The 57671-nt window shown below is 64.2% G+C and carries 48 protein-coding genes and 1 tRNA gene (2 of these 49 cut by a window edge); 16 read left to right on the forward strand and 33 right to left on the reverse strand.

Going from position 1 to position 57671, the window contains the following annotated elements; genetic code table 11:
• Together ACRQEC_RS06290 and ACRQEC_RS06295 are read left to right on the forward strand one after the other, a co-directional pair.
• Positions 1-1340 carry the 3' portion of a zinc-dependent metalloprotease gene (locus tag ACRQEC_RS06290; protein WP_284890250.1) on the forward strand. The gene continues 202 nt to the left of window position 1, outside the view, so 1340 of the gene's 1542 nt are visible here — the last part of the coding sequence; the start codon falls outside the window, past its left edge; the stop codon is at positions 1338-1340.
• 266 nt (positions 1341-1606) lie between these two features.
• A complete protein-coding gene (locus ACRQEC_RS06295) occupies positions 1607-2674 on the forward strand; it encodes a hypothetical protein (RefSeq protein ID WP_284890251.1) in 1068 nt (355 codons plus the stop codon).
• A 135-nt stretch (positions 2675-2809) separates the two neighbouring features.
• Here ACRQEC_RS06295 and ACRQEC_RS06300 read toward each other — a convergent pair whose 3' ends face one another.
• Positions 2810-4804 (reverse strand): ATP-dependent helicase, encoded by a 1995-nt coding sequence (locus ACRQEC_RS06300; RefSeq protein WP_284890252.1) that lies wholly within the window; start codon positions 4802-4804, stop codon positions 2810-2812.
• A 104-nt stretch (positions 4805-4908) separates the two neighbouring features.
• Here ACRQEC_RS06300 and ACRQEC_RS06305 point away from each other — a divergent pair, with 104 nt between their 5' ends.
• Complete coding sequence (locus tag ACRQEC_RS06305) at positions 4909-5166, forward strand: mycoredoxin (RefSeq protein ID WP_284890253.1); 258 nt, start codon at positions 4909-4911, stop codon at positions 5164-5166.
• A 21-nt stretch (positions 5167-5187) separates the two neighbouring features.
• Here ACRQEC_RS06305 and nudC read toward each other — a convergent pair whose 3' ends face one another.
• On the reverse strand, positions 5188-6150 hold the full coding sequence (nudC, locus tag ACRQEC_RS06310; RefSeq protein WP_284890254.1) for an NAD(+) diphosphatase: 963 nt from the start codon (positions 6148-6150) through the stop codon (positions 5188-5190).
• Positions 6151-6259: 109 nt separating this feature from the next.
• On the opposite strand from nudC, the gene glgX reads away from it, so the two are divergent.
• The 7 genes from glgX (at position 6260) to glgB (ending at position 19429) form a co-directional block, all read left to right on the forward strand.
• Positions 6260-8494, forward strand: coding sequence for a glycogen debranching protein GlgX (gene glgX / locus ACRQEC_RS06315; RefSeq protein WP_284890255.1), 2235 nt, complete (start codon positions 6260-6262; stop codon positions 8492-8494).
• Positions 8495-8692: 198 nt separating this feature from the next.
• Positions 8693-9793, forward strand: a complete 1101-nt coding sequence (gene trpS, locus ACRQEC_RS06320; protein WP_284890256.1) for a tryptophan--tRNA ligase — start codon at positions 8693-8695, stop codon at positions 9791-9793.
• A 150-nt stretch (positions 9794-9943) separates the two neighbouring features.
• Positions 9944-10159, forward strand: coding sequence for a hypothetical protein (locus ACRQEC_RS06325; protein WP_284890257.1), 216 nt, complete (start codon positions 9944-9946; stop codon positions 10157-10159).
• A 599-nt stretch (positions 10160-10758) separates the two neighbouring features.
• Positions 10759-13209 carry an alpha-1,4-glucan--maltose-1-phosphate maltosyltransferase gene (locus ACRQEC_RS06330; protein ID WP_284890258.1) on the forward strand — a complete coding sequence of 817 codons (2451 nt, stop codon included), beginning with the start codon at positions 10759-10761 and terminating at the stop codon, positions 13207-13209.
• A gap of 4 nt (positions 13210-13213) precedes the next feature.
• The gene (treS, locus tag ACRQEC_RS06335) at positions 13214-15067 is read left to right on the forward strand and encodes a maltose alpha-D-glucosyltransferase (protein WP_284890259.1); all 1854 of its coding nucleotides are present in this window, start codon (positions 13214-13216) and stop codon (positions 15065-15067) included.
• On the forward strand, positions 15064-16707 hold the full coding sequence (locus tag ACRQEC_RS06340) for a hypothetical protein (RefSeq protein WP_301575160.1): 1644 nt from the start codon (positions 15064-15066) through the stop codon (positions 16705-16707). Before treS ends, ACRQEC_RS06340 begins: the two co-directional genes overlap by 4 nt.
• A 289-nt stretch (positions 16708-16996) precedes the next feature.
• Complete coding sequence (gene glgB / locus ACRQEC_RS06345) at positions 16997-19429, forward strand: 1,4-alpha-glucan branching protein GlgB (RefSeq protein ID WP_284890261.1); 2433 nt, start codon at positions 16997-16999, stop codon at positions 19427-19429.
• 495 nt (positions 19430-19924) lie between these two features.
• Here glgB and ACRQEC_RS06350 read toward each other — a convergent pair whose 3' ends face one another.
• The 3 genes from ACRQEC_RS06350 to ACRQEC_RS06360 form a co-directional block, all read right to left on the reverse strand.
• Positions 19925-20857 carry a sugar ABC transporter permease gene (locus ACRQEC_RS06350; protein ID WP_407707002.1) on the reverse strand — a complete coding sequence of 311 codons (933 nt, stop codon included), beginning with the start codon at positions 20855-20857 and terminating at the stop codon, positions 19925-19927.
• Complete coding sequence (locus ACRQEC_RS06355) at positions 20857-22533, reverse strand: ABC transporter permease subunit (protein WP_284890262.1); 1677 nt, start codon at positions 22531-22533, stop codon at positions 20857-20859. Before ACRQEC_RS06355 ends, ACRQEC_RS06350 begins: the two co-directional genes overlap by 1 nt.
• 64 nt (positions 22534-22597) lie before the next feature.
• On the reverse strand, positions 22598-23848 hold the full coding sequence (locus ACRQEC_RS06360) for a sugar ABC transporter substrate-binding protein (RefSeq protein WP_284890263.1): 1251 nt from the start codon (positions 23846-23848) through the stop codon (positions 22598-22600).
• 470 nt (positions 23849-24318) lie between these two features.
• Between ACRQEC_RS06360 and ACRQEC_RS06365 the strand changes: the two genes are divergently transcribed.
• Both ACRQEC_RS06365 and ACRQEC_RS06370 read left to right on the forward strand, forming a co-directional pair.
• Entirely contained in the window at positions 24319-25431 is a 1113-nt protein-coding gene (locus ACRQEC_RS06365; protein WP_435734863.1) for a LacI family DNA-binding transcriptional regulator, read from the forward strand.
• A gap of 12 nt (positions 25432-25443) precedes the next feature.
• Positions 25444-27171 (forward strand): glycoside hydrolase family 13 protein, encoded by a 1728-nt coding sequence (locus ACRQEC_RS06370; RefSeq protein WP_284890265.1) that lies wholly within the window; start codon positions 25444-25446, stop codon positions 27169-27171.
• Positions 27172-27324: 153 nt separating this feature from the next.
• On the opposite strand, the gene ACRQEC_RS06375 is transcribed toward ACRQEC_RS06370, so the two are convergent.
• From ACRQEC_RS06375 to ACRQEC_RS06385, 3 genes are read right to left on the reverse strand one after another with little or no spacing between them, the layout of a single operon-like run.
• Complete coding sequence (locus ACRQEC_RS06375; protein WP_284890266.1) at positions 27325-28212, reverse strand: tetratricopeptide repeat protein; 888 nt, start codon at positions 28210-28212, stop codon at positions 27325-27327.
• A 1-nt stretch (position 28213) separates the two neighbouring features.
• A complete protein-coding gene (locus tag ACRQEC_RS06380) occupies positions 28214-29239 on the reverse strand; it encodes a DUF8094 domain-containing protein (protein ID WP_284890267.1) in 1026 nt (341 codons plus the stop codon).
• Positions 29232-30497, reverse strand: coding sequence for a hypothetical protein (locus ACRQEC_RS06385; protein ID WP_284890268.1), 1266 nt, complete (start codon positions 30495-30497; stop codon positions 29232-29234). Before ACRQEC_RS06385 ends, ACRQEC_RS06380 begins: the two co-directional genes overlap by 8 nt.
• 300 nt (positions 30498-30797) lie before the next feature.
• Between ACRQEC_RS06385 and ACRQEC_RS06390 the strand changes: the two genes are divergently transcribed.
• Both ACRQEC_RS06390 and ACRQEC_RS06395 read left to right on the forward strand, forming a co-directional pair.
• Positions 30798-32141: a cell division protein DivIVA gene (locus ACRQEC_RS06390; protein WP_284890269.1), complete on the forward strand. Its 1344-nt coding sequence runs from the start codon at positions 30798-30800 to the stop codon at positions 32139-32141.
• Positions 32142-32558: 417 nt separating this feature from the next.
• Complete coding sequence (locus tag ACRQEC_RS06395) at positions 32559-32747, forward strand: hypothetical protein (RefSeq protein WP_284890270.1); 189 nt, start codon at positions 32559-32561, stop codon at positions 32745-32747.
• A 160-nt stretch (positions 32748-32907) separates the two neighbouring features.
• Here ACRQEC_RS06395 and ACRQEC_RS06400 read toward each other — a convergent pair whose 3' ends face one another.
• The 22 genes from ACRQEC_RS06400 to ACRQEC_RS06505 all read right to left on the reverse strand — a co-directional run bounded on the left by ACRQEC_RS06400 (position 32908) and on the right by ACRQEC_RS06505 (position 52950).
• Positions 32908-33684 (reverse strand): alpha/beta fold hydrolase, encoded by a 777-nt coding sequence (locus tag ACRQEC_RS06400; RefSeq protein ID WP_284890271.1) that lies wholly within the window; start codon positions 33682-33684, stop codon positions 32908-32910.
• A gap of 170 nt (positions 33685-33854) precedes the next feature.
• A complete protein-coding gene (locus ACRQEC_RS06405; protein WP_284890272.1) occupies positions 33855-34139 on the reverse strand; it encodes an Rv1322 family protein in 285 nt (94 codons plus the stop codon).
• Between the two features lie 146 nt (positions 34140-34285).
• Positions 34286-35575 carry an N-acetylglucosamine-6-phosphate deacetylase gene (locus tag ACRQEC_RS06410; RefSeq protein ID WP_284890273.1) on the reverse strand — a complete coding sequence of 430 codons (1290 nt, stop codon included), beginning with the start codon at positions 35573-35575 and terminating at the stop codon, positions 34286-34288.
• Between the two features lie 9 nt (positions 35576-35584).
• Positions 35585-36280 (reverse strand): endonuclease NucS, encoded by a 696-nt coding sequence (gene nucS / locus ACRQEC_RS06415; protein WP_284890274.1) that lies wholly within the window; start codon positions 36278-36280, stop codon positions 35585-35587.
• Positions 36281-36670 (reverse strand): DUF2550 family protein, encoded by a 390-nt coding sequence (locus ACRQEC_RS06420; protein WP_026429109.1) that lies wholly within the window; start codon positions 36668-36670, stop codon positions 36281-36283. It lies immediately after the preceding gene.
• A 12-nt stretch (positions 36671-36682) separates the two neighbouring features.
• Positions 36683-36958 (reverse strand): F0F1 ATP synthase subunit delta/epsilon, encoded by a 276-nt coding sequence (locus tag ACRQEC_RS06425; RefSeq protein ID WP_035277070.1) that lies wholly within the window; start codon positions 36956-36958, stop codon positions 36683-36685.
• Complete coding sequence (gene atpD / locus ACRQEC_RS06430) at positions 36958-38418, reverse strand: F0F1 ATP synthase subunit beta (RefSeq protein WP_284890275.1); 1461 nt, start codon at positions 38416-38418, stop codon at positions 36958-36960. Before atpD ends, ACRQEC_RS06425 begins: the two co-directional genes overlap by 1 nt.
• A 29-nt stretch (positions 38419-38447) precedes the next feature.
• A complete protein-coding gene (locus tag ACRQEC_RS06435) occupies positions 38448-39380 on the reverse strand; it encodes a F0F1 ATP synthase subunit gamma (RefSeq protein WP_284890276.1) in 933 nt (310 codons plus the stop codon).
• Between the two features lie 3 nt (positions 39381-39383).
• Positions 39384-41009, reverse strand: a complete 1626-nt coding sequence (gene atpA, locus ACRQEC_RS06440) for a F0F1 ATP synthase subunit alpha (RefSeq protein WP_284890277.1) — start codon at positions 41007-41009, stop codon at positions 39384-39386.
• 9 nt (positions 41010-41018) lie between these two features.
• Positions 41019-41858, reverse strand: coding sequence for a F0F1 ATP synthase subunit delta (locus ACRQEC_RS06445; RefSeq protein WP_284890278.1), 840 nt, complete (start codon positions 41856-41858; stop codon positions 41019-41021).
• Positions 41858-42388, reverse strand: a complete 531-nt coding sequence (atpF, locus tag ACRQEC_RS06450; RefSeq protein WP_016441729.1) for a F0F1 ATP synthase subunit B — start codon at positions 42386-42388, stop codon at positions 41858-41860. The genes ACRQEC_RS06445 and atpF overlap by 1 nt, the downstream gene beginning before the upstream one ends.
• Before the next feature lie 3 nt (positions 42389-42391).
• Positions 42392-42610 (reverse strand): ATP synthase F0 subunit C, encoded by a 219-nt coding sequence (atpE, locus tag ACRQEC_RS06455; protein ID WP_016441730.1) that lies wholly within the window; start codon positions 42608-42610, stop codon positions 42392-42394.
• Between the two features lie 23 nt (positions 42611-42633).
• Positions 42634-43452: a F0F1 ATP synthase subunit A gene (gene atpB / locus ACRQEC_RS06460; protein ID WP_016441731.1), complete on the reverse strand. Its 819-nt coding sequence runs from the start codon at positions 43450-43452 to the stop codon at positions 42634-42636.
• A gap of 166 nt (positions 43453-43618) precedes the next feature.
• On the reverse strand, positions 43619-44071 hold the full coding sequence (locus ACRQEC_RS06465; RefSeq protein ID WP_284890279.1) for a hypothetical protein: 453 nt from the start codon (positions 44069-44071) through the stop codon (positions 43619-43621).
• Positions 44068-45246: a glycosyltransferase family 4 protein gene (locus ACRQEC_RS06470; protein ID WP_284890280.1), complete on the reverse strand. Its 1179-nt coding sequence runs from the start codon at positions 45244-45246 to the stop codon at positions 44068-44070. The genes ACRQEC_RS06465 and ACRQEC_RS06470 overlap by 4 nt, the downstream gene beginning before the upstream one ends.
• A 144-nt stretch (positions 45247-45390) precedes the next feature.
• Positions 45391-45987, reverse strand: coding sequence for an L-threonylcarbamoyladenylate synthase (locus ACRQEC_RS06475; RefSeq protein ID WP_284890281.1), 597 nt, complete (start codon positions 45985-45987; stop codon positions 45391-45393).
• A complete protein-coding gene (locus ACRQEC_RS06480) occupies positions 45974-46912 on the reverse strand; it encodes a N5-glutamine methyltransferase family protein (protein ID WP_284890282.1) in 939 nt (312 codons plus the stop codon). Before ACRQEC_RS06480 ends, ACRQEC_RS06475 begins: the two co-directional genes overlap by 14 nt.
• Before the next feature lie 24 nt (positions 46913-46936).
• Positions 46937-48043 (reverse strand): peptide chain release factor 1, encoded by a 1107-nt coding sequence (prfA, locus tag ACRQEC_RS06485; protein WP_026429101.1) that lies wholly within the window; start codon positions 48041-48043, stop codon positions 46937-46939.
• 133 nt (positions 48044-48176) lie between these two features.
• Positions 48177-48389, reverse strand: a complete 213-nt coding sequence (rpmE, locus tag ACRQEC_RS06490; protein ID WP_016441737.1) for a 50S ribosomal protein L31 — start codon at positions 48387-48389, stop codon at positions 48177-48179.
• 255 nt (positions 48390-48644) lie between these two features.
• On the reverse strand, positions 48645-50681 hold the full coding sequence (gene rho / locus ACRQEC_RS06495) for a transcription termination factor Rho (protein WP_301575179.1): 2037 nt from the start codon (positions 50679-50681) through the stop codon (positions 48645-48647).
• A 98-nt stretch (positions 50682-50779) separates the two neighbouring features.
• Positions 50780-51664, reverse strand: coding sequence for a homoserine kinase (gene thrB, locus ACRQEC_RS06500; RefSeq protein ID WP_284890284.1), 885 nt, complete (start codon positions 51662-51664; stop codon positions 50780-50782).
• Entirely contained in the window at positions 51664-52950 is a 1287-nt protein-coding gene (locus ACRQEC_RS06505; protein ID WP_284890285.1) for a homoserine dehydrogenase, read from the reverse strand. Before ACRQEC_RS06505 ends, thrB begins: the two co-directional genes overlap by 1 nt.
• Positions 52951-53238: 288 nt before the next feature.
• On the opposite strand from ACRQEC_RS06505, the gene aroD reads away from it, so the two are divergent.
• A complete protein-coding gene (gene aroD, locus ACRQEC_RS06510) occupies positions 53239-54045 on the forward strand; it encodes a type I 3-dehydroquinate dehydratase (RefSeq protein ID WP_284890287.1) in 807 nt (268 codons plus the stop codon).
• On the opposite strand, the gene lysA is transcribed toward aroD, so the two are convergent.
• Together lysA and argS are read right to left on the reverse strand one after the other, a co-directional pair.
• Positions 54042-55577, reverse strand: coding sequence for a diaminopimelate decarboxylase (lysA, locus tag ACRQEC_RS06515; protein WP_284890288.1), 1536 nt, complete (start codon positions 55575-55577; stop codon positions 54042-54044). The two genes, aroD and lysA, sit on opposite strands and share 4 nt — an antisense overlap.
• A complete protein-coding gene (gene argS / locus ACRQEC_RS06520; protein ID WP_284890289.1) occupies positions 55574-57250 on the reverse strand; it encodes an arginine--tRNA ligase in 1677 nt (558 codons plus the stop codon). The genes lysA and argS overlap by 4 nt, the downstream gene beginning before the upstream one ends.
• A 72-nt stretch (positions 57251-57322) precedes the next feature.
• Between argS and ACRQEC_RS06525 the strand changes: the two genes are divergently transcribed.
• Positions 57323-57395 (forward strand) — tRNA-Arg (locus ACRQEC_RS06525).
• A gap of 155 nt (positions 57396-57550) precedes the next feature.
• On the opposite strand, the gene ACRQEC_RS06530 is transcribed toward ACRQEC_RS06525, so the two are convergent.
• Positions 57551-57671: the end of a zinc-binding dehydrogenase gene (locus tag ACRQEC_RS06530; protein ID WP_284890290.1), read on the reverse strand. 824 nt of this gene lie beyond the right edge of the window; only the last 121 of its 945 coding nucleotides appear in the window; the start codon falls outside the window, past its right edge; its stop codon occupies positions 57551-57553.

Here is a 57671-nt window from a genome sequence, read left to right on the forward strand (position 1 = left end):
TCGGGCTGGTTATGAATCAGATCCGCGCCATGCTCGGTTCCTCGGGTGACGGGCCGGTCAATTGGAAAATCGGGGAGCAGGTGGCCCGGGATACCGTAAATAAGGCCGGCCCGGGGCTTCCCACCGCGGCCGCGGGCGATCAGGCTCGTTCGGCGATGGACGTGGCGAGTTTGTGGCTCGATCCGGTCACGGTTTTCGATCCGCCGCGCGGCCCCAATCAGGTGTGGTCGCGCCTGGATTGGATCGCTCATTCCCTCCCGACTTTCCGTAAACTCACCGCACCGGTAGGCGCGAATCTCGCGCGGGCTTTCGGCGAGGCTCTCAGTTCGCAGCTGGAACGTGCCCCGGAGGAGATGCGCCAGATGCTCTCGGGCGGGATGCTCGGCGGGCTCCCCGGAGGGCTCGAGGGGATGCTCGCCGGAATGACGGCGTCGTTATTAGGAATGCAATACGGCCAAGGGCTCGCGGAACTGGCCCAGATTTCCTTCGGGACCGCGGACGCCGGCTTCCCGCTGGTCGAGGGTGAAACGGCCGCGCTAGTACCGGCCAATGTGTCCGCTTTCGCCGAGGGCTTGGATGTGGACGCGCGCGAAGTGGAGCTGTACGTGGCGGTGCGCGAACAGGCCGCGGCCCGGCTCTTTTCCCAGGTCCCGTGGCTGCGCAGCACGATTCTGGACGCCGTGGCCGCCTACGCCGCGGATATCGCCATCGACACCGAGGCCATCGAGGAGAAGGTCCGCGAACTCCAGCTCGATCCCGAGCAGCTCATGTCCGGGCAGATGCCGCAGCTGGATATGAATGAAGTGTTCGCCTTTACCCGCACCCCCGCCCAGCAGGCCACGCTCGAACGCCTCGAACATATTGTTTCGCTGGTGGCCGGCTGGGTCAGCGCGGTCACGAGCACCGCGGTGGCGGCTCAGCTGCCCCACAGCATGAAACTTTCGGAGGCTCTCACGCGCCGCGAGGTCACCGAGGCGCCGTCGAATCGCGTTTTCGGCCCGCTTGTTGGTTTCGATATTGCGCCGCGGCGGTTGCGGGAGGCGGCGGCGTTCTGGGCGCGCGCCGCTCGCGAGCGCGGGATGGCGGGGCGCGACGCCCTCTGGAAGCATCCCGATTTGTTGCCGCTGCCCGAGCATCTGGATGATCCGGATCGTTTCTTCTCCCCGGAGGAGCAGCCTTCCGCGCTGGATGAGGAGCTGGACGCGTTCCTCGAGGAACTGTTGAGCAATAGTGACGGGGGCACGCCTTTCGGCGACGCGCCGCACGAACCGGGTTTCGGTACGACGACGCCGCCCTCGGGCAGTGGGGACTCTGGAGCGACTGATCCTTCTGCTGGCTGATTGATCCGCCGCTGGCTGACTGCGCGTACGGCTAGCTGACTGATCGCACGGCTAGCTAACCGATCCCCCGCTGGCTGACCGATCACACCGCTGGCGCTGGCGATAACAATTCGTCCGGGCCCGCAGGGCGGTCTGTGGATAACTAAGCTCCCTGAACAGTGCGGCGAGGGTGCACCTGGGGATAACGCCCGGGCCTGTGGATGGGCTGTCGCGCTGTGGCGATGTGCTTTTTATGCTGTGCCCATGGTGTTGTTCAAGGTGTTCTCATGATGATCCGCTCGCCGCTAGGGGTGTATTGGTCGGATACGCACGAAGTGCAGATCGGTTTGGATCCGCGCGTGGCGCTGCGGCTGCGCGGGCTTTCCACGGCGGAACAGCGGGCGGTTTCTTCTCTGACGTCTGCAAGTACGGAAAGTGAGTTTTTCGCTGCGTGTGAGCTGCACGGGGTGAGCGAGGTCCGGGCGCGTTCGCTGCTGGGCGCGCTTCGGGATGCGGGGCTGCTGGAGGTTTCTCCGCCTGCTTTCCCTGATCTGGCGTGGCGTGCGGTTTTCGTGGAGCGTTTGGATCCTCTGGCGGTGGAGATTTGTATGCATCTTGCCGTTAGTGGCTTGGGTTATATTCTCACTCCGGATACGAGTAGGCCGCACAGCGGTGACCACCCGATTTTCCGGCGGCCGACGTGGCGTACTTTTGCCCGGCAGCAGGTTCTCCAGAGTTATTTTCGCGAGCGCGGTTGGGGTACCACGGTTATCGAGGTTGATGCACAGGCCCAGCCAGTCACGCCGCTGGGAATGGGCCGGGCCACGAGGCGCGAAAGTCTCGCCACGGGTGCCGCAGAGCGTGGTGCTCGCGCGTCAGCGGGGACGGCCGGGGCTGCGGGGACTCCGGCGGCTGTGGAGTGCGGCCCACCGGCTCTGGCGTTGGTGACATCTGTGCACTTGCCTGATCCGCAGCGGTGTGCCTTGTGGGAGAGGCAGCGGATTCCTTATCTGCTGGCTTATGCGGAGGATATTGATATTCGGGTGGGGCCGGTGGTGGTTCCCGGGAGTGGGCCGTGTGCCAGGTGTTTGCTTTTTGCGGCGATGGATGTGGATCCGGCCTGGCGTTACTTAGCTCCGCAGGTATTTAGTTCCCGCGGTGATGCTCCGTTTAGCCCCGCGGTGTCCCTCGCGGCTGCGCTTGCGGTGCATAGCGCGCTCCTGGTTTTGAGTGGGCATGCCGAGCGGGCCCGAGGATCCCAGTGGGTGGTGCCCCCGCTTCCCGGTTTCCCCTACCGGATTGCGCTACCCCCGCATGAGAGTTGCGCTTGCGAATCAGAACCCGCAGCACCCTGAGCGCACACCGCCACGCCTGCGCATGGTTCGTGCCCGCCCGCGAGCAGTGGCTGGATCGCGTACCCATCGTGGCCACCGGCACCCGCCATACCCAACTGCGCTCATATCGCCAACCCCGGGCACATGCACCCGCGCTCAGTGCCCGGCCAGCAGGGCGAGGATTTCTTCCCCGTAGATAGCAAGTTTCGTGGCGCCCACCCCCTTGATCTGGGCGAGGGCGTGGATGCTGCGCGGCTTGGCTATGGCGAGGGCACGCAGCGTGGTGTCATGGAAAATTGTGTAGGCCGGTTTGCCGGTGACGTGGGCGCGCTCGGCACGCCAGGCCGCGAGTTCCTCGAAAAGCGCCACATCTTCGGGATAGGCGGCGACGAATTCTTCCGCGGCAGCGCGGGAGCGGCGCCGGTAGCGGGTGGCCCGCGAGGTTTCTTCATCTTCCGGTTGTGGCCACAAGCCGGTGAGGAAGCGGGAGACTTTCCGGCCCGAGCGATGCCCGGAGGAAGCGGCATAGGAGATCTGCAAAAATTCTTGGGCCCGCGTGATTCCCACGTAGAGGAGGCGGCGTTCTTCTTCAATGGCCGCGGGTTTCTTCGCCAGGGAAATAGGCATGAGACCTTCGCTCATCCCCACCAAAAAGACCGCTTCCCATTCCAGGCCTTTGGCGGCGTGCAGGGAGGAAAGGGTCACGCCTTCCAATTCCGGGACGTTCTGGGTGGCGGCGCGTTCTTCCAGTTCCACCACGAAATCCATCATGGAGGCATCCCGGCTATCCTCCATATCTTCCGCGAGGGTGATGAGAGCGTGGAGCGCTTCCCATTTTTCCCGGGCCGAGCCGGCGGTAGCCGGAGCTTCATCCCGCCAGCCCATCTGGCGCAGCACGGTACGCACATTATCCGCCAGCGACCCGCTCACCCCGGAGCGCGCCGCGGCACGCATGGCCACCATAGCTTCGCGTACATCGCGGCGCGAAAAGAATTTTTCCGCACCCCGCACCTGGTAGGACACCCCCGCTTTGGAGAGGGCCGCCTCAAATTCTGCCGATTGGGCATTGGTGCGGTAGAGGATGGCGATTTCTGAGAGCGCGGTACCTTCCGCCGCGAGCGCCTGGATAGCGCTGACCACGCCGGCGGCTTCCGCCCCATCCGATTCATATTCCTGGAAGGTAACCGGGCGCCCGGAGCGACGCTGGGAAACCAGCTGTACCGCGCCTTCCGAAACATCATCGGCAATCACAGTATTCGCGGCCGCCACGATTTGCGGGGTGGAGCGGTAGTCACGGGTGAGTTCAATAACGCGAGCGCGCGGGTATTCCTGCTGGAAGCGGGCGAGGTAAGTGGAGGATGCCCCGGCGAAGGAGTAAATGGTCTGGGAAACATCCCCGACGACGCACAGATCCTTGCGGTCCCCCAGCCACAGCTGGAGCAGGCGGTGCTGGAGGGGGGACACATCCTGGTATTCATCCACGACGAAGTGACGGTATTGCTCACGTATCTGGCGGGCGATATCCGCCCGGTCCAGCAGGATACCCACGAGGAGGAGGAGCACATCATCAAAATCGAGGACGCGGCGTTCGGTTTTCACTTCTTCATAGGCTTTCGCCAAGCGCGCAATATCGGTACTGAGCTGACCGGCGACTTCTCCGCGCCCGGCCGCCAGGGCGGCTTCCGGGTAGTTATCCGGGCTGATCATGGAAACTTTTGCCCATTCAATTTCCGCGGTGAGATCGCGGATACTCACTTTATCGGTGGGCAGGCCGATCTGGCCGGCTGCCTGGGAGACCAGCCCGAATTTCGATTCAGTAATCCGCGGGATGGTTCCCCCCACCGCGGTGCCCCAGAAGTAGGAGAGTTGGCGCAATGCCGCGGCGTGGAAAGTGAGGGCCGGCACCCCGCCTACCCCGAGGTCCCGTAAACGCGAGCGCAATTCCCCGGCCGCGCGGGAGGTGAAGGTAACCGCCAGCACGTTCTGCGGTACGTAGGCCCCGCTGCGCACCCCGTAGGCGATCCGGTAGGTAATAGCCCGGGTTTTCCCAGTGCCCGCCCCGGCGCGCACGCATACCGGCCCGCGCAACGCGGTGGCGACCGCGCGCTGATCCGGGTCCAGAAATTCCAGCAATTCCTCGGGTGAATCCATCGTGTTCCTCCTTGCCCTCTCAGGATGCCACACGCCTACGACAGAAATTTTCCCCTTATCGAAACCCGTGGCGAGCCACGCCGCCCAGCCCGTACGATCACCTCATGGCTGATCTCACAATGTATACAACGTCGTGGTGCGGCTACTGCCGTAACCTTTCCGCCCAGCTCAAGCGGGCTGGCATCACCTGGGATGAGGTGAATATTGAGGAGGATGAGGCCGCGGCCGTGAAAGTTGCGGCCCTCAACGGTGGCAATAAAGTGGTGCCCACTCTTGAGTTTGCCGACGGCGCAACCCTGACGAATCCGAGCCTGAAAGAGGTGCAGGCGAAACTCGCCGAACTCGCCTCCCCCGGGAGCTAAAACTCACACTCGGGCGGTTTCCTACCAGCCCAGATGGGGGCGAATCCCGGGGCCGTACCAGTCGGTGATGAGGGCCGCGGCCACTGAGGAGGGTCCGGGCAGGCTGAGGCTCCCCTCGCGCAGGGCCGCATCCAGCCCGGCCGGACTGTAGAAAGCCGCATGGTCGATTTCTTCCCCATCCGGGCGCACCAAACTATCCGCCCCGCCGGCCCGGGCTTCGGCCTGGCGATCCACCCGCGCCACGTAGGCGATCATGAGGGAGCGCGGGAAGGGCCAGGGCTGGCTGGCGAAATAGCTGATCTCACCCAGCGGCACCCCCACTTCTTCGCACACCTCGCGGCGCACCGCCGCTTCCAGGGACTCCCCCGCCTCGGCAAAACCTGCGAGCACCGAATGTCGCCCGGCCGGCCAACGCGCATTATGCGCCAGCAGAATACGGTCCTGCGAATCAAGCACCGCCATAATGACGGCCGGGTCGGTACGCGGGAACACCACGTGGCCTTCCGGGCAGTGCCCGCTCCACCCGCCGGTATCCACGGTGATGCGCTGGCCACATACCGCGCACCAGCGGGTAGCCCGCCAGGTATTGAGGATCGCCACCGCCGCGGTCACCAGCGCGCACATATCCGCGCTCCAGGACGGAGCGTAATTTTGCAGCGAGCCAATCCGGTACCCCGGCGCATCCACTTCCGGGTTATCACGGGTGGGCCCACCCCCGATCACGGTGGTGAGATCGCACGCAAAATAAGGGCGCCCGGCAACTTTCCCCAGGTAAACAGTGGGTGAATCCGCGGTGGTGCGCGGAAGTTCAGAGCGGTTCAACAGCAGGGGTGCATTATCGTTATCCAGCACGGCACCCCACCCGGAAATAAGCAGATACCCCGCATTTTCCGCCAATTCCGCCAGGCGCTGCGGTGAGTTGCGGGAGAGTTCATCCCGGTCCAGATTCCCGCGCGCCAGGATTAAATCGCCGTCGTACCTCACTATCGTGCCCCTTCCGGAACCGGACGCGTGCCGGTCGCCCTTCCACCAAAATTCTAATATCACTCTTCTGGATTCTTGCCGAACGCCGATATTTTGCGACAATACGAAGGTGACTTCATTACCGGCTACTTCCCCGACCGCATCTCGGTACGTGGCGCGCGCCTCCGAACGCGCCCTGCCCGTGCGCTTGCGGCCCGTGCGTCTGGGGGCGCACCTCACCGATACCGGGGCGGATTTCGCCGTCCTGGCTCCGCACGCGACCGCGGTTGATCTGTGCCTTATTGACCGCAGTGCCTCGGGTATCACCGAGCGTCGCTATTCCCTGCATCGGGACGCGAGTTTCACCACCTGGGTGGGGCATGTGTCCGGGGTGCGCGCCGGTCAAGAATACGGCTACCGGGTGCACGGCCCGTGGAATCCCGATACCGGGATGCGTTTCAACCCCGCCCAATTCCTCCTTGATCCCTACGCGCGGGCCATTACCGGCACCCCGCGCCTGGGCCCCGAACTCTACGGGCACAAAGTAAATGACGCCCTGGATCCCGTCCCGCTCCCACCTCAGCGTGACGATACTGATTCCCTGGAAGCCATGTGCCGCGGCGTCGTAACCGCACCCACGGAAACGCATATCCGCCACCCGTATACGCCCTGGTCCCACACCGTCATCTACGAAACGCATGTGCGCGGGCTCACCCAACAGTTGGCGGCGCTTCCCGAAGAATTGCGCGGCACCTACGCCGGTCTGGCGCACCCGATTGTCACGAATTACTTGCGTTCCCTGGGCGTGACGGCCGTTGAGCTGCTGCCCATCCACGCGAAAATGTCCGAACCGTTCCTCACCGAACGCGATCTCACCAATTATTGGGGGTACTCCACCCTCTCCTATTTCGCTCCCGAACCGAGCCTGGCCACCGCCACCGCGCGGGCCGCGGGCCCCCTGGCCGTGCTCCAGGAAGTGCGCGATATGGTGGCCCGCCTCCACGATGCCGGCCTGGAAGTCATCCTCGACGTTGTGTATAACCACACCTGCGAAGGCGGGGTGAACGGGCCGACCGTCTCGCTGCGCGGCTTCGGGCAAACTACCTACTACATGCAGGTCCCCAACCAGCCCGGCCAGTTTTATGACACCACCGGCACCGGGAATTCCCTGGATTTCCGGCGCACTCCGGTGCTCCAGCTCACCCTGGATTCGCTACGCTACTGGGTCAGTGAGATCGGCGTGGACGGTTTCCGTTTCGACCTGGCCGCCACCCTGGCGCGCCGCGGCGATCATTTCGATACCAACCATCCCCTCTACCTGGCCATGGCCACCGATCCCATTCTTTCCAACGTCAAGCTCATTAACGAGCCCTGGGATCTGGGGCCCAACGGCTGGCAAACCGGTAATTTCCTGCCGCCCACCGCGGATTGGAATGACAGCTACCGCGATTCCATCCGGCAATTCTGGGTGGCCGACCAGCGTGCCGTGGCCGGCGGCGGGCTAGGCGGAGACCTGCGCGATGTGGCCACCCGGCTAGCCGGCAGCGCCGACCTGTTCGGGCACGGGCGCTCCCCCTCCGGGCGCGGGCCCCTCGCCTCCGTCAATTTCATTACCGCCCACGACGGCTTCAGTCTCTACGACCTGGTCTCCTACGATTCCAAACACAACGAAGCCAACGGGGAAAACGGGCGCGACGGCACCGATAACAACCGCTCGTGGAATCACGGGGTGGAAGGGGAAGGCAGCGATACCGCCCCGCTTCCCGAGCACGTGCTGCGCGCGCGCACCCGCACCATGCGCAACCTCATCGGCACCCTGGTGTTCAGCGCCGGAGTCCCCATGCTCTACGGCGGCGACGAATTTGCCGATACCAAATTCGGGAATAACAATGCCTACTGCCAGGATAATCACGTGTCCTGGCTGGATTGGGACCACGAGGAATGGCAGCGCGAACTCCAGGCCACCGTGGCCTACCTTTTCCGCTTGCGTTCCGAACACCGGGTGCTGCGCCCGAGCATGTTCTACACCGAATCACCCTCCGGGCGCGATCACATCCCCGATTTGCAGTGGTTCGCGGATACCGGCGAGCCGATGCCCGAACACCGGTGGTTCGATCCCTCGAATCGGTTACTGCAAATGCTGCGTTCCGGTTCTGAGCGCGACGCCGATGCGCTCGTGGTCATTAACGGCTCGAATCACCATGTTCCTATCCGATTCCCGCAGGGGCGCGGCAATCCCTTCGCGCTGGCCTGGGATTCCTCCTGGCCCACCCCGCGCTCCTCGGAGCGCATCTACCAGCCCGGGGCCTCCACCCGGGTGGAGCCGCTGACGATGCAGCTCTACTTCGCCAACCCGGAGCGGTAGCGGGGCGCTGCGTCGTCGTGCTATACGCGGCCGGGCGGCACGCGACCCCGCGCGAACGCGGCGGCACACGGCCGGGGCGGTACGCGGCCGCGAAACGGAAACCGCAAGAAAAGCTGTCGCGGCGGCGCCTACAATAGACAAGCAGAGCACGCTCCCGGGGAACTCGGGGCGGCCTGGGTATGACTGAAGGAGCAAGGTATGAGTGTCGAGGAATCCCTCGAACGGTCCACGTCCGCCGCATCCCTGGCGCATGCGCAGCGCCTGAGTGAGAAAATCAAGGAGAAGATTAATACTTCTCCGGAGGAATTCCGGGTTCTCACCGGGGATCGCCCCACCGGCAATCTCCACCTCGGGCACTACTTCGGTTCGCTGCGCAACCGGGTGGAATTGCAGCGCAAGGGCGTGGAAACCTGGCTGGTCATCGCCGATTTCCAGGTCATTACGGATCGCGACGGCACCGGGCCTATCCGGGAGCGGGTGCGTTCGCTGGCCACCGATTACCTCGCGGTGGGAATTGACCCGGATGCCGCGGTGATTTTCCCGCATTCGGCCATTCCCGGCCTCAACGAACTCATGCTGCCCTTCCTCTCTTTGGTGACCGACGCCGAACTGCGCCGCAATCCCACCGTCAAGGCGGAACACGAGGCAACCGGCGGGCGGCCCCTGTCCGGGCTGCTGCTCACCTACCCGGTGCACCAGGCCGCCGATATTCTTTTCTGCAAGGCCAATCTGGTGCCGGTGGGCAAAGACCAGCTCCCCCACCTCGAGCAAGCCCGCGTGATCGCCGACCGTTTCGAGGCGCGGTACGGGCGCCCGGCCGGGCGGGAAACCCCGGTCTTTCCGCGCCCGCAGGCCCTGCTTTCCGAGGGCACCTCGATTCTGGGGCTGGACGGCGCCAAGATGAGCAAATCGCGCGGAAACACTATTGAAATCGGCATGAGCGCGGATGAAACCGCCAAGCGCATTAAGAAGGCGGTCACGGATTCGGATCGGCATATTACCTACGATCCGGAGGGTCGCCCGGAAGTGTCGAATCTGCTGCTGCTGGCTTCGCTGGCGCAGGGGCGGCCCGCGCTGGAGATCGCGGAGGAAATTGGCGACGGCGGGGCCGGGACTCTCAAGAAGATCGTCACCGAATCGATCAATGAGATGTTTGCCCCCATCCGGGCCAAGCGCGCCGAGCTCGCCAAAGACCCGGGCTACGTGGACGGAATCGTGCGTCGCGGTATCGAAATCGCTAACGAGCGCGCCAATAAGACCCTTGCGGAGGTGCGCGAGGCGCTTCAGATGGTGTATTAGCCGCTCCTGGGAACATAGTGTGCGTGAGAGCACCGTTTCGGGTCGATTTCGTGTCTCTTACGCACACTACGCGGGATGCGCGGGTGCGGCGGGCCGGTCGCTGGCCGGCTGCACCGCTCAGAAAGCTGAGCTCATCAGGAAGGTAGTCCCATGGTTATGGATGAAAGGCAATGCGACCAGATCATAGCGAGAACCCGTAGTGAACTGGAAGCTCAGCTGCCCACCGATCCCGAGGAATTGCGGGCGCTAACGGTCGAACTGCTGGAGCGCAGGCAGGTTTTAGAGGCACAGCTTGAGCTCGAGCGGAAGAAAGCGGCAGAGCGCGCGGAGAAAGCTGAGAAATTGCGGGCTTTCAGGAAGTACTAAGCGCCCCGGCAGCCACCTCCCGGCCGGGGCCCGCCCGCAAAATGTACGCCAGTGACATATTTAGCCCGGATTTATGTCAGGGACGTACATTTCACGAGGTTCACGGTCCACAACGCACGTTTTGACATGTGCTTGACACCCGCTTCGCCTACGCAATCGCCCGCAGAGCAGAGTGCAAATCTACGCACCATTTTGGCTCGATTTCTGTCCTGGGCTTGCACTACGCGACCCCAACGGTCCCCAATTTGCACTTTGGTCGATCCGCTGGCGGGGCAGGGGTGTGTTTTCCGAGATGTACTTCGCATGTACAACAAGTGCAGTACAGCTCGGAAAACACATAGTCCCTCCCGCGCGCCGTGCCTAAGCTTGTATACGTGCGCCGTGCCTAAGCTTGTATATACGACGACGCAGCCAGCCTGCCGCGCGTCCACCCCCCGCGGGCCGGTGTGCCAGAAGCACGGAAACCTAATAGGATTGAGCTTGTGAGCATCCTTACACAGACGCATCATCGGCTCGTGCGCCGCCGCGCGAGCCGTGGGATCGCTGCCGCTTGCGCGCACGCCCGCCATATGTCGCCCGAGGATACGAGGAGATAAGCCATGTCCATTGAACCGACGACGCCCGCGAAGAATTCGGCACCCACGCCCGAAAAGAAGCCGGCCGCCACGCCCGCGACTACGCCCGCGGCCGCGAAGTCAGCCGCCGCGAAGGCAACAGCGTCGAAGAAACCCGCGACCACTCAGCGCTCAACGAAGAGCACCAGTTCAACAAAGAGCACCAGTTCAGCGAAGAGCACCGGCGCGGCAAAGGGCACCACAACGGCAAAAGCACCCGCCAAGGCCAGTGCCGCGAAGTCCACGCGAAGCACCGGCACCGCGAAAACCACAAAAACCGCCGCAAAACCCGCGAAGTCCGCGAGCGCCGCAAAACCCGCGAAAACAACCGCGAAAACCGCACCCTCCCCCACCACCCACGGCCGCCCGAACCCGGAAGGCTACCCTCCGGCGTTCCCGCAGGCTCCGATGGCCCCGGCTCCCGCGCCGCGCGCGAATATCGCTCGCATCCCGATTATGGATGTAACCCCGTGCGTGCAAAACGGCTCGCTGGCAGCCAAGGGCACCGTCAATGAAGCTTTCCCCGTGCAGGCCACCGTGTGGCGTGAAGGCCACGATCTGTTCGGTTGCGAAGCCGTCCTGGTGGATCCGCAGGGTCGCGAAGTCCAGAGCGCCCCCATGGTGTTGGTGCGCCCGGGCCTGGGCCGTTACGAAGGCTGGCTCACCCCCACCGAGCCCGGCGATTGGGCATTCTTCGTGCGTTCGTGGTCGGATCCGCTGGCCACCTGGCGCCATACCGCCGAGGCGAAGCTCCCGGTCGGCCAGGATATTGACCTTGTGTTCCTCGAGGCCGAGCAGCTGCTCAAGAGGGTGGCGAAATTGCTGCCGCGCGGTTCACAAGACCGGCCGGCGATTAATGACGCTATCGACGTCGTACGAAAAAAGTCCATCCCGGCTTCGGTACGTTTCGCGGCCGTGACCTCCAGCGTCGTCGAAGATATTATTCAACGCTATCCGGTGCGCGATTTCGTGAGCGAATCGGCGCGTTTCCCCCTGGCGGTGGACCGCGAGCTGGCCCTGCACGGCGCGTGGTACGAAATGTTCCCGCGTTCGGTCGGCGCGTGGCGCGACGATGAAGGTACCTGGCATTCCGGGACCCTGCGCACCGCGGCGGAAGATCTGCCCCGCATCGCCTCTATGGGCTTTGATGTGGTGTACCTGACCCCGATTAGCCCGATTGGCCTGACCGACCGCAAGGGCAAGAATAATTCGCTGATCGCCCAGCCCGGCGAACCCGGCTCGCCCTACGCCATCGGCAGCGAGGCCGGCGGGCATGATGCCATCCACCCGGACCTGGGCACCTTCGAAGATTTCGATGCTTTTGTGGCTACCGCGCGAGATTTGGGCATGGAGGTCGCCCTCGATATTGCGCTGCAGTGCTCCCCGGATCACCCGTGGCTGCGCGAGCATCCCGAATGGTTCTTGCACCGCCCGGACGGCACCATCGCTTTCGCGGAGAATCCCCCGAAGAAATACCAGGATATTTACCCGCTCAATTTCGACGACGATCCGGAAGGTATCTACCAGGCTGTCAAGGGCGTGCTGGAAACGTGGGTTTCGCACGGGGTCACGCTGTTCCGGGTGGATAATCCGCATACCAAGCCGGTGAGTTTCTGGCAGCGGCTGCTGGCCGAATTCCGCCAGACCCACCCGGAGGTGGTTTTCCTAGCTGAAGCGTTCACTGCCCCGCCGATGATGCGCGGTCTGGGTGCGGTGGGCTTCCACCAGTCGTACTGCTATTTCGCGTGGCGTAACGAAAAGAAGGAGATTGAGGACTACCTGTGGGAGGTGGGCCGGGAATCGGATGCGATGTTGCGCCCCACTTTTTGGCCGACGACGCACGATATCCTCACCCCCTACCTGCAGCATTCGGGCCCGAACGGATGGAAGATCCGCGCGATTTTGGCGGCGATGGGCTCGCCCTCCTACGGGATTTACTCCGGCTATGAATTCGTGGAATCGGAGCCGCGCGGCAGCTTCGAGGAAATGAACAATAATGAGAAGTACGAATACCGCCCGCGGGATTACAGCCGTGATCCGTACGGTATCCAGGGGCTTCTCACCCGGCTCAATGAGATCCGCAAGGAGCACGTGGCCCTGCAGCGCCTGCGCGGGATCACCATTAATCCCACGTCGAACCCGAATATTGTGTGCTTCACGAAGGTGGCGCGCCCGGAGGAAACTCCGTCGGGAACCGCGGACCGGGTGATCGTGGTGATCAACCTCGACCCGCACACCACCCAGGAAGCGGAGATCTCCCTGGATATGTCCGCTTTCGGTGCTTTCGATGCCAGCGGGCTGCCGCTGGGCGGAGCACCCGAGCAGATCGAGGTGGTGGACGAGCTGGGCGGCGGGCACTTCCAGTGGAATAACCGGCCCTTCGTGCGCCTCAATCCTTTCACCAGCCCGGCACATATTCTCTCGGTAAAGGCCTGATTGCATGTCCCTTCCTTCCCTCAATGCCGCCACGTCCGGACCCCGCATCGCCCAGTCCGAACATCGCGGGCTCAGCGATAATCCGCAATGGTATCGCCACGCGGTGTTTTACGAGGTCCTGCTCAAGGCTTTTGGGGATACCGATGCCGATGGGGTCGGCGATATTCGCGGCCTCATCGCGCACCTCGATTACATCCAGTGGTTGGGGATCGACTGCATCTGGATCCCGCCGTTCTACCCCTCCCCCGGGCGGGACGGCGGGTACGATGTTGCCGATTACACCGCGGTGGATCCTCGCTACGGCACGATGGATGATTTTCGGGAGCTCGTTGATCAGGCCCACCGGCGCGGCATCCGCGTCATTATCGATATTGTTATCAACCACACCTCCGCGGATCACCCGTGGTTCCAGTCCTCCCGCGCCAATCCGGACGGGCCCTACGGAGATTTCTACGTGTGGTCAGATACCGATAAAAAATACGAGGATGCCCGGATTATTTTTGTGGACACCGAGGTATCGAATTGGACGTTCGACCCGGTGCGCAAACAGTATTTCTGGCATCGTTTCTTCTCCCACCAGCCGGATCTGAATTTCGATAATCCCAAAGTGCACGAAGCGGTCCTCAATATTTTCCGCTTCTGGTGCGAGCTGGGGGTGGACGGGCTGCGCCTGGATGCCATCCCCTACCTCTACGAGCGGGACGGCACGAATTGTGAAAACCTCCCGGAAACCCACGCTTTTATCGCGAAGGTGCGCCGGGTCCTCGATAAGGAATTTCCCGGCACGCTCTTGCTGGCCGAAGCTAACCAGTGGCCGGAGGACGTCGTCGAATATTTCGGCACGGAGGAGGCGCCCGAGTGCCATATGTGCTTCCATTTCCCCGTGATGCCGCGTATTTATTACGCGCTGCGCGACCAGCGTGCCACCGCGATCCGGGAGATTTTGGAGCGCACCCCCGCGATTCCGGCCGGGGCCCAGTGGGGTACGTTCCTGCGCAATCACGATGAGCTCACCCTCGAAATGGTGAGCACGGAGGAACGTGCCCTCATGTACGGCTGGTATGCCGATGATCCGCGCATGCGCGCCAATGTAGGGATCCGCCGCCGCCTCGCCCCGCTGCTGGGGAATTCGCGGGCGGAAATTGAGCTGGCGCACGCGCTGCTGCTCTCGCTGCCCGGCTCGCCCTACCTCTACTACGGGGACGAAATCGGGATGGGTGACAATATTTGGTTGCCGGATCGCGACGGCGTGCGCACCCCCATGCAGTGGAGTCCGGATCGCAATGCCGGTTTTTCCACCGCGGATCCGGGCCAGCTCTACCTGCCGGCGATTACCTCGCTGACCTATAACTACCAGGCGGTCAATGTGGAATCGCAGCTGGCGCAGCCGGCTTCGCTGCTGCATTGGATTCACGGGATTCTCGAGGTGCGGCGCGGGCACCCGGCCATGGGCTCGGGTGATTTCGTGCTGCGCGAGTCGAATAACGACGCGATCCTCGCCTTCACCCGCTCCTGCCCGGAGGAAACCATCCTCTGCATTATGAACCTGGCCAATACCCCGCGCGCCGGGCGCGTTGAGCTGCCCGATTACGCCGGGTGGCTGGCCACCGATGTGTTCGGCGGGGCCGGGTTCCCGGCGGTTCGCGCGGATGGCAGCTACGACGTGACGCTGGGCAGCCGCGATTTCTTCTGGCTCAAACTAGATGCGCCCGGGCAGGCCGAGCCCGGCCCGGTGGAGGGTGCCCGCGCCGAGGAAAGCGGGGAGCCGGTGGATTTCGCGGCGCTCTCCCGCCCGGCGCCGGTGGGAACACTGGAAGCCGCACATAACGCAGATCATGAAGAAGGAGGCGGGGCGTGAGCTGGAATGTTGGCGAGCGAATGCCGGAACTGGAAGCGTGGATGCACGCCCGGCGCTGGTATCGCGGCGAGCCCCACCCGCTCTACCTGCGCGCCCGCGCAGACCTCGCATGCGGCACAGACGTCGCGTGCGGCGCGGACGTCGCGTGCAGCGTCGAGCCCTTCACCCTCACCTGGTTCATTATCGAAGCCGGCGCCGCGCTCTACAACGTCCCGCTGCTCCTCGCCCCCGCGGAAGGCGGCCCCGCTGAAGCCGGCCCGCGCGGAAACGGCGCAACTTACGGTTGCGGCACGCCCGATGGTTCCGGCACGCCCGATAGGAACGACGACGCCGCGCCAGCCGCGCAATCCCCTACCGACGCCACCCCGGTTGCCCGGGCGCGCGGCCACCTTATTTTCGATGCGACGACGCATCCCGCCGGCCAGCGCTTCCTCTTCGCGGCTGCCACCGGCCAGCTCGGCAGCTCGCCTACCGCGAGCGCGCCCGCTGCAGATTCCCCCGCCGGCAGCAACGCCAGCACCCGGCCCGGTGCAAACTCGCCAACCGCCGCGAGCGCGCTGCACCTGGTTACCCGCCCGGCCAGTTTCCCGGGCAGTTACCGCAGCGCCCGACCGCTGAGTGGGGAACAGTCCAATAGTTCGATTATTTACCAGACCAGCACCGTCCCCCTGATTATCAAGCTTTTCCGGGTGCTCAGTCCGGGCGCGAACCCGGATGTGGAATTGCAGGCCGCGCTCTCGGATACCGGCACGGTGCCGGCGCAATGGGGCTCGGCGGCGCTGGTGGGCGGGCCGGCCGAGGCGGGCAGCGATGTGCTGGTGGCTCAGGAATTCCTCACCGGCGCGCACGACGCCTGGCGCGTGGTCACAAGCTCTTTCCCCGCCGCCGATAAAAATGCCGCGAATGCGCCCGGCCCGGACACCCCGCCTGCCGCCGTGGATGTGCCCGCGCCGAATTGCCCGCCCACCGCGGATGTGCCCGCGCCGGATCAAGCCGCCGCACTCCTGGGTGATTTCGCCGCGCGCATCCGCGACCTGGGCACCCTCACCCGCACCTTCCACACCGCGCTCGCCACCCGCCTGGGCACCACCGCGGCGACGCCGCAGCTGCGCGAAGCGCAGCTGGCCAGCTGGCACTCCCGCGCCCGAGCCGCCCTCGCGGCAGTCCCGGAGCTGGAGCAGCGCAGCGCCCAGATCGCTCAGGTTTTCGCCGCTGCCGCGGCCACCCCCTGGCCGGCCCTCCAGCGTATTCACGGGGATTACCACCTCGGCCAGGTGGTGGATGTGCCCGGGCGGGGCTGGATGGCCCTCGATTTTGAGGGTGAACCCCTGCGCCCGCTCCCCGAGCGCGTGGCCCCCGACCTCGCCCTGCGCGATGTGGCCGGCATGCTGCGTTCCTTTGATTACGCCGGCGGCCAGGGCGAACGTGATGGCCAGCCCGCCGCCCGCATGCGCGCCTGGACCCGTGCCGCCGAAGGTGCATTCTTGGCCGGCTACGGCGCGATTCCCGCCGAACACCAGCCGCTGCTGCGCGCCCTCCTCCTGGACAAGGCGCTTTACGAAGTCGTGTACGAGGTCAATCAGCGCCCCGACTGGATTGATCTGCCCCTGGGTGGAGTCCACCGCCTGCTCGAGAACTAGCAGCCGGGCAGCTCAGCCCGCCGCGATTGCGGCGGGCTGCGGCGTCGTCGCCCTTCCACCGTACCTACCCGCGCCCGCAAGTTCCCCCATACCCGGCCCCGCGCGCTGTCCACGGCAGGCGCCCGGGGCCCGGGATCACGCATCTTTCAGGTATCCTGGGATATGTAGATAGTCGCGCGGCACTTCCGGAAATTCCGCGGTACCGCTTGGCAGGACACAGCACATCACCGGCGCGCGCGGGTGGTTTCCCGCTCTGACCGCCTACGCTCCATCGTGCAGAGAGGCACACATGTCTGATTACGTAGAAGTTGATGAAGGCACGCTCGAGGCTGTTTCCAAGGGTTGGTACTACGCACCCCACGATGTCCTCGGCCCCCATTCCAACGGCAGCACCGTCACGATTCGCACCATTCGGCGGCTCGCAGATGCGGTATTTATTGAAACGCTGGACGGGCGGGTGCCGGCCGTGCACGAATACAACGGGATTTGGCGCGCGGTACTCGATACCCCGAACGTGCCCGATTACCGGGTGGTGGCCTCCTACGGGGGCGTGGAAAGCCGCGGGGATGATCCCTACCGTTTCCTGCCCACCCTGGGAGAAACCGATATTTACCTCATTTCGGAAGGGCGCCACGAAGAATTGTGGAATGCGTTGGGTGCGCATGTACGCCACTTCCCCTCGGTCCTCGGGGATGTCACCGGCGTGGCCTTCTCGGTGTGGGCGCCCAATGCGCTCGCCGTGCGGGTGGTCGGTGATTTCAACGGCTGGGATGGTTCACTGCACGCCATGCGTTCCCTGGGTAGCTCCGGGCTGTGGGAGCTCTTCGTGCCGGGCGCCGGCGCGGGGGCGCGCTACAAATTCGAAATCCAGTACAAGGATCTGAGCTGGCACCAGAAGGCCGACCCGATGGCCCGCTACAGCGAAACCGCGCCGTCCACCGCCTCTATCGTCACCGAATCCAGCTATGAATGGAACGACGACGCCTGGATGGCTCAGCGCAATGACCCTGCATCAGGGCCGGTTTCCATTTACGAAGTCCACCTGGGTTCGTGGCGTAAGGGGCTGTCCTACCGGGAGCTCGCCGACCAGCTCATCGGGCACGTCAAGTATTGCGGCTTCACCCACGTGGAATTCATGCCGGTGGCCGAACATCCCTTCACTCCCTCGTGGGGCTACCAGGTGACCGGGTATTACGCGCCCACCTCGCGCTACGGCACCCCCGATGACCTGCGCTACCTCATTGACCGCCTGCACCAGGCCGGCATCGGGGTGATTACCGACTGGGTGCCCGCGCATTTCGCCACCGACGAATGGGCGCTGGCGCGTTTCGACGGTCAGGCGCTTTACGAGGATCCGAATCCGCAGCGCGGCTCGCATCCGGATTGGGGCACGCTGGTCTTTGACTTCGGGCGCCGCGAAGTGCGGAACTTCCTGGTGGCCAATGCGCTGTACTGGCTGGAAGAATTCCATTTCGACGGCATCCGCGCGGACGCCGTGGCCTCCCTGCTCTACCTGGATTACTCGCGGGAAGCCGGGCAGTGGCAGCCTAATATTTACGGCGGGCGGGAAAATCTCGAGGCGATTTCCTTCCTCCAGGAAGTCACCGCCACCGCCTACCGGCGCAACCCGGGCGTCATGATGATCGCGGAAGAATCCACCTCCTGGCCGGGTGTCACGGCGATGACGGATAGCGGCGGGCTGGGCTTCGGCCTCAAGTGGAATATGGGCTGGATGAACGACACCATCCGCTACTTCGAGGAAGAGCCGGTCAATCGGCGCTGGCACCACGGGGAAATCACGTTCTCCATGGTCTACGCCTATTCGGAGAACTACCTGCTGCCCCTCAGCCACGACGAAGTGGTGCACGGCAAGGGCTCGCTCTACCAAAAGATGCCCGGCGACGACTGGCAAAAACGCGCCGGCGTGCGCGAATTGCTCGCCTACCAGTGGGCGCACCCGGGTAAGCAGCTCCTGTTCATGGGCCAGGAATTCGCTCAGATCCGTGAATGGAACGACGACGCATCTCTCGACTGGTGGCTTACCGACCAGCCCGAACACGATGGCATCTTGTCCCTTGTGAAACGGCTCAACGAGATCTACGTGGAGCACCCGGCCCTGTGGAGTGATGATTTCACGCCGCACGGATTCGAGTGGATTGACGGATCGGACGCTGATAATAACGTCATTACCTTCCTGCGCCGCTCTGCCGATGGCAAGGATGTGGTTGTGGTGGCCTGCAATTTCGCGGGTATCCCCCACCACGATTACCGCATCGGTTTGCCGGCCGGGGGCACCTGGAAGGAAGTCCTCAATACGGACGCGGTGGAATACGGCGGTTCCGGGGTGGGCAACCTCGGGGAGGTCCACGCGGAGGAGGTCGGCTGGAACGGCCGGCCCTACTCGGCCCCCGTGCAGCTGCCCCCGCTCGGGGTGGTCTACCTGCATCACGCGGCTGAGGAGGTCGCGGGTGTTGATGCCGCCGGCGCGGACGCGGGCGCGGAGCTCGCGGGTAGTGGCGCAGCCGGTGCGGACGCGGGCGCGGAGCTCGCGGGTAGTGACGCGGCCGGCGCGGACGCGGGCACGGAGCTCGCGGGTAGTGACGCGGCCGGCGCTGACGCGGGCGCGGATCGCGACCCGGCCGCCGGCGAGCACGCCGAAACCGAAACATCCGCGAATCGCGAGGCCGAAGCGGAGGAATCCGAGGAAGCCGCAGCAGCCTAAAGCGGTTGCCTTATAGAGCCACCGCCTCAAGCAGCCGCCTCAGCGCGTGCCGCGTCTTAGCTCCTTCGCGGCAGCGCCTGGCAGCGGCGCAACAGTGGGCCCGGTGATCGACTACTCGACCACCGGGCCCACGCTTTTGCCTACACACAAAGCAAAGTGCAAATCTACGCACCATTTTGGCCCGATTTCTGTCCTGGGCTTGCACTACGCGACCCCAACGGTTCAGGATTTGCACTTTGGTTGATCCACGGCGGCGGGGCGGCAGGAGGCAGGGGTGTTTTTTCCGAGGTGTACTTCGCATGTATGACACATGAAGTACATCTCGGAAAACACATAGTCCTTCCCCGCTGAAGAACCAATAACCCGGACTTTCCTCGGCATATCACCGAGGGAAAGTCCGGGTTATGAGCAACTATTTCAAGGGTGGTCGGTTAGCTCCGGTGGAGCTGAGCCGGCGCACCGCGCCTCGCGGAACCGAGGAACCGGCGCACCGGGCTACCCCTTCACCGACCCACCGGTCAGTCCCGAAACGATGTAGCGCTGCAGGAAGAGGAAGAGGAGCAGAATCGGGAGTGCGGAGATCACCGCACCGGCTGTGAACCAGCCCCACTGCTTCTCATTACCGCCCACCCAAATATTCATGCCGATGGCCAGGGTCCAATTCTCTTCTTTGGAGAGGATCGTGGAGGCCAGGATGAAATCGTTGAAGGCTCCGATGAAGGCCAGCAGCCCCACCACCGCGAGGATCGGGGTCACCAGCGGGAGCACGATGGTCCAGTAAACCTGCGAATGGCTGGCGCCGTCGATCTTCGCGGCTTCGTCCAGCTCCATCGGAATGGAGTTGAAAGTGCCGTACATGAGGAAGGTATTGGCGCCCAAAGCCCCGCCCAGGTACACGCAGATGAGCGAGAGCTTGGAGTCCAGACCGAGCACCGGCACGATCTCACCCAGCTGGCTGAGCAGCAAGAAGATTGCCACGAAAGCCAGGAGCTGCGGGAACATCTGGATGACCATGAGGGCCAGCAGCCCGCCCTTGCGCCCCCGGAACCGGAAACGCGAAAATGCGTAGGCCGCGGCCGCGCCCATGAGCACCGCCCCCAGCGCAGAGAAAATCCCGATCTCCAGGGTATTGGCGAACCAGCGCCAGAACATCGTCGAGGTTCCTAACTGGGCGAAGTTCTGGGTGGAGATCTCCGAGAAGAGGGAGTTCGCCGAGGTCAGCGTCGTTTTGGTATTCGGATTGAGGGCCGCAGAAAGCACGTAGATAATCGGGAAAGCCGAATAGACGACGGCGAAAAGCCCGACCAGGTGCCGGAAGCCCACCTGGGAAAACCAGCGCCCGAAACTCACCTTATTGTGATGGCGTTCCTTGTGGCTGATCTTTTCCTCGATCACGGGAACCGCCATGACTGTAGATTCGCTTGCCATTACTGTGCCCCCTCAATTGAACGCGAGCGCCGGAAGCTGATGAGGGAAATCGTGCCGACGATAACGAAGATGAGGATGGACATGGCCGAAGCCAGCCCGTAGTTCTTCGTTGCCGCGCCCGACAGCCCGGAAATCTGGTACACCATCGAGATGAGGATATCCGTGGACCCCACCGGCACCGAGGCGTCCGCGAATTGCGGGCCGCCGCGGGTAAGCATGTAGATGAGGTTGAAGTTATTGAAGTTGAAGGCGAAGGAGGAGATGAGCAGCGGGGTTACCTGGATCATGAGCTGCGGCAGGGTGATATACCGCCACCGCTTGAATCCGCCCGCGCCGTCAATTTCCGCCGCCTCGTTGAGTTCAGACGGAATCGATTGCAGCGCCCCGGTGCAGATGAGGAACATGTAGGGGAAGCCCATCCACAAATTCACCAGGATCACCGACAGCTTGGCCAGCCACGGATCGGTGAGCCACCCGATCTCCGCACCCCCGAAGAGCACCTGGTTGAAGAACCCGTACTTCGGGTTGAGCATGCCGGCGAAGAGGAAAGCCGTCATAAAGGAGGGGAACGCATAGGGCAGCAGCATAATCGTGCGGTAGATTTTGCGCCCGCGCATCCGCTCATCATTCATGACCAGCGCGAAGAACATGCCTAGCAGGAAGGTGGTCGCCACCGAGAGGAAGGCGAAAGCGAAGGTCCACACCAGCACTTTGAGGAAGGGGCTGGCATAGCGGGCATCCCCGAAGGCATCCGCGAAGTTCTTAAAGCCAACCGTCACCCGCCAACCGGTATTGAGAGTTTCACCGTCGTCCGCCCGGTAGAAGCCATCGCTGGAATCAGCGTGATAGACCTTGCCGGTGGTGATATCCGTGAGGGTATCGGCCGCCGCATCGTGCTTGAGAGTTGATTGGAAAACAAAACCGGTTGTGGCTGTTTGGGTTCCAATAAATCCATCTCCCGGGTCCTCGCTCATGGGAACGCGCAGCGCGGTGATCTCCGCCTGGCGCGCCCCGATCTGGGCGGGTGTGAGGATCTCATAGCCGGGCACCTCGGTGATGCGCTTGCCATTGACCTGGGCATTTTTCGCGGGTACGAAGGGAGCTTCCTCGGTGCCCACGAGCACTGCGCCGTCGTCGTTCACAATAGCGAAGCCGAGTTCCCCACCGGCGTCCACGACCGCGAGGGGGTACTGCGCGCTGCCTTCGACCCGCTGGGTGGAGGTGAGCAGCAGTGCCTCGGTGGCGCGTTCTTTGGTGAGCATATGGCGGTCGCCGTAGTTGGTGAACGCGATGTAGCCGGTGTAGAGGATAACGAACACCTGGAAAATCGCGAGGAAGACCAGCCCCGGCGTGAGGTACTTGGGGGCCAGGTGCTTCCGCGAGAAATACACGTAATCCACGATGACGAGCAGCACCGTGAAGACGGCCACCAGGATCCACGATCCTTCGTTGAACGCCGCCGCGATAATGTAGATCCCCAGCGCATTGACCAGCGCCATGAGGACCAGCTTGATAATAAAACCAACCGACCAGGTGCGCGCGTGCGAGCTTCCCACCACCGGGATTTTCTTTTCGATGTGCGACGACGACGCCCGCCCGCCGGCGCGCTCATTCGCGCCACCACCGGCAGGCCCGCCCGCGCGGCGCCCGGCCCGGTTCTCCGTTTCCGTACTCATGACTTACCTCTTCGCTGACGCGAGGGTGACCCGGAAACCTCCGAGCCACCCTCGCGTTCGCAGCTTACTTGGCTAGTTCTGCCTGCAGATTCTGGATGAGGCTCTGCCATGCGGCCACCGGTTCGGCGCCGTCAATGATCTGAGCTTCGGTGACGCCCCAGGGCACCCACACCGCACCCATTTCGGGGATGGTGGGCATCGGCTGGGCGCCTTCGGCAGCCTTGGCGAAACCTGCGGTGACGTCGTCCTTCTGGGCTTCCTGAGCCGCGGCGGTCAGCGCCGGGAGGCGGTTGCCGGCCTTGTAAATATCCAGCTGCACCTCCGGGGTGGCCATGTAATCAACGAGGAACTGGTTGGCCACGATCTGGTTCTTGGACTGCGCCGAAACATAGAAGCCCTGCACGCCCACGAGCGGGGTGGCAGCCTTGGGGCCGGGCGCCGGAATCGGCTCCACCGCGACCTTGAGGCCGGCGCTGCGGAAGTCCTCAATCATCCACGGGCCGCCCAGGATATAGGGCGATTCGCCCTTCTTGAAGGCATCAACCGCAATATCGTAGGTCATCGCGGTTTCGAAAACGCCGGCCTTGCCCTGCTCACTCAGCCAGGTGGCGAAGGCTTCGCCGTTCGCCCCGCCCATGCCGAGGTTCTTCGAGGTGGAACCGTCCGCATTCGTCTCGAAAACGGGCGCCCCGAAGGACTGCTGGAAGGGGTAGTAGGTGTAGGGATCGCCCTTATCGGTGGTCTGGATGAGGAACGGGTACTTCACGCCGGCTTCCTTGCCCTTGGCGATCATCTCATCGAAGGTGGCCGGGGTGGAATCCGCCAGCGCGGTATTGCGGATGAGCGCGAGGTTCTCCAGCGCGTAGGGCAGGCCGTACAGGTTCCCGCCGGTGGAGAAGGCCGTGGTGGCCACGTCATTGAAGTCCTTCGCCTTATCGCCTAATTCAATAGGGGCAACGACGCCGTTCGCCACGAACTCACCGAGCCAATCATTGGCACCCACGGTGATATCCGGGCCCTGACCGTTGGAGACCTGGGTGAGGAACTCCGCGCGCACATCCCCGAATTCCTTGACCACGAGTTCCACGTGGTTGCCGGTTTCCGATTCGAATTTCTTCGCGGCGCTTTCCAGGGCCGGCTGGCGGTTGGAATCCGTCCACACCGTAATGGTGGCCCCGCCACCGGCTGCCGGTGCTGCCGAGCTGGCTCCGGCAGGTGCTTCGCTCTTATCGGCCGAACCGCCGTTGCCACCGCAGGCGCCTAAAACAAACGCCAGCGCGGATACCGCGGCCATCGCGCTTATGCTCCGTCGCATCTTTACTCCTTGCGTTGATTCTTCGCTACGCGGGATCGCACCATCACGCTCCCCGTTATCTCTGAGGGTAGCGCATCATTCGGTAATTCTCACCCCTTTTTGCAGTCTTTTTTACGCCTTTACATATCGGAGGGTGGTCGATGTGGGGTTTTCCGCGGTCTTGCGGGCTTTGTAGGCGGCGCTGTTTTCAGAAATGCTTTCATGGTTGGGGTGGCGGCGGGCGGGGAGCTGCGTCGTCGTGCTGTACCGTGACGGCGCAGAAACAGAAGCGCGGCGGGACGTTCCCACCGCTGCGCCCACTGGTGCAGGCGGCGCCGTGCACCGTACCGAGCGGGGCGCTGCACACCGTCCTGCCCGCGGCACCGTGACCCCTCCACGCACCGCACCGCTGGAGTTTTCAGAAAAGCCTCAGTACGATGTTGCACGACGGCGCGCACCGCGCCGACCAGCACAAGGACGTCTCGGTACCCATGAGTAAAATTCGCATGCAAGATGTTGCCACCCACGCGGGGGGGTCCGTGGCGACCGTATCGCGCGTGATTAACCAGAAGGGCAATGTCAGCGAGGATACGCGCACCGCGGTGCTGGCGGCCCTCGATATGCTCGGCTACGAGCGCCCGCCGCGCCTAAGCGAGGCGAGCGGGACCGTGGGTCTGCTGCTCCCCGAACTAACCAACCCGATTTTCCCGGTGTTCTACCAGGAGCTCGAACGCGAATTTACCGCCGCCGGCTACACCACCACCCTGGCCACCCAGGCGCCCGGCGCCCTCACCGAGGACGAAGCGGTGGCCTCCCTCACCGCCCGCGAGGTATGCGGCCTGGTTTTTGTATCGGGGATGCACGCGGATTCCAAGGCCTCGCCGGAGCGGTACGTGCGGCTGGCCGAACGCCTCCCCTTCGTCACGATTAACGGCGCGAATCCGCGGGTTCCGGCCCCTGATTTTTCTACCGACGACGCCGAATCCATGCGGCAGGCGGTGCGGCTCCTGGCCGGGCTCGGGCACAGCCGCATCGGTTTGGGTATCGGGCAGCGCCGTTATATTCCCGGCCAGCGTAAAGAACAGGGCTTTGGCGAGGCGATCTCCCAGCTGCTGCCCGGCGCCGATGTGATTGTTGCAGAAACTTTTTTCACGGCGCACGGCGGGGCGCGGGCGGCCGAAGCGCTGCTGGCGCGCGGCTGCACGGCCATGGTGTTCGGCTCGGACATCATGGCGCTCGGCGCGATTGATGCCCTGGAGCGGCGCGGGGTGCGGGTTCCCGAGGATGTGTCGATTGTCGGTTTTGACGATTCGCCGCTCATTCGGTTTATGCGCCCGGCGCTGACGACCCTGCGCCAGCCGGTGGCGGCCATCGCCCACGCGGCCTGCGCTACCCTGCGGGCCGCCATGGAAGATTTTGCGCCAGCTCAGCGTACGAAGGCGGGGGCCTCCATGAGCTTCCCGGCCGAATTGCTGGTGCGTTCCACCACCGCGGGCGCGCCACTTGCGGCGCCCGGTGCGGCCCGCGTAACCGGCGCGGCGCCCGCGCAACCGAGTGCACCCGCGCAAGTTAGCGCGCCTGCGCCCTCCTCCACCTCTAACTGAAAGGACACCGCTATGCTCCTCCACCCTGCTTCCGAGCGCGAAAACTGGTGGCGCGACGCCGTTATTTACCAGATTTACCCGCGTTCCTTCGCATCCTCGGGCGGGCCGCTCGGGGACCTGCGCGGCATCGAGAGCCGGCTGGGGTACCTGGCTGATTTGGGGATCGACGCGGTGTGGCTTTCGCCTTTCTACCGCTCCCCGCAATTCGATGCCGGCTACGATGTGTCCGATTACCGCGATGTCGATCCGCGCTTCGGCACCTTGAAAGATGCCGAGCACCTTATTGAGGCCGCGCACGAGGCCGGGCTGCGCATCATCGTTGATATCGTCCCTAACCACACTTCTTGGGATCACGAGCTTTTCCGGCGCGCGGTGGCGGCCGGCCCCGGCTCCCCCGAACGCGAGCTGTTCTGGTTCCGGGAGGGGAAGAACGGGGGCAGTGAGCCTCCTACCAATTGGCGTTCGGTGTTCGGCGGGCCGGCCTGGTCGCGGGTGCGGGACCTGCCTTTCGCTGCCGGCACCCCGGCCGCGGAGGAAGACCTCTACTACCTCCATCTTTTTGACCGCTCGCAGCCTGATCTCAATTGGCAGAACCCGGCGGTGCGTGCCGAATTTTTGGCGACGCTGCGCTTCTGGTTGGATCGGGGTGCGGACGGCTTCCGGGTGGATGTAGCCCACGGACTCATGAAAGATCCGGCACTTCCCGATTGGTCCGGGGCGGTGGAAATGGCCGGGGTGACGGAGAAACCCGAGCCGGCGCCCTTCTTTGACCGCGATGAGGTCCATGAGATTTACCGCGAATGGCGCGCGGTGCTGGATGAGTACTCCCCCGAGCGCATTCTGGTGGCGGAGGCCTGGGCGGATACCGAGGAGCGGTTGGCCCGCTATATCCGACCCGATGAAATGAACCAGGCTTTCAACTTCATTTATTTGGCCGCGCCTTTCGAGCGCGAGGCGCTGCGCGAGATTATTGTGCAGTCGCTGCGCCAATCGGATCGGGTGGGTGCGCCCACCACCTGGGTGCTCTCCAATCACGACGGCGTGCGGGTGTGCTCGCGCCTGGGCTACCGGGATACCTCCCGCGGAGCGAACGGCATCGGAGCGAATGATCCGCAACCGGACCGCGAGCTGGGGGCCCGCCGCGCCCTGGCGTGGCACCAGCTCACCGCCGGCCTGCCGGGGGTCTATTACATCTACCAGGGCGAGGAACGTAATCTTCCCGAACACACCTCGCTGCCGGACGAGGTGCGCGAAGATCCCACCTTCGCGCGCACCCACGGCACGGAGCTGGGCCGGGATGGCTGCCGGGTCCCCCTCCCCTGGGAATCGGATCGCCCCGGTTTTGGTTTCTCCCCGGACGGCGCCACCTGGCTCCCCCAGGGCGCGGATTGGGCGCGTTACACGGTGGACGTGCAGGAAGCCGACCCGCATTCCCCGCTGCATTTCTTCCGCACCATGCTGCGCCTGCGCGACGAGCTGGAGCTCGGGGTGGGGTCCCTCGAGGACGTCTGCGATGATTACGGCACCGGCGTGCTCGCTTATGTCAATCGCGCCGCGAATACCAACCGGGCCGCGCATGCGCAGCGGCCACCCGTGCTCATGCTCACGGTATTCGACGACGCCGCCCCGCTGCCCTCCGGTTGGCAGGTCCTGCTGGCCTCGGATCCGGCCGCCAGCTCCTTGGGCGAAGGAGAGATGATCCCGGCGGATACCACCGTCTGGCTGGTGCCGGTCGAGTAGCCGAGCTGGAATAGGCTGCTCTGATATAAGCCGGCACAGCACGAGGCGGCCGAACCGTAAAGGTTCGGGCGCCTCGTTATCTTGTACCGCTAGAAAACTTACGCCGACCTATGACTTACGCCAGCCTATGGCCCGCGCCCGCTTGAAAAGACCTTAGAAGAGCGCGGAGGCGAGGTCGCGGCGAGCGCTGCGCACTACCTCCGTATCGGCTCCCACTGCGGTGAAGAGTTCGAGCAGGTGGGTGCGCAGCTCTTCGCGCGCATCCCCACTCGTGACCTTAATGGCGTTGATCAGCCGGGCGAATCCCAGATCGGGGCGGCCGGCGGCCACCTCAATATCGGCGGCGGCGATTTGCGCCGCCGCATCGCCCGGGCCGCCGGCATCCGCCGCGGCCATGATGGCCTGCGGGTCCTGCCCGCGGGTGGAGCGCAGCAGGCGCACCTGGGCGCGGCCCACCTGTGCTACCTCGCTATCCGGGTCTGCTGCCGCGAGCGCCTCAAATTCGGCTTCCGCAGCATCGAGGTCGCCCCGGTCGAGGGCTTCGAGGGCGGCCAGGTGATGGGGATTGACGGGTGCTTCGCCCGCTTCATCAGCTTTCCCACTCACGCGGCCGGCCACGCCGGCGCGGTTGGCTGCGGCGAGCAGCTGGTTCACGAGCTCAGTGACCTGCGCGGTGGTGGGTGCGCCCTGGAACAGCGGGACGGGTTGGCCACCCACGAGCGCGATGCCCATGGGGATGGTCCGCACGCCGAAGGCTTGGACGAGTTCCGCTTCGGTGCTGGCGTTCACCACCGCGATGCGGATCTGGCCGTCGCGCCGGCGCGCTTCGGCTTCCAGGGTGGTGCCCAGCTCGCCGGCCGCGCCGTCGGCCACAAAAAGCACGATAACCGGAACCTGCGCGGAAAGCTGCACTTCGGCGTTGAGGTCGGCCGCGGTGAGTGTGGTGAGGTAGGCGCCGGGCACGGGTGCCGCGTTTTCCTGCTTTTTTGCCGCTGCCAGGGCCGCTAAATCGACCGGGCCGCGCATGGACATATCTGCCATATTAGCCTCCGTTCTGCACCGAGGTGAGCACCGGTTTCGATGCCGCTACCGTGGTGATCGTTGTGTTTGTGGCGCCCGCCGCCGGGATTTTCAGGGCCACCGTGAAGGAATAGTTGAGGCGCATGCTCCCCTGGACCGTGATTTCGGTATTGGCTTGGCCGGTGGCCAGCCCCGCGATTTTCGCGTCCGTGACCTTGATGGAGCCGCCCTGGGCGGTGTGGCGGATTTCGAGGGCCTGATTGACCTGGAAGACGGTGAGGATACCGCCGTCGCTGGCGCGGAAGCTTTCCGGGGTGGTCTGGGCCGGGCCGAAGGTCTGGCTGACCGCGCCCACGCCCTGCACCGCGCCGGCCAGGGAATCGTATGTTTGGGAGAGCTGGGTGCGTACCGCGTCCGGGGCGGCCGGGTCCGCATCCGAGCCGTAGCTGAGGGCCGAGCCGCTGGCGTTGAGGGTGCCGATATAGCCATCGTGGGCAGCTTGAGGGGACGCCACCGCACCTTCGCCGTTATCCGCGGCTACCCGCTGTGCACCGGCCGGGCCGGCGGGGATCTCCGGGATCACGCTGCCGGGAAGAATATCCATAGCCGCCCACAGGGACCAGTTTTCCCGGGCCGCGCCCTGGGTGAAAACATTGAGGCCCTGCGAGGTGGTATTCGCCGGCCAATTGACCACCGCGAGCGCGCTGCGCGGGAAGCCTTCCGCCCCGGAAATCGCCACCGAATCGATGGTGGTGGACAGCGCGGGCATATCGTAGCTATCGGCCAGGATGCGCTTGAGGGCGTAGTGGGCGCTGCGTTCCACGCTGAAGGGCCCGGAGCCGCGCCCGCTGAATTCTTCAGGGCTGGCGGAGGCATCCGCCTTGGTCAGCTGCTCGAAAATCGCGGGGGCAACCCGCTCGGTGAAGTGTTTATCGGAGAGCGCGGCACGCGGGCTCGCCGGAGCCGGGGTGGGTTCCAGGACGACGGCGCTCGCTGAGCAACCGCCCAGTAATGCCAGTGCCGCGAGGGTGGCCAGGGCCTTACGCATGGGTCGTTCCTTCCTCGTCGTCGTTCTGTGTGGGCTGGTTTTGGCCCCAGATGCTCCACCAGCTTTGCGGATCGGATTCCGCGGCGGTATCGCTATCGCTGCCGGTGGTGCCGGAAGTTTCCGAGCGCTCCGCATCGCTGAGCTCCGCGGGCTTGACGGGCACGCCGTCCTTCATCTGGATGGCGGGGAGGATGCCGGAATCAGCCGCGGCCTGCCATTCGGCACGCGAGCCGCGGTAGCCGGGTTCGTCATCCGGGCCGGGGAGTGTAGCCGCTGGTTCCTCTACGGGCGCTTCTTCGGCCGCTGGTTCTTCGGTTGCCGGTTCTTCAGTTTCCGCTTCGCTGGGCTGCTGCACCGGTTCTTCTACGGGCGCTTCTTCCGGAGCAGCTTCTTCGGAAACTTCCTCTTCCGGAACGGCCAACTCAATGCGGTCAGCCGGATCGAGGGGGCGTTCGCGCAGTTCCTGGGCACGCGGGCTTTCCATGAGGATACCTGCGCCCAGGGCCCCGCCGGTTGCCGCAACCCGGTCGCCGGCGGCAGCACCGGCACCAACCGCGCCGCCAATTCCCGCGCTCACCGCCGGCATAATGGTTGTTTCATCCGCGGCCCGCTTGGCACGTGAAACACGTTCGTCTTTGCCGGCCCGTACCTTCGCGGCGAAGCTGCGCTGATCCTTGGTGGCGGTCATGAGCAGCACCACCCCGATAATCCCCACAATAAGCCCGAGCAAGCTCACCGGGAGGGACCAGTTCCGCCCGCCGGGCAGCGCCCAGGTGAGTTCCACCTGCGGGAGCGCCCCGGAGGACGTCTGCATAATGAGGGATTCGGCTCCCGGGGAGGTCACGGTGTAGGTGAATTCCACCTTCCCCTTGGCTTCTTCCTTGGAGAACCACATATCCGAGGCGAGGACCTTGCCCGGATCCGCTTCTCCCTGGGAGGTGGTCAGAGTCAGTGCGGCGTCGTCGTTCATACCGGTAATGGTGGCGCCGGGCACGCCTTCCGCGTACGCGAGCACGTCGCCGGAAAAGCCGGCGCCCACGGAAATGGTGTCCTGCGCCGGGCCGGAGACAGATACGTCTACGTCGGTCCCGCCCATATCCAGGACGCCGGGGGCGGTGACGAGCACGCCTTTCCCCTCCGGCGCCACGGTGGCGGAGACGCTCGAGACCGGCTTCCACACGGTGCCGAGCAAAATGCCCACCACCAGGATCGCCAGGCCCGCGAGCGCGAGACCGACTCCTCCGTTCTTCTTCATCATTCCCCTTCTCACTGCGGTTGGCGGCCCGGTACAACCGCACCGGCGAAAGACCATCGACAATACATGCCTACGTTAAAACTACCGCGTGACCTGCTCGGTGGCGGAATTTTTCGGCGCACGGCCGCGCTTTTAGGCTTAGAGAAAAGCCTAACCGTTATCTAACCGTTATAAAACTCTGGTGCGGGTGATGGTGGCGAGCTCCACAGCGTTCACCACCCGCCCAGCACTACCCCCACCGGGCGCGCTGACCGGTAGGCTTAGGGCAGCAATTTCTATCCAGCAGCGCGCGGAGAGGGTGTTATGGCGGATTTTGAACTGTTTCCAACAGTACGCAGGGGTTACGACAAAGCTCAGGTCGATGAACGCATTCACCAGCTGGCGGATGCGCTCGCCGAGGCTCGGTCGCGAGTAGCGGGTTTGGATGCGCAGGTGCTGCGCATGTCCGGGGAGCTCACCGAGTTGCACAGCCGTTTGCGCGAGGATGAGCGCCCGTCCTATTCAGGCTTGGGTACCCGGGTGGAGCGGCTGTTGCGCGGGGCGGAACAGCAGGCGATGGACGTGATGAGCCGGGCGAATTCCGATGCGGAGTTGCTGGTTTCTCGGGCGCGGTCCCAGGCGGAAAATCTCACCTCCGCGGCGGAAAAAGAAGCGCAGGAAACTTTGGATTCTTCGCGTACCGAGGCGGCGCAGGTGCGCCAGCGCGCCGAGGCGGAAGCTACCGAATTGACTACTACTTCGCGGCGCACCGCCGAGGAGCTGGTGACCTCGGCCCAGCGCGAGGCTGAGCGTTTGGAGGCGAAGATGCGCCACGATGAGGCCGAGCTGAATACCCGGCTCACCCACGAGGAAGAGGAGCGGCGCGCGGCCCTCGCCCAGGAACTTGCGGAGGCGCGTACCCGGGCCGAAGAAGAGGTCACGCGCTTGCGTACCGAGGCGGAAACTGAGGTGGCGCGTTTGCGGAGCGAGGCGGAGGCCGAGGTCGCGAAGATCCGCGCGGAGGCCGAACGTGAGGTTGCGCAGTTGCGGGCGGATTCGGCCGCGGCCCGCGCGCGTTCCGATGAAGAATCGCGTACGGCCATGGCGAAGTTTGTCGACGACGCCGAGGCTCGGGCTGCCAGTGCGGAACGCCGCCTGGCGGAAGCCACGAAGCGGGCCAATGCCCTGACTTCGTCTTCGGAAGCTGAGGCGAGTGCGGCGCTGAGCGCCGCCCAGACCGAGGCCCGGGAACTGGTGAGCGCGGCGCGTGAAGATGCCGAGCGGATGCGCCGGGAAGCGCGGGAAGCCGCCGAGGAATCGCAGCGCCAGGCCGATGCCCACGTGGCGGGCCTGGAGGAGCAGCGGCGCACCCTCACCTCCTACCTGGAGGATATGCGCACCATGCTGGCCACCTCGAATATCCCGCTGGCCCTGGATGAAATCGTGGGCAGCGCCGAGGAGCGCACCGCCGCGGAGGCGGCTGAAGCTGGTCAGGCTGGCGATCAGGGCGCCGGCGATCAGGGCGCCGGGGCCGGCGAATCTTCCGTAACGGACGCACCTTCCGCGGGCAAGGCACAGGCCGGAGAACAGACAGGAGATCACTCCCCCGCGGCCGTGGAATCTGATGCCGCCGGTGGAGACACCGACGAAGCTACTAATAATCAGTAGCACCTGGCTAATCAGTAACTCAATAGTATTCCGGCGGAAGCCTAACGGACTGGAATCCCGGCTTCCCCGACGGTTCCAATATCAGCGTGGCGCCCGAGATTCACATGAATCCCGGGCGCCACACATTTGTCGCATTCCGAGTGAGTATTCAAGAGCACTATTAGCTGGTAGCGACCGTCGAAATTGGGCTACTTTTCAACCGTCGGTAACACAGTGCAAATTCCGGACGGTCAGGGTCTCGTAGTGCAAACTCAGAGCAGAAATCTGGCCAAAATGGTGCGTAGATTTGCACCCTGTTGTGAGCTTACTATTGAACTTTCAAAAACACGCCCTCATTAGCAACTATTCTTGGGGATGCGCTAGTTTGTTGATCGCAGCCCCAGCTCACCGAAGAGACTTTGTCACAAAGGAATACGCATGAACGACTCCCCGTTCCACAGAATCGGTTATGCCCTATTGGGAATCGGCTCTGGAATTTTAATACTCGCAAAGAATTTTGCCGGTGGCATCACCGGTGCTTTAGCCGGTTTACTTATGTTCTGGTCAGATGCAAAGAAACCAGGCGACACCGAAGAATCCCCCGATTCCCGTGAGAACAGCCGCTAAACGCTAGGGCACAGCTCTTGGGAATCGCTGCAAGCAACTGTTAATGACGGTGTGAGCAGCGCCCGAGATTCACATGAATCCCGGGCGCCACACGTTGTCACATCGGCTCGTCATTGGGCGTAGACAAGACCAACTCCGTTATCTCGCAAGCGCTGAGCGGCTAGCGGGTAGCTGCCTCGTAGAGCTTACGCAGCGCGGTAGCAACCTCGTGCGGCTTTTCCACCGCGGAGAAGTGGCTGGCACCCTCAAGTTCCACGAACGGTTGATCCGGACGCACCTCATGCAGCTGGGCGAATTCTTCGTGCTTGGCATTCGGATCATCCACCCCGCGCAGCAGCAGGATGGGAACATCCAGCTCCATAACCCCGCGAGTATCCGGGCGAGTCAGCATCATCTGCTGCAACCAGGAGAAAGCCCCGGCATCTACCGTCTTGAAATAGGCGGCAACCTTCTCCTTGAGTTCCGGGCTTGCTGCCGAACTCAGCATGGTATCCACCCAGCCGGCCAGCACATCCCAGCTCTGGCCCGAGGCGAGCTTCTCAATGGCCTTTTCTCGCGGAGAGGGCGAGGGCTCCGGCCCCAGAATCGAGCCGTCCAGCAGTGCCAGCCCGGCGATCTGCTGGGGATTGCGCAGGGCATAAGCAGCGGTGACGGTAGCACCCATGGAAATTCCGGCGAGCACGATAGAGTCGTATTCCGCCAGGGTTTCTTCGAGGGCGGTCAGGTAGGAATTGATATGTGGCGTGGTGGCGCCCGCGGCGTCGTCGACCTCAATACCGGAAGGTGAGTCCCCGAAACCGGGGGCGTCAATAGCAATCGTGTGCAGATCCGAAAGCTCAGCGCGCACGCCCTCCCACATCCGGGACGTCATCGGCATAGCGTGGAGCAGAACAAGCGGGATACCCGCACCTTCGTGAATATGTGTGGCAAGTTTCATACTGCGATTGTAACGCCGTTCCCGGAACTTAACCCGGGTACGGCGGCCCTGGCGATCCTCGGCGGGTTTCTTCAGCCTTCTTCCGCGAGACCTGCCTTGAAATCTTCCAGGGTCACGCGCACACCATCATCAGTCTGCTTGGCATGCTCGTAGGCAGCGATATCTACTGTTTAGGCGCGGCCGCGGTGCTGCCAGCAGCCCGGATGCCAGTGGCGGCGCGCATCCACCCCGGCCTGAGCACCCCAGATGGTGTCCTCCGTCCAGGCCACAATATTGGGTTCGCCAGCGCGAATAATCCCGCCGCAGCCCGGGCACACGTAGTCCTTCGCGGCGCTGGCGATGCGCCGCACCTTGTAGGTGGCGCCATCGCGGCCGTTCTCATAGCTGAGCCCACCCATCGCCGCGCTGATATTCAGCGGGCGAACGGGACGGGAGTACTTTTTCGACCGGCGCATTCTTCCATGGTAGCCGCTTGGCGCGCGGAGTCCACTAGCACGCCGTGCGACGCCGCAGCCGCCCGGCTACCTATGCACGCGCAGGACTACACATGCACCGGACTACGCATGCGCACACTGCACTACAGATGCGCACGCCCGCCTGGCTACGCCACCAGCTTGCCGTCCTGCGCGACCAGCTTCCCGGCCCGGTAGACCCGCCGCGGGCGCAGCTCCTCATCCACCACCAGCAGATCCGCGCGTTTGCCCACGTCGAGCGTCCCGCGATCATCCAAGCCCATGACGCGCGCCGGAGTGGCGCTCGCCATGGTCACGGCGTCGTTCAACTCCACTCCCGCGCCGACCACGGTGCGCACAATATCAAGCAGATGCGAAGTGCCACCCGCGAGATTACCCCCGCGCAGCCGCGCCTGCCCGTCGGTCACGTGCACGCGCAGCCCGCCCAGCTCATAGGTGCCATCCGCCATGCCGGCGGCCGCCATCGCATCGGTAATGAGCGCGATATTTTCCGGGCCCACGATTTCGACCACGTTGCGCACCAGCTCGGAGCTAATATGCACGCCGTCTCCAATAAGTTCGACGACGCAGCTGCCGCGGCGCGCGGCAGCCAAATACTCGGCCACCGGGCCGGGCGCGCGGTGACGCAATTCGCGCATGGCATTAAACAGGTGGGTGGCCACCGGGATGGCCCCGCCCGCCACCGCCCGTTCCTGGAGCTCACGCGCCGGGCCGGCCTCCGCGTGGGTATGCCCCCAGGTAGGAACTACACCGCGCTCGAGCAGGAGGTCCACCACCTCGCTCGCCCCCGAAAGTTCGGGGGCGAGCGTCATCCCCCAGGCGTGCCCGCGGGCCGCATCGAGGAGCCGGGTGGCGATCTCCACGCTCGGAGCTTCCAGGTAGGCCGGGTTCTGGGCACCGGCCCGCTCGCTGGAAAGGAAAGGCCCCTCGATAAGGATCGCGGCCAGGGTGCCATCCTCGACCGCGTCGGCCATGAGGCCCGCCCCGGCTTCCATACGTTCCACGCTCAAGGTGGTGAGGGCCGCGGCTATGGAGGTGGTGCCGTGGGCCAGGTGCTCCCCAGCCGCCTGCGCCACCTCCGCGCTATCCTCTGCATCCGGGAAGGAGGCTCCTCCCCCACCGTGGCAGTGCTCATCGACAAGCCCGGGCAAGATAAGCCAGCCCTCGGGCAGCTCACCGCCGGAATCAGCACCAGCAGCGCCCGTTGCACCCGCGGCGCCCGCGGCGCTCGCGCGCACCCCGCCATCAGCATCCGCGGCCGCGCCGGCCTGGTGGCCGGGAGCTACGTCGTCGTTCTTCGTAGTTGTGTGTGTTCGCGTTTCGCTGGGCGTTACCCGCGTGAAAACTCCGTTGTCCCACGCGATATCGCATTCGCGCACGCCGCCGGGCAACGCTGCCCGGCCGTATAAGAACCCCATTATCTCGTCCTAAAACAGTCGATCCTCCGGGTGGTCTATGCCACGCATATCGTCGTAGTTCAAGATCATACAGTCAATGCCGCGGTCTTCAGCCAGCACACGGGCCTGCGGTTTGATTTCCTGGGCCGCGAAAATGCCGCGCAGCGGATTCAGGAGCGGGTCGCGGCGCAGCAAATCGAGGTAGCGGGTGAGCTGTTCGACCCCGTCAATTTCCCCGCGGCGTTTAATTTCGACGGCGATATAGCCGCCCTCGCCGTCGCGCACCATGAGGTCCACCGGGCCGATGGCGGTGGGGTACTCGCGGCGCACCAAGCTGGCCTGCGGGGCGATACGCTCCACCTGTTCGGCCAGCAGTTTTTGCAGATGCGCTTCCACGCCGTCTTTGACGAGCCCGGGATCCTCCCCGAGCTCCTGTTCGTAATCAGAAAAGACCTCGTAAATGCGGATGACCAGGCGGTCATCGGTTTTCTTGTGCTCCACATTCCAGATGGTGCGCACGCCCGCCTCGCGCTCCGCCGCGCTCGGTTCTTCTTCGGTGAAGATGGTGGGGCCCATCATCCAGTTGAGGGGCTTATAGGAGCCGGTATCCGCGTGGACCAGCACGGAGCCATCGGCTTTGACCATGAGGAGCCGGGTGGCCGGTTCGAGATGCGCGTCCAGGCGTCCGGAGTAATCAACCGAACAGGTAGCAAAAACAACGCGCATCTAGAACAACACCCAATCTCCCCGGGGCGGGGCCGAATCCGCCCACGCCACCAGCGCGGTATGCGCCTGGCAGCTCATGGCCATATCAATTTCTGTATGAGCATCCCCCACCCGGGCGGTGGCGATATCATCACGCACTTTGACCAGGTTGATGCTCAAGGAACGCCGGTCCAGGCGCAGCGCCGGGCGCCAGGATAAGGATGCCACCCGGAACCACTCCAGCGCATCGGTGCGGAAAAACACCACCCCGGTGTGCCAGCGATGCTGGCGGCGCACCGCGGCCTGGGAGGAGCCCCACTGGTTGAAGAGGTAGCGTACCCGCGCCAGGAAGTAGATGAGGAGCGCGAGGAGAACCAGCACGACGATCAGTGCTACGCTTTGCCAGCTCATTCGCGCTCTCGCCTACCGCTCGGTGACCGACTGCTCGCTGACCGAATCGGCCACCACGATGACCTGGTTAGCGGTCACCGTGAGGAAGCCGGAGCCGGACATCGTGAAGCTGCGATCTCGTCCGTCCGCGCAGCCGCGCACCTCGACATTGCCTTCCGTGAGGAGGGCAACGAGCGGGGTGTGGTCCGTGAGGATACCCACCGAGCCTTCGGTGCCGGGCGCGGTCACCGATTCGGCATTCCCGCGCCACGCCAGCTCCCGCTGGGAAACGATCTCAACGTCCAGCATTATTCGCTCCGCAGTTCGTGGTACTTGCGTTCCAGGTCCTCGATGCCGCCAATATTGAAGAAGGCCTGCTCGGGGACGTGGTCGTATTCGCCGTCGCAAATACGGCGGAACGCTTCAACGGTTTCCGCAACCGGAACGGTGGAGCCTTCCACGCCGGTGAACTTCACCGCGGTGTACATATTCTGCGAGAGGAACTGCTGGATCCGGCGCGCGCGGGCGACGGTCAGGCGGTCTTCTTCGGAGAGTTCATCCACACCGAGGATGGAGATGATGTCCTGAAGTTCGCGATTCTTCTGGAGGATCGCCTTGACTCGGGTCGCAACCTCGTAGTGCTGCTGGCCCACGATCTGCGGGTCCAGAATACGCGAGGTCGAGGCGAGGGGATCCACGGCCGGGTAAATACCCATGGAAGCAATATCACGCGAGAGTTCGGTGGTTGCGTCCAGGTGGGCGAAGGTGGTTGCCGGCGCCGGGTCGGTGTAATCGTCCGCGGGAACGTAAATGGCCTGCAGCGAGGTAATGGAATGCCCGCGCGTGGAGGTAATACGTTCCTGGAGCGCACCCATTTCATCAGCCAGGGTGGGCTGGTAGCCCACCGCGGAAGGCATGCGCCCGAGCAGGGTGGATACTTCCGAACCGGCCTGGGTGAAGCGGAAGATGTTATCGATGAAGAGCAGCACGTCCTGGTTGGCGACGTCGCGGAAGTACTCCGCCATCGTCAGGCCGGACAGGGCGATGCGCAGGCGCACCCCCGGCGGCTCGTCCATCTGGCCGAAGACGAGAGCCGTCTTATCGAGCACCCCGGCTTCGTCCATTTCGTGGATGAGGTCGTTACCTTCACGGGTACGTTCGCCCACCCCGGCGAAAACGGAAACGCCATCGTGGTCGAGGGCCACGCGCTGGATCATTTCCTGGATGAGGACCGTTTTGCCCACGCCCGCGCCACCGAAGAGGCCGATCTTGCCACCCTGCACGTACGGGGTGAGCAGGTCGATAACCTTGAGGCCGGTCTGGAACATCTGGGTTTCCGGCTCGAGTTCATCGAAGGCGGGAGCTTGGCGGTGAATCGACCAGCGTTCCTTCACCTCGATCTCGTCGGGAGAAACGTTGAGCGGTTCGCCCACGACGTTGAAGACGTGCCCGCGGGTAACGTCCCCGACCGGAACGGTGATGGGGGCACCGGTATCGATAACGACGGCGCCGCGCACCAGGCCGTCCGTCGGTTTCATCGCGATGGTGCGCACCACGTTATCGCCCAGGTGCTGGGCCACTTCGAGGACCATCTCTTGCTGGATGACACTTCCGTCACCGGCAGGGAGGGTAGCCGTGGTCTTCAGGGCGTTATTGATATCGGGAAGCGCGTCGGACGGAAATTCGACGTCGACGACGGCGCCAATGACCTGCGTAATCCGGCCGGTTGTGGCCAGGTCCGCGGTCTGCTCCTCTAGTTGTGCAGTCATAGTGTGTTCCTTATCCGTTACGAAGCGCGTTATCCGTTACTTAGTGCATCGGCACCGGAGACGATTTCAGTGATCTCGGTGGTGATCTCAGCCTGGCGCGCGTTATTGGCGAGCCGGGTGTACTTCTCGATGAGTTCGGCGGCGTTATCGGTGGCCGCGTGCATCGCCTGCTGGCGCGAGGCGAGTTCGGAGGCCGCTGCCATGAGAAGAATCGAGGAGATACGTTTGCGAACATACATGGGCACGAGCGCTTCGAAAACGTCGTGTGCCGAAGGTTCGAAATCGTAGAGCGGTTCGGTTTCTTCCGTGCCGCCGCCCGCGAATTCCGATCCGGTATCCTCCAGATCGCCTTCCCCGTAGTCCACGATGGCAAGCGGAAGCATATGGCGCACCTGCACCACCTGGCTCACCATCGATTCGAAGCGGGTGTAGACCACATGTACTTCGGCGACGCCGCCTTCTTCCGGCGGGGCGGTGAAAGCATCGAGGAGGGTACGCGCGATTTCATCGGATTGCTCCGGATCGGGCTTATCCGAGGTGCCGCTCCACTCCCCGGCGATATTCACCCCGCGGAATTTGAAGTACTGTAGGCCGCGCCGGCCGGTCACGTACAGCACCGGATCCTTACCTTCGGCGCGCAGATTCTCCACGGTGCGTTCCGCTTCGCGCAGCACATTGGCGGAATAGGCTCCCGCCATGCCGCGGTCGGAGGTCACCACGAGTACCGCCACCCGATTGGTATCGGTGCGCTCGCGCATCAGCGGGTGCTGGGCGTCAAAATCATGGCGCCCCACCAGCCCGAGCGCACGGGTTACCGCCCGCGCGTAGGGGTCCAGTTCCTGCGCCTCCCGACGCGCCGAGCCGATACGCGAGGCCGCAATGAGCTCCATCGCGCGGAACACCTTCTGCAAGGTGCTCGTCGCCCGAATTTTGCTCTTGTAAATCCTCTGTTCGCCGGCCATCGATTAACCCTTCGTCGGCCGCGCGAGAGTTTCACGGGCCTGTTCGGCCGGGACATCCTCTTCCCCGCCCGCGGGCAGGTTTTCGGCGGTGCGGTAGGACTCCGTGAAGGTGCTGACCGTGGCTTCCAGTTCGGCTTCGAGGTCCTTATCCATCTCACCGGTGGAGGCAATGGTTTCCAGCACCTTGGAGTTGTGCCGCACGTAGTCAAGCATGCGGGCTTCCCAATCGTGCACCTTCTCCACCGGGACATCATCGAGATAGCCCTTCGAGCCGGCCCACACCGAAACAACCTGTTCCTCAATGGGGTACGGGGTGTACTGCGGCTGCTTGAGCAGCTCCATGAGGCGCTCACCGCGGGTGAGCTGCTGGCGGGTGGCCGGGTCAAGATCGGAGGCGAACATCGCGAAGGCCGCCTGGGAGCGGTACTGCGCCAGGGTGATCTTCAGGGTACCGGCAACCTTCTTCATGGCCTTGATCTGCGCGTCGCCACCCACGCGGGATACCGAAATACCCACGTCCACGGCCGGGCGCTGATTGGAGTTGAAGAGGTCGGACTGCAAGAAGATCTGACCGTCGGTAATGGAAATAACGTTGGTCGGAATGTAGGCCGAGACGTCATTCGCCTTGGTTTCCACGATGGGAAGGCCGGTCATGGAACCCCCGCCCAGCTCATCGGAGAGCTTGGCACAGCGTTCCAGCAGGCGCGAATGCAGGTAGAACACGTCGCCCGGGTAGGCTTCACGCCCCGGCGGGCGGCGCAGCAGCAAGGACACCGCTCGGTAGGCTTCGGCCTGCTTGGAGAGATCATCGAAGACGATGAGCACGTGCTTGCCTTCGTACATCCAGTGCTGGCCGATGGCCGAGCCCGTGTAAGGAGCCAGGTACTTGAAGCCAGCCGGATCGGATGCCGGGGAGGCCACGATGGTGGTGTATTCCAGCGCCCCGTAGCGGGCCAGGGTGCCGCGCACCGAAGCGATGGTGGAACCCTTCTGGCCGATGGCCACGTAAATGCAGCGCACCTGCTTGGAGGGATCCCCGGTTTCCCAGTTCTTGCGCTGGTTGAGGATGGTGTCAATCGCGAGGGCGGTTTTACCGGTCTGGCGGTCCCCGATGATGAGCTGGCGCTGCCCGCGCCCGATCGGGGTCATCGAGTCAATAGCCTTGATACCGGTTTCCAGCGGTTCGTGCACCGACTTGCGCATCATTACGCCGGGAGCCTGCAGCTCCAGGGCGCGCCGCCCGCTGAGGTTTTCGATTTCGCCCAGGCCGTCAATCGGCTTGCCGAGGGGGTCCACCGTGCGGCCGAGGTATCCGTCGCCCACCGGGACGGAGAGCACCTCACCGCTGCGGCGCACTTCCTGGCCTTCTTCAATATTGGAGAAGTCACCGAGAACGACGACGCCGATTTCGCGCTCTTCCAGGTTCATCGCCAGTCCGCGGGTGCCATCCTCGAAAACGAGAAGTTCATTAGCCATCGCACCGGGCAGGCCGGCCACGCGGGCGATGCCGTCCGCCGTCATGGTGACGTGACCAACTTGCTCACTCTCGGACTGCTCCGGCGTGTAGCTACGCACGAAGTTATCGAGCGCTGCCCGAATCTCTTCGGGCTGGATTGTCAGATCAGCCATTCTTTTTCCTTACCTGTTGCTCGCCGGTGCCGCCGGCATGACCGCGACTTTATCGCGTACATCTTTAATTCTGGACTGCAGCGTCGCGTCAATAACATCCGAGCCGTGCTGGATGCGCATACCGCCCACCACAGCCGGATCTACCGAGACGTGAATGGAAACTTCGGTTCCGTACATCGCGGTCAGGGCGCGCTGGAGGCGTTCTTCTTGCGTTGCCGTGAGCGGCTGGGCTACCAGCACCGATACTCCGGAAACTTCACCCAGCTCAGCTGCCTGAGCCGCGTATTCCATAAGCGAGGCCGCCAGGGTCGCTTCCCGCACCCGCGCCAGGGCGCGATGTGCCAGCACCCGGGTTTCCTCCCGGATATTCGGAACCACGCGATCAAAGAGCGCGGCGCGTTCCTCCGCGGAGTATTCCTCGCGGGAGAGCGTGATGCGCAGATCGGGAGTTTCTTTGAGGGTGCGCATGAGCTGGTAGAGCTCATCTTCCACGCCGGAGAGCACCCCGGCGCCACGCGCCCGCACCAGCACGGCGTGCGCACCGAGGGTATCCACGGTCGTGACGAGATCAGCGTCCTCCGTCCACGTGCGCCCCGCCACCGCGCACAGCACCGCGAGAACCGGTGCGCTCACGTGGGCGGCGAAAATGGCGCTTGCCAGGCTTTCCCGTGCCGCCCCGGCCCGGGTGGTATCCGCAAGGGTGCCACGTAGGGAAGGAGAAGCATTGATGGCGTCTGCAGCGGCGAAAAGTTCGCGCGCCAAGTCAATTTCCTGGCCGGGATGTTCCTGAAGCAGCGCGTCCCACTCGGCGGTGACCGCGGCGGCGGATTGCTTACTCGTGGACCGCATTACGCCCCCGTTCGCGCCTGCTCCTCGAGATTATCGAGGAACGAATCGACAACGCCCTGGTTCACGCTCGGATCGAGGCGAATCTGTTCACCCACGATACGACCGGCCAACTGCGAGGCCATGGTGCCCAAATCCGCGCGGAGAATCCGCGCGGCGGCGTCGGTATCAGCTTTAATCTGAACCTGAGCCGCGGCAGAAATGCGCCGCGCTTCTTCGCCGGCTTCCCGGCGCGCACGCTCGATAATATCGGAGGCATTGGATTGTGCCTGGGCGCGGATATCCGCTGCTTCGCGCACCGCGGCGTCCTTTTCGGACTGGATGGTGGCGCGTTCCTGAGCCACTTCCTCCCGGGCACGTTCGGCAGCGAGCAAACCTTCTTCGATTTTCTCCCGCCGCTCATCAAGCATCTTCGTCAGCGTCGGCCAGGCGAATTTATACACCGCGATGGCGACGATGAGGAAGGATACCGTGCCCCACAGCAGATCCGGAATGGCCGGAATGATAACACTGTGTTCTTCAGCGAGATACATTGCTTAAGCTCCGAACACGAAGCCCGCGGCGAAGCCGATCAGGCCGAGTGCTTCGGTAAAGGCGATGGACAGGAACATATTGACGCGCAGGTAGCCGCGGATCTCGGGCTGGCGTGCGGTAGCTTCCTGGTTCTTCGCACCGATGAGGCCGACGCCGATGCCGGGGCCGATAGCCGCGAGACCGTAACCGATGGTCGCGAGAACTGCTGCAGATCCAGTCATGGGATTGTCCTTTTCTTGTTGTTTTAGTGGGCGGAAATAGAAAGTTGGATATACGCGGCGGTGAGCAGGGCGAAGATATACGCCTGCAGGCACGCCACGAAAAGTTCAAAGACGGTGAAGAGGATACCGGCCACCAGCGTGACCGTACCCAGGCCAATGCCGAGGCCCCCGCCCATGGAGAAGTAGAGCGCGTGGGTGCCCAGGAAGCAGAGCACGAGCAGCATATGCCCGGAGAGCATATTGGCCAACAGACGGACCGTCAGGGTGACGGGCCGAATAATGAAGGTGGAGAGCAGCTCAATGGGCGTCATGATGATGTAGATCGGCCAGGGCACCCCGGGCGGGAAGAGCTGTTCCTTGAAGAAGGTGCCCGCTCCGCGTTCCTTCATACCCGCGATAATGAAGGCCACGTACGCCACCACGGCGTAAATGAGCGGCATACCAATAACCGACGTACCCGCGAGCTGCAAGCCCGGGATAACGCCGGTTAAGTTCATAAAGAGAGTGCCGAGGAAAATGGTGGCGAGCAGGGGCTGGTACTTGCGTGCCTGCCCTTCGAGAATTTCTTCACCGATCTGCACCCGCGAGAAGTCCAGCAGGGATTCCATCGCGGCCTGCGCGCGGCCCGGAATCAGCTTGGCGCGCTTGGCGTAGATAACGCAGAAAACCAGAAGAACTAAAGCCGCAAGAAGACGAATCACCATCACGCGATTCATCTCAAATGGCGTGCCGGCGAAGAAGATGGGGGCGGGGAAGAATTCCTCAACTCCCGGGGCGTGGAACCCGTCGTTCTCCATCGGCAGGCCGAGCATGCTCAGATTCGCGAACGAACCGACTGCCATGCGCTCACCCTCTCCATCGAATCTTTCCGCGGCGGGAACCCCGCCTAAACGGCACTGCTAACCTATCTTAGCGTGGAAATCACATTTGTCATCACCCTGCGGCGCTGAACTTTCCCGCCGTGAGCAGTGTCCTACGTTACTCTTATGGCTCGTTCCCGGCTAGGACTTAGCGCCCGGTGCGCAAATCCGCGCGAAGATCAACGCGACTATCAGCGCGAAGATCAGCGCGCAGCACCACCCAGGATTGCACCGCGAGCGCGCAGATAATCAGCCCGGCCAGTGCCAGCGCCGCGGTTCCCACCGAGGCCCCGGTGAGGGCCCGCCAGGCTCCGAGTCCGCCGAGCACCACCGCGAGTTTGACCGCGTAACCGCCCAGCGCCCATCCGGCACCGCCGGGCAGATAGCGCGCACTGGCCCAGGTGATTGCCTGGAGCACCAGCGCGATAAGGGTGGCCCAGCCCACGGCACGGGCGTGCTCGGCTTGACCGGCAAACAGGCATCCCCCCGCCCCTATTATTCCGACGACGACGCATCCGAGCGTGGCGCTCAATTGGGCGCGGTAGAGCAAGCGCGCGGCGCCTCCGCCCGGGGCGACCGACCGGCTGGATTGGGCCCTCATGGTGTCTCCTCCGTTTCCAGCTCACCTTCGGATACAGGCGCATCGCCGGCGTTCTCATCCGGAATGCGCTCCCCGCGCGCGGCCGAGCTGCGCCGTCGCCCGAACATCCCGAAGGTGACCACGCAACCGAGCACCACTCCGGCCGCGCCAATCAGGGCGACGTGCCGGGCTGGAAGCACAATCAGCAGGATGCAGGTGAAGGAGAAAATGGCCGTCCACAGATAGAGGATGAGTACGGTGCCGGTATGGGAATGGCCCAGGCGCAGCAGGCGGTGGTGGAGGTGGCCGGCGTCGGCGTGGAAGGGGGATTGCCCGCGGGCCAGGCGGCGGGTGACGGCCCAGATGAAATCGGAAAGCGGTAGCACCACCACGGCGAGGGCCAGCAGCAGCGGCAAATACGCGGGGAGCGCGTAGCCGAGGGAGGTGGATTGCGGGTCGATCTGCCCGGTGACCTGGATGGCGGAGGCGGCCAGCACCATGCCGAGCATGAGCGCTCCCGAATCGCCCATAAAGATACGGGCGGGATGGAAATTATGCGGCAGGATCCCCGCGCACATCCCCACCGTGGCGGCCGCGGCCGCGCAGGCCACCGAGGTGTAATCCCCCGGGGTGGCATTGCGGGTAAGAATATAGGAATAAATAAAGAAGGCCAGGGAGGCGATGCCGACGATCCCGGCGGCCAGCCCGTCCAGGCCGTCCATGAAATTCACGGCATTGACCGTGATGACCACCATGAGGATGGTGAAGAAAATGGAGAGGCGGGTGGAGCCCACGGTCAGGCCCATGAAGGGCAGCGTCACGAATTGGACGCCCTGCCAGGCCATCACCCCGGCGGCCAGCACTTCGCCGGCCAGTTTCGTCATCCAATCCAGTTCCCAGATATCGTCGATGGCGCCCACCAGGCACATGAGCCCGGCGCCCAGCCAGATTGCCCAGGCTTGGGAGGCGGGGCCGAGCACCCGGTGCAGGTAGGGAATTTGGGAGGCGATGGCGAAGGAGGCCGAAAAACCGAGGAACATGGCCACCCCGCCCAGGCGCGGGATGGGGACGGTGTGGATATCGCGTTCGCGTACCTGCGTCATCGCGCCTACCCGCAGGGCCAGCCGCAGAATCGCGGGGACCAGGAAGTAGGTGATGGCGCAGCTGAGCACCATCATGAGCAGGTAGACGCGCATGCCCTCTCCTTACCTTGCCGCCGACGCCGCGAGTTGCGGTGTGCCGCTGCCGTTCAGTCTAGCCGGCCCGGCCCGCGCTTCAGCCTAGCGCCGCCGTGGCGCTCGGTTCTGTGCCGCCGCGGCGCCGTAGCACTACCGCAGGGTTCAGCCCAGCGGCACCACCGCGGCGATATCCTCGTCAGAAATCGCGCCGTGGCGCAGGATCTGGGCGCGCTCGCCCGCGAAGCTCACAATTGTGGAGGGTACCCCGCCCGGTGCGGTGCCCCCGTCCAGGTACACCGCGACTTTCTCGCCGAGCTGCTCGCGGGCCTGCGCGGCGGTGCGCGCCGGGGCGTGCTCGGTGAGGTTCGCGGAGGAAACCGCCAGTGGCCCGGTGCGGCGCAGCAGCTCCAGGGCGAGCGGGTGGTCGGGCATGCGCAGGGCCACGGTGCCGTGGGTTTCGCCCAGGTCCCAGCCGATGCTTTCGTTCGCGGGGAGGATGAGGGTGAGAGCCCCGGGCCAGTACGCCTCGGCGAGCGCGCGGGCGCCGGCCGGGATACTGGAGGTCAGGGGGGCGGCGTCGTCCATCGACGCAACAAGAACCGGGGACGGCTTATCGCGCCCGCGGCCCTTCGCGGTGAGGAGCCGGGTCACCGCCGCGCGCGAAAACGCATCCGCGCCCAGGCCGTACACGGTATCGGTGGGGAGCACCACGAGCTCGCCGCGCGCGAGGGCGGCTACCGCGGCATCACATGTGTCCATATTCTGCCTCCAAAAAACGTTCCCGCCCGGCCAGGTCCCGGCCGGTTGCGGCCCGGGTGAAACCGAGGCTGCGGGCATATTCGCGCAGGGCCGCGCTTTGCGTCTCCGCGTGTTCGAGAACGAGGATACCCCCGCCCCGCAGCAGCTGCGCGGCGCGCGCCACAAAAAGCTTGGGCAGGTCCAGGCCCTCCGCTCCCCCGCCCCACAGGGCCTGCGCCGGATCGGCACGCACTTCCGCGCTCACCGGTGTATCGGGTGGAATATAGGGAGGATTGGCGACGACGACGCTCGCCGCGTGGTCCAGTTCCGGGAGCGGCTCGGCTACATCGTGGTGGAGGAACGTGACGGGCGAACCGTAGCGGGCATTATTGGTGGACGCCAGTTGCAAGGCACGGGGATCGGTGTCGACGCCGATCACCCGGGCGGCGGGGACTTCGGTAGCGATACTCAGGGCAATGGCCCCGCTGCCGGTTCCCACATCGACAACGAGGGGGCCTGCGGCTTTGGCGGCGGCGCGGGACCGCGCCGCCGCTGCGTCGTCGTTCTCAATAATGGAGGCGCCGTTCCTGATGCCGCCATCGTTCCCGCGGGTTTGCGCGGCCACGCAAGCGCGCACGTGCTCGATGGCGCATTCGGCCACGATTTCGGTTTCCGGGCGCACAATGAGCGCGTCCGGCGTGGAAACAAGCTCGAGGTAGCGGAAATACATCCGCCCGGTGATGTGCTGGAGCGGTTCGCGCGTGGCGCGGCGGGCCAGGTAGGCCGCGAAAAGTTGGCGCTGCGCGGGAGGCGGAGTATCACGCGGATGGGGACGCGTGCCCGCCACCGCTTCGGCCAGCCACCGGGCATCCGCGGCGGGTGAATCCACCCCGGCCGCGGTGAGCTGCGCGGTGGCACCGGCCAGCAAGTCCGCCCAGGTGGTCATAGCGCTCGGCTACTTTCTACTTTTCTACTTTTCTTCCGCGGCTTCCATGCGGGCCGCTTCGTCCATAATCCGGGCCGAATCGATAACGGCATCCAGGTCGCCGTCCAGGACCGCGTCGAGATTATGGGCCTTGTAGCCGGTGCGGTGATCGGAAATGCGATTTTCCGGGAAGTTGTAGGTGCGGATGCGTTCGGAGCGGTCCAGGGTACGCACCTGGGAATGGCGCAGCTCCGCGTTTTCGGCGGCCTGCTGATCGAGCTGGAGCTGGCGCAGCCGGGCGCGCAGCACCCGCATGGCCGATTCGCGATTCTGGATCTGCGATTTTTCATCCTGCATGGAGACCACGATCCCGGTGGGAAGGTGGGTGATACGCACCGCCGAATCGGTGGTATTCACGGACTGGCCGCCCGGCCCGGAGGAGCGGTACACGTCAATACGCAGGTCATTGGCGGCGATTTCCACTTCGCCCGGGTCGTCCACTTCCGCGAAAACAAGCACGCCCGCGGTGGAGGTCTGGATGCGGCCCTGGGATTCGGTTACGGGCACGCGCTGCACCCGGTGCACCCCACCTTCGTACTTGAGGTGGGCCCACACACCTTCGGAAGGGTCCTCGAGCTGCCCGCGGGAGCGGATGGCGACTTCAAGATCCTTGTAGCCGCCCAATTCGGTTTGGTTGGCGCCCAGCACTTCCCAGCTCCAGCCCTTGGAAGTGGCGTAGCGTTCGTACATGCGGGCCAGGTCCCCGGCGAAGAGGGCGGATTCTTCCCCGCCGGCTCCGCCTTTAATTTCCATGATGACATCGCGGGCGTCATCCTCATCGCGCGGGATGAGGACTTCCGTGAGTTCCTGGGAGGCGGCTTCGTAGCGTTCTTCCATCCCGGGAAGTTCGGGGCGGAAGAGTTCGGCATCTTCCCCGCCCTGGGAGATGATCTCCCGGGCTTCGGTCAGGTCCTGTTCGGCTTGCAGGAAACGCCGGTACACGCGCACCACCCGCCCGAGTTCGGCGTAGCGCCGCCCGAGGGAACGCAATTTATCCGGGGAGGAGAGAACTTCCGGGCTGGCCATATCCGCTTCGATTTTTTCAAATTCAGCGAGATGGTGCTCGGCTACCTCACGACGTGTATCAGCCATAACGAGGACCTTTCTTCACGCGCGCCCGGCGCGTGCCCTGCCGCCACGGGTGCGTGGCGGACCTACCGACAATCGTGCAAATCGTGCAAAAAGAAAAGGAGCGCCCTTGCGGTGACGCTCCTTTCCGTGGCGCTTACTTCTTGCGCTTGCCGTAGCGTGCCTCGAAGCGAGCCACGCGCCCACCGGTATCCAGGATCTTCTGCTTGCCGGTGTAGAACGGGTGGCAGTTATTGCACACTTCCACGCGCATATGATCACCGTTGTAGGTGGAACGGGTGGTGAACTCATTACCGCAGGTGCAGGTCACGGAGACCTCGTGGTAATCGGGATGGATTCCCTGCTTCATTATCTCTCCTTGGTTCGTAGCTGCCCCCGGGTCCGAGCGCGGTTCTCCGTATCACGGTGAACCGGGAGCCGACAGAAAATTATGGCACGGGCGGCCCGGCCGAGACAAGGCACCGTGCGCGTATCACATCACCGCGGATGGTACGGCGCCCGGTTCCCGGAGCCCGGCCGGCTCCCCCAGCGGCCGCGTAGTGGCCTTAGGTACCGAGTTATTCGCGAGTTGCCCGCTGCGTTATTCGCCGCACTATTCGCTGCGTTATTCGCCGCGCGATCCTTGCATGGAACGCATAATCGACACGAGGAATTCCGCGTTATTTTCGGTATTACGCATGCGCTTGAGCACGAAATCGGCCGCTTCGTCCACCCCGAGGGTGCCCAGGGCCCGGCGCAGCTGCCAGATAACCTTGAGTTCTTCGGGCTTGTAGAGCAGTTCTTCGCGACGGGTACCCGAGGCGTTGATATCGATGGCCGGGAAGATACGCCGGTCCGCAAGCTGGCGCGAGAGGCGCAGCTCCATATTGCCGGTGCCCTTGAATTCTTCGAAAATAACTTCGTCCATCTTCGAGCCGGTTTCCACCAGCGCGGAGGCGATAATCGTGAGCGAGCCGCCGTTTTCGATATTGCGGGCCGCACCGAAGAACTTCTTGGGCGGGTAGAGCGCCGCGGCATCCACACCACCGGAGAGGATGCGCCCCGAGGCCGGAGCCGCGAGGTTGTAGGCACGCGAGAGGCGGGTGAGGGAATCGAGGAGCACCACCACATCCTGGCCGAGTTCCACCAGGCGCTTGGCGCGCTCGATAGCCAGTTCGGAAACGATGGTGTGATCCGAGGCCGGGCGGTCAAAGGTGGAAGCAATCACTTCACCCTTGACGATGCGGCGCATATCCGTGACTTCTTCGGGGCGTTCATCCACGAGAACCACCATGATATGAACCTCGGGATCATTCGCGGCAATCGCCTTGGCGATCTGCTGCATAATCATGGTTTTCCCGGCCTTGGGCGGGGAAACGATGAGGCCGCGCTGGCCCTTCCCAATAGGAGCAACCAGGTCAATAGCGCGGGTGGACAGGCCCTTACGCTCGGTTTCCAAGCGCAAAATCTCATTCGGATAAACCGGGGTGAGCTTATTGAAGTCCGGGCGGCGCGCCGCTTCCGCTGCGGGCAGGGAATTAATAGTATCCACCTGGACGAGCTGGTTACCGGAACGGTTATTGTTCTGGTTATTGTAACGACGGCGCGGATTACGCTTGTTATTGCGGTTATTATGCGAGGAATTATCCTCATCGTGCTGGCGGATAGCACCCACCACGGCATCCCCCCGGCGCAGGCCGTACTGGCGAACCAGCGCGGTGGAAATCTGCGCATCATTGGGGCCGGGCAGGTAGCCACCGGTGCGCAGCACCATCTGGTTACCCTGGGTATCCACAATGCCGGCAACGGGAACGAGGGTATCTTCCGCCTGGCGCTTGCCGGCCGGAACCTCCTGGCGTTCTTCACGCTCAACCTTCACGGCCGGGGCGGCGGTTTCCGCCTCATGATCGGCGCGCTCCGCACCTTCGCCACGATCCGTGCGCTCGGTGCGATCCGAGGTGCGCCGGGAGCGGCGGGCTTCTTCGTGTTCCTCACCGCGGCGGTTGCGCTTGCGGCGGCGGCGCTCCGAAGCGGTGTCATGGTGGTCACCGGCGCGGCGTTCCGCGGCATCGCCAATGGCATCCAGGGCCGCGAGAGTATTTTCATCGCTGAGGGAATCGGAGCGACGCGCGGCCTGGCCGGCTTCCTGCTTCGGTTCGGGCAGATCAATATGCACCGGTTCGCGGTGATCCCGGCGCACCCGGCGCCGCACCTTGCGCTCCTCGCGATCTTCCCGTTCTTCCCGGGGTGCGGTGGAGGTGGCCGAGGTGGCGGCAGGGGTGGCGGGGGCTGCTACCGGAGCGCTTTCCGCGCTGGGTGCCGAGGCCGCTGCGGAGCGGGCCGTGCGCGTTTTCCGAGCCGGAGCCTCAGCCGGAGCTTCCGCGGCGGTGGGAGCCGGTTCTGCGGCCTTCGCGCTTTCCTTCTTCGCTGTGGTCTTTGCCGTGGTGGCAGCAGCGGACTTTTCGGGTGCCTTCGTAATATTGGCGAGGCTATCTTCCTTGCGGGGCCGCCCGCGCCGCGCGGGGCGAACTTCGCGAATGGCCGCGAGCAGGTCCGCCTTCTTAGCTTTCGGGTCAATGTCCAGGCCGAGTTCTTCGGCGAGCGCGCGCAGCTGCGGCACCCGCATCGTTGAGATTGCGCCTGATGTTGGGGTTTCCGTCACGAGGTTCCTTCCTCGGAATTCAGGGGTTGTTAACGCACTTATGACAATTTCAAGTACGTGGGAAATAACCGGTATAAGAACGTCGGTTAGACCTTAGTCTACACCAGATAAGCGCCCCGTGTGGACATTCCAGCGGTATTCACCGTAAATCCACGCCGCTGCATCATAGAAACTGTGTCAGCGTCAAGGCGTGAAAATACTAGCACGGATGGGCCGGCACCGGAAATAACGGCCGGGAATCCCGCCGCGCGCAGCGCCCGCACCGCGTCCGCGGAGGCCGGCATGGCCCCGGCGCGATAGTCCTGGTGGAGGCGATCTTCGGTGGCCTGCCAGAGCAAATCCGGGTAGTGCTCGAGGGCGAGGGCGAGCATAGCGGTACGCGAAGCATTAAAAGCGGCGTCGGCATGCGGAACGGTATCCGGGAGCGCGGCCCGCGCTTTTTCGGTGAGGAGCTGCTCGCCGGGAATAAGGAGGGTGGTGTCCACAGAGGTGGGGATACGCGCAGCTCGGGCTTGCGTTCCTTCCATCCAGGTTACGACGGCGCCCCCGAAAATTGCCGGTGCGGCATTATCGGGGTGTCCTTCAAATTCGGTGGCGAGGGAGAGGAGAACGCCGTCGTCGAACATATCGGGGCGATCCACGAGGCCGCGCACTAAAAGTAAGCCGGCCACCACGGCCGCCGCGGAAGAACCCAGGCCGCGACCCTGCGGAATCGCGTTGGTGCAGCGCAGCTCGAAACCGACGCCGGGCAGGGCCGCGGCCTCGAAACCGCGGCGCAGGGCCCGCACGATGAGGTGATCATCGCCGGTGGGGAGGACATCCGCGCCCTCCCCTTCAATATGAACCCGGGTGGCCCCGGTGGTCAGGCGCACGCTGACCTCGTCCCAGAGATTGTGGGCCATGCCCATGCAATCAAAACCGGGGCCGAGGTTGCCGGAGGTGGCCGGGACCCGCACCCGCGCTTCGGAGGTGGCGATACGCATTAGGCCACCTCCACCCGCACGAAGCTCGCGGTACGCACGGTTGCCAAGCCCTCGGCCGCGGAAAGGTCCGCGATGGTTGCTTCCACATCGGCCTGGAGGGCTTCGTGGGTGGTGACCGTGAGGCGGCACAGGTGGTCCGCGGTGGGCGATTCTTGGCTGACCCCGCTAATAGAAACATTGTGGCGGGCGAAGGTGCCGGTGACCTCGCTAAGAACACCCACGTGATCGGCCACGTCCATGCTCAGCTGGAAGCGCGAGCGCGCCTGTTCGGGCGGCAGAATTGGCAGCTCCCCGTAGGCCAGTTCGCGCGGGGCCAGCCCGCCGTGCACGCGGTGGTGGGCGGCGGCCACCAGGTCGGATAGAACCGCGGTGGCGGTGGGATCCCCGCCGGCACCCGGGCCGTAGAACATGAGGCGATCCGCGGCTTCACCCTCCACCACGATGGCGTTATAGGCCCCGTGCACGGTGGCGAGCGGGTGCTGAGCGGGAATAAGAGTGGGGCCCACGTACAATTCGATGCCGTCCGCGCGCCGTTTGGCGGAGGCCACCAACTTGACCACGTAGCCGCCCCGCCCGGCCGAAGCGATCATCTCCGGGGTGATATCGCGGATTCCGTGGGTGTGGACATCCGAAAGCTGGACGCGGGTGTGGAAAGCGAGGGAGGCCAGAATGGCGCATTTTGCCGCGGCGTCGTACCCGTCCACATCGGCGCTTGGATCCGCTTCGGCATAGCCAAGCTCCTGCGCCTTCTTTACCGCAGCATCGAAACTTTCCCCGTTGGTGGTCATTTCGTCGAGGATGTAATTGGTGGTGCCATTGACGATCCCGAGGATATGGGTGACGCGGTCCCCGGCGAGGGATTCGCGCAGCCCGTACACCACCGGGACGGCCCCGCCCACCGCGGCCTCGTAATAGAGGTCGACGCCGGCACGCGCCGCGGCGTCGTACAATTCTGGACCGTGTTCGGCCAGCAGCGCCTTATTTCCGGTGACCACCGAGGCGCCGGCGGCAAAAGCGGCCAAAATATATTCGCGCGCCGGTTCAATGCCGCCCATAAGTTCAATAACAATATCCGCCTGGGCGATAATGGCGTGGGCGTCGGTGGTGAGCAGCGCGCGGTCAATCGCGGGATCGCGCGGGGCCTCCAGGTTGCGTACCGCGATGCCGATAACGCGCAGGCGCGCCCCGGCTCGCAGGTTAAATTCTTCCGCATTGGCTTGCAGCAGGCGGACGACGGCGCTTCCCACCGTTCCCGCCCCCAGCAGGGCAACCTTGACTTCCTTCACGCCTACTCCTTATCTTGACGAACGCGCCGCGCGAATGCCGGCTCGGCCTGCGCGGATGCGGCTTGGCTCGGGCAATACCGGCTCGGTCCGGGCGATGCGCCGGCCTCTCTGTCCTCGCGTGTCCTAGCCTAGCGAAGGTAGGGCCGGGGCGCGCCACCGGCCCGCCCGCAGCGAGCGTATGGTCTTTGTATGCGGCGAAAACTGGGTGTGGCGCCCGCCACGCGGATGGGTACAATATCCCCATGGAAAATGCATCGACCGATGCACGAAGAGAAAGCGAGGTGCGCGATGCCCACTGTGAAAATCAAGGACGTCACCTTCGGCTCCGGGCCGACGAAAATCCTCGTGTCCATTACGCCCGCCAATGGTGACGAGCTGCGGACGCAGGTAGCGAAGCTTCCCGAACAGGACATTGACGTTCTGGAATGGCGTGTGGATTTCCTCGAGGATCTTTCCACCCTCACCGAGGTGGGAACCCTTTTGCGTGAGTCCACGAATCTACCGATTCTGGGCACCTTCCGTTCCGCGGCGGAGGGTGGCCAGAAGGCGATTATGCCCGATGATTACGGGCCTTTGGTGATCCGGCTCATCCAATCCGGGCTGGTGGATGCGGTGGATGCGGAGCTGTTCCGCACCGGGGCGTGGACCGAACGCATTATTCAGGAGGCGGCCCGGGCTCAGATTCCGGTGATCGGTTCCTACCATGATTTCCGTTCTACCCCGCCCGAAGATGAGATCGTGAATCGCCTGCGGCTCTTGCAGGTGCACGGGGCGTCTATCGCGAAAATTGCGGTGACTCCCGCGCATCCGGGTGATGTGGTGACGGTGCTCAACGCGACCTACCGGGCCAGCCAGGAGCTGCACGTTCCGCTCATCACCATCGCCATGGGGGCGCTGGGGACCATGAGCCGGATTACTTCTGCTATTTTCGGCTCCGCGGGTACCTGGGGTCAGGCCGGGCAGACCACCGCGGCCGGGCAGATCGCCCTGAGCGAGCTGCGCCCGGTGGTGGACGCGATTTCGGCGTGGAGCAGCGCCCCGGATACCTGGGAAAAGCCCGCTCAGGTGAGCGAGGCCGTGCTGCCGGAGGATTAGTTTTCGGCGGCCGGGTAATCTGCGTCTAGCGCGAGGATATCGGCCACGGTTTCCCCGCGAATAAGCCAGCGAGCCCGGCCGCCGCTCACCGCAATAACTCCCGGGCTGGGCAGCATATTGTAATGCGAGGCCATGACCCGCCCGTAGGCGCCGGTGGCCGGCGTGACAAGCAGGTCACCGGCGTGAATATCCTCCGGGAGGGCGACGGCGCGCACCACAATATCGCCCGATTCGCAATGCTTACCGACAACTCGGCAGACGCGCGCACCTTCGGGATTCCCCTGGGTGGCCGCCGCACCGGCAGAGGGATCCGCCGCGCTTGCCGCGGCGGCGTCGTCGGCCTCAATAGTGGTGCCTGTGCTGGTGCCCGTGCCGGTGTTGGCCGGCACACGGTCCACGAGGGCCGCGGTGTAATCGGCGCCGTAGAGGGCGGGGCGGATGTTATCGGACATGCCTCCGTCCACCGAAACGTAGGTGCGGGTGCGGGTGGCATCCACGTGGACGTTTTTGACGGTTCCCACGGTGTAGAGCGTCATGCCGGCCGGGGCGATAATGGAGCGGCCCGGTTCCACGGAGATGCGCGGGGCGGGAATGCCGCTCTCGGCGCTGTGCCGAGCCACTTCCGCGGCGAGCACCGTGGCGAAGTCGCGCGGGGTGGGCGGAATCGGGTCCGCGCCGGTATAGCGCACCCCGTAACCACCACCCAGGTCAATTTCGGGGATGACGGTTCCCAGCTCGCGGGCCACCCGGGCCCGCAGGTCCAGGATGGCGCGTGCCGCGGCCACGAAAGCTTCCGTCGCCACAATTTGGGATCCGATATGCGAATGCAATCCCACCAGGCGTAGCCACGGATTGGCCTCGATGCGCTCAATCGCCTCCCAAGCCGCGCCGCTGGCGAGCGAGAGACCGAATTTTTGATCCTCGTGGGCCGTGGCAATGAAATCGTGGCCGCCCGCGTGAATACCGGAAGTCACCCGCACCACGACGGCGGCGACCTGCCCGCGCCGCGCGGCCGCGGCGGCCACCAGCTCTATTTCGGCCAGGGAATCAACCACCAGGTGGGCAACCGCATGGTCCAGGGCCAGCTCGATTTCCGCCGCGGATTTATTATTGCCGTGCAAGCCGAGCTGGTGCCCGCGCGCTCCGGCCGCCAGGGCGATGCGCAACTCCCCTTCGGAGCAGGTATCCAGGTGGAGACCTTCTTCCAGCATCCACCGGGCCACGCCCACGCTGGCAAAAGCCTTGCAGGCGTAGTAAACATCCGCTCCCGCCAGCTCCGCAAAAGCCTCCCGCATCGCGCTCACCCAGGCGGCAGCCCGGGCGCGCGCATCTGCTTCGTCCAGGATGTAGAGCGGGGTACCGAAGCGTTCCGCCAGGGCGCGCACCGAGCAGCCGCCCACCTCCAGGTCACCGGGAAGGCGGCGTGCCGTGGTGGACCACACCCCGGTAGGCGAACCTTCCGGGAGGGGCGCGGGCAGCTGCTCAAGATTACTCACCGCGGTGCTCACCGAGGTGCTCACCGGGCCGCTCACATTTTCTCCGGGGCGCTCACCCCGAGCAGGTGCAAGCCATTGGCGAGGACCTGGCGGGTGGCGTCGTTCACCCAGAGGCGGGTGCGGTGCAGATCGCTGACTTCTTCATCCGCGCGCGGGGTGACCCGGGCCTTGCCGTACCAGGTGTGGTAGGCGCCGGCCAGTTCTTCCAGGTAGCGGGCCACCCGGTGCGGTTCGCGATTGGCCGCGGCCAGCGAGATCACTTCCGGGAAGCGGGCGAGCTGCCCGATCAGATCAGAATCGGCTTGCTCCAGGAGTTCCGGGGTGAAGGCATCCGCGCGCTGCACCCCGTGTTCGGCCGCATTGCGGGCCACATTCGCGGTGCGGGCGTGCGCGTATTGCACGTAGTAGACCGGGTTGTCATTGGTGTGCGAGGCCAGCACATTGAGGTCCAGCTCCAGGGTGGTATCCACCGAGGCGCGCACCAGTGAGTAGCGTGCCGCATCCACGCCCACGGCGTCCACCAGATCCTCCAGGGTGACCACGGTGCCCGCGCGCTTGGACATGCGCACCGGAACACCATCGCGCTTGAGATTGACCAGCTGGCCGATGAGGATTTCCATATTGCCGCCCTTGCCGGCGGTATCCCCGAAAGCACGGGCCATGGCGTACATACGCCCGATATAGCCGTGGTGATCCGCGCCGAGCATATAGACGGCGTGATCGGCCCCGCGGTGGCGCTTATCGAGGTAGTAGGCGATGTCACCGGCGAAGTAGGCGGTTTCCCCGTCTGATTTCACGATGACGCGGTCTTTATCATCACCGAAATCGGTGGAGCGTAGCCATACCGCGTTATCTTCTTCGTAAATAACACCGCGTTCGCGCAGTTTTTCAATGGCGGCGGCAACCGCTCCGGAATCGTGGAGGGATTGCTCGTGGAAGAACACATCAAATTCGGCTCGGAAATCAGCCAGGGAACTCTTGATCTCCGCGAACATGAGCTCCACCCCGCCGGCGCGGAATACTTCCTGGGCTTCGGCTTCCGGGAGGGTGCGCGGATCGGGGCGCCCGGCGGCTAGCTCCTGGGCAATAACCTGATCGGCAATATCGGAAATATATGTTCCACCGTAGCCATCTTCCGGGGTTTCGCGGCCCAGCGCCGCGGCCAGCAGACTTTCCGAGAAATGGTTGATCTGGTTGCCGTGATCATTGAAGTAATATTCGCGCACCACGTTCGCGCCGGTGAAGCTGAGAATCCGGGCGAGGGTATCCCCCACCGCGGCCCAGCGTGCTCCCCCGATGTGGATGGGGCCGGTGGGATTCGCGGAAACGTATTCCAAATTGACGGTGGTTCCGGCGCCCGCCTGGGAGGAGCCGTAGCGCTCGCCCTGTTCCACGATGCTGCGGGCCAGTTCCCCGGCCGCCCCGGCCGAGAGACGAATATTAATAAAACCGGGGCCGGCGACCTCCACCTGGGCGATACCGGCCACGCCTTCGAGGCGCCCGGCCAGCAGGGTAGCCAGGTCACGCGGGGGCATCCCGGCGCGCTTGGCGAGTTGCATAGCCACATTCGTGGCCCAATCCCCGTGCTCGCGCGAACGCGGGCGCTCGATTTTCACCGCGGGAATATCACCATCGAGGTGAAGCTGACCTTCATTACGTGCGGCGCTGATTTCCGCCGCGATACATGCACTGAGTTCTTCCGGAGTCACGCATCTAAGTGTACGTGCTATCTACGACAGAATTACACCGCCACCCGCCGACGTGGTAAAGTAGCGCAGTGCGCCCCGATAGCTCAGGGGATAGAGCGTTCGCCTCCGGAGCGAAAGGCCGCAGGTTCGAATCCTGTTCGGGGCACAAATCGCACAAAGATGGGCCCGCGTATCGAAAGATATGCGGGCCCATCGCTGCACTGGTGGCCCCAGCTGCGCCGTCGTTCTTGAAGAGTGCGCGGTGCTTGAGCTGCGCCGTCGTTCCTCACACGCGCGCCGTAGCCGGAACACTACCGGCGTTTAGTACTCAACCACCAGGCGCCCCACGACCTCGTGATTCTTGAGCTTCTCGATGCCTTCGGGAATCTCCTCGAAGGGGATGGTGGTGACCTGCGGGGTGAGTTTCCCGGTGGCCATGAAC

Source organism: Actinotignum saccati (assembly GCF_051265055.1).
Taxonomy (GTDB): Bacteria; Actinomycetota; Actinomycetes; order Actinomycetales; family Actinomycetaceae; genus Actinotignum.

Coding starts and splice junctions, on each gene's coding strand:
- ACRQEC_RS06300 (WP_284890252.1), bottom strand. CDS start 4,804: ATGGATTCACCCGAGGAATTGCTGGAATTTCTGGACCCGGATCAGCGC.
- ACRQEC_RS06295 (WP_284890251.1), top strand. CDS start 1,607: ATGATGATCCGCTCGCCGCTAGGGGTGTATTGGTCGGATACGCACGAA.
- ACRQEC_RS06330 (WP_284890258.1), top strand. CDS start 10,759: ATGTCCATTGAACCGACGACGCCCGCGAAGAATTCGGCACCCACGCCC.
- ACRQEC_RS06360 (WP_284890263.1), bottom strand. CDS start 23,848: ATGCGACGGAGCATAAGCGCGATGGCCGCGGTATCCGCGCTGGCGTTT.
- ACRQEC_RS06370 (WP_284890265.1), top strand. CDS start 25,444: ATGCTCCTCCACCCTGCTTCCGAGCGCGAAAACTGGTGGCGCGACGCC.
- ACRQEC_RS06445 (WP_284890278.1), bottom strand. CDS start 41,858: ATGCGGTCCACGAGTAAGCAATCCGCCGCCGCGGTCACCGCCGAGTGG.
- atpF (WP_016441729.1), bottom strand. CDS start 42,388: ATGTATCTCGCTGAAGAACACAGTGTTATCATTCCGGCCATTCCGGAT.
- ACRQEC_RS06355 (WP_284890262.1), bottom strand. CDS start 22,533: ATGAGTACGGAAACGGAGAACCGGGCCGGGCGCCGCGCGGGCGGGCCT.
- ACRQEC_RS06425 (WP_035277070.1), bottom strand. CDS start 36,958: ATGCTGGACGTTGAGATCGTTTCCCAGCGGGAGCTGGCGTGGCGCGGG.
- nucS (WP_284890274.1), bottom strand. CDS start 36,280: ATGCGCGTTGTTTTTGCTACCTGTTCGGTTGATTACTCCGGACGCCTG.
- aroD (WP_284890287.1), top strand. CDS start 53,239: ATGCCCACTGTGAAAATCAAGGACGTCACCTTCGGCTCCGGGCCGACG.
- ACRQEC_RS06395 (WP_284890270.1), top strand. CDS start 32,559: ATGAACGACTCCCCGTTCCACAGAATCGGTTATGCCCTATTGGGAATC.
- atpD (WP_284890275.1), bottom strand. CDS start 38,418: ATGACTGCACAACTAGAGGAGCAGACCGCGGACCTGGCCACAACCGGC.
- ACRQEC_RS06375 (WP_284890266.1), bottom strand. CDS start 28,212: ATGGCAGATATGTCCATGCGCGGCCCGGTCGATTTAGCGGCCCTGGCA.
- glgB (WP_284890261.1), top strand. CDS start 16,997: ATGTCTGATTACGTAGAAGTTGATGAAGGCACGCTCGAGGCTGTTTCC.
- ACRQEC_RS06475 (WP_284890281.1), bottom strand. CDS start 45,987: ATGGACACATGTGATGCCGCGGTAGCCGCCCTCGCGCGCGGCGAGCTC.
- ACRQEC_RS06410 (WP_284890273.1), bottom strand. CDS start 35,575: ATGGGGTTCTTATACGGCCGGGCAGCGTTGCCCGGCGGCGTGCGCGAA.
- treS (WP_284890259.1), top strand. CDS start 13,214: ATGTCCCTTCCTTCCCTCAATGCCGCCACGTCCGGACCCCGCATCGCC.
- ACRQEC_RS06405 (WP_284890272.1), bottom strand. CDS start 34,139: ATGCGCCGGTCGAAAAAGTACTCCCGTCCCGTTCGCCCGCTGAATATC.
- prfA (WP_026429101.1), bottom strand. CDS start 48,043: ATGGCTGATACACGTCGTGAGGTAGCCGAGCACCATCTCGCTGAATTT.
- thrB (WP_284890284.1), bottom strand. CDS start 51,664: ATGCGTATCGCCACCTCCGAAGCGCGGGTGCGGGTCCCGGCCACCTCC.
- atpB (WP_016441731.1), bottom strand. CDS start 43,452: ATGGCAGTCGGTTCGTTCGCGAATCTGAGCATGCTCGGCCTGCCGATG.
- ACRQEC_RS06305 (WP_284890253.1), top strand. CDS start 4,909: ATGGCTGATCTCACAATGTATACAACGTCGTGGTGCGGCTACTGCCGT.
- ACRQEC_RS06325 (WP_284890257.1), top strand. CDS start 9,944: ATGGTTATGGATGAAAGGCAATGCGACCAGATCATAGCGAGAACCCGT.
- ACRQEC_RS06365 (WP_435734863.1), top strand. CDS start 24,319: ATGAGTAAAATTCGCATGCAAGATGTTGCCACCCACGCGGGGGGGTCC.
- ACRQEC_RS06435 (WP_284890276.1), bottom strand. CDS start 39,380: ATGGCCGGCGAACAGAGGATTTACAAGAGCAAAATTCGGGCGACGAGC.
- ACRQEC_RS06380 (WP_284890267.1), bottom strand. CDS start 29,239: ATGCGTAAGGCCCTGGCCACCCTCGCGGCACTGGCATTACTGGGCGGT.
- ACRQEC_RS06390 (WP_284890269.1), top strand. CDS start 30,798: ATGGCGGATTTTGAACTGTTTCCAACAGTACGCAGGGGTTACGACAAA.
- atpA (WP_284890277.1), bottom strand. CDS start 41,009: ATGGCTGATCTGACAATCCAGCCCGAAGAGATTCGGGCAGCGCTCGAT.
- ACRQEC_RS06385 (WP_284890268.1), bottom strand. CDS start 30,497: ATGATGAAGAAGAACGGAGGAGTCGGTCTCGCGCTCGCGGGCCTGGCG.
- ACRQEC_RS06350 (WP_407707002.1), bottom strand. CDS start 20,857: ATGGCAAGCGAATCTACAGTCATGGCGGTTCCCGTGATCGAGGAAAAG.
- rpmE (WP_016441737.1), bottom strand. CDS start 48,389: ATGAAGCAGGGAATCCATCCCGATTACCACGAGGTCTCCGTGACCTGC.
- ACRQEC_RS06420 (WP_026429109.1), bottom strand. CDS start 36,670: ATGAGCTGGCAAAGCGTAGCACTGATCGTCGTGCTGGTTCTCCTCGCG.
- atpE (WP_016441730.1), bottom strand. CDS start 42,610: ATGACTGGATCTGCAGCAGTTCTCGCGACCATCGGTTACGGTCTCGCG.
- ACRQEC_RS06470 (WP_284890280.1), bottom strand. CDS start 45,246: ATGCGCGTCTACCTGCTCATGATGGTGCTCAGCTGCGCCATCACCTAC.
- ACRQEC_RS06465 (WP_284890279.1), bottom strand. CDS start 44,071: ATGAGGGCCCAATCCAGCCGGTCGGTCGCCCCGGGCGGAGGCGCCGCG.
- ACRQEC_RS06400 (WP_284890271.1), bottom strand. CDS start 33,684: ATGAAACTTGCCACACATATTCACGAAGGTGCGGGTATCCCGCTTGTT.
- ACRQEC_RS06480 (WP_284890282.1), bottom strand. CDS start 46,912: ATGACCACCTGGGCGGACTTGCTGGCCGGTGCCACCGCGCAGCTCACC.
- trpS (WP_284890256.1), top strand. CDS start 8,693: ATGAGTGTCGAGGAATCCCTCGAACGGTCCACGTCCGCCGCATCCCTG.